Source organism: Pseudomonas sp. NPDC008258 (assembly GCF_042956345.1).
In the GTDB taxonomy this organism is placed as follows: Bacteria; Pseudomonadota; Gammaproteobacteria; order Pseudomonadales; family Pseudomonadaceae; genus Aquipseudomonas.
This window is the reverse complement of sequence record NZ_JBIBGE010000022.1, coordinates 55725-113395: the sequence shown is the minus strand read 5'-3', so window position 1 is coordinate 113395 and position 57671 is coordinate 55725. Positions and strand designations below refer to the sequence as shown.

Annotated in this window: 46 protein-coding genes and 3 pseudogenes (2 of these 49 cut by a window edge); 30 read left to right on the top strand and 19 right to left on the bottom strand. The window is 56.8% G+C overall.

From position 1 onward, the window contains the following. Positions 1–982, top strand: the 3' portion of a protein-coding gene (locus ACFY9W_RS18595; RefSeq protein WP_391132820.1) for a hypothetical protein. The gene continues 344 nt to the left of window position 1, outside the view; the window shows 982 of its 1326 coding nt (coding positions 345–1326); the start codon falls outside the window, past its left edge; the stop codon is at positions 980–982. Here ACFY9W_RS18595 and ACFY9W_RS18590 read toward each other — a convergent pair. Then, the gene (locus tag ACFY9W_RS18590) at positions 979–1587 is read right to left on the bottom strand and encodes a recombinase family protein (protein WP_391132817.1); all 609 of its coding nucleotides are present in this window, start codon (positions 1585–1587) and stop codon (positions 979–981) included. The genes ACFY9W_RS18595 and ACFY9W_RS18590 overlap by 4 nt on opposite strands. 124 nt (positions 1588–1711) lie before the next feature. Between ACFY9W_RS18590 and ACFY9W_RS18585 the strand changes: the two are divergent. Together ACFY9W_RS18585 and ACFY9W_RS18580 are read left to right on the top strand one after the other, a co-directional pair. Then, positions 1712–1943 (top strand): annotated as a pseudogene (locus tag ACFY9W_RS18585) (IS3 family transposase); the annotation flags it as partial. Between the two features lie 123 nt (positions 1944–2066). Further along, positions 2067–2630: a hypothetical protein gene (locus ACFY9W_RS18580; RefSeq protein ID WP_391132814.1), complete on the top strand. Its 564-nt coding sequence runs from the start codon at positions 2067–2069 to the stop codon at positions 2628–2630. Between the two features lie 156 nt (positions 2631–2786). Here ACFY9W_RS18580 and ACFY9W_RS18575 read toward each other — a convergent pair whose 3' ends face one another. Further along, positions 2787–6602: an SIR2 family protein gene (locus ACFY9W_RS18575; RefSeq protein WP_391132811.1), complete on the bottom strand. Its 3816-nt coding sequence runs from the start codon at positions 6600–6602 to the stop codon at positions 2787–2789. A gap of 503 nt (positions 6603–7105) precedes the next feature. Here ACFY9W_RS18575 and ACFY9W_RS18570 point away from each other — a divergent pair. After that, a complete protein-coding gene (locus tag ACFY9W_RS18570; RefSeq protein ID WP_391132808.1) occupies positions 7106–8263 on the top strand; it encodes a phospholipase effector Tle1 domain-containing protein in 1158 nt (385 codons plus the stop codon). Between the two features lie 475 nt (positions 8264–8738). On the opposite strand, the gene ACFY9W_RS18565 is transcribed toward ACFY9W_RS18570, so the two are convergent. The 5 genes from ACFY9W_RS18565 to ACFY9W_RS18545 all read right to left on the bottom strand — a co-directional run bounded on the left by ACFY9W_RS18565 (position 8739) and on the right by ACFY9W_RS18545 (position 14091). Next, positions 8739–9320: an SLATT domain-containing protein gene (locus tag ACFY9W_RS18565; RefSeq protein ID WP_212624465.1), complete on the bottom strand. Its 582-nt coding sequence runs from the start codon at positions 9318–9320 to the stop codon at positions 8739–8741. Then, complete coding sequence (locus ACFY9W_RS18560; protein ID WP_391132805.1) at positions 9298–10176, bottom strand: hypothetical protein; 879 nt, start codon at positions 10174–10176, stop codon at positions 9298–9300. Before ACFY9W_RS18560 ends, ACFY9W_RS18565 begins: the two co-directional genes overlap by 23 nt. Before the next feature lie 354 nt (positions 10177–10530). Beyond that, positions 10531–11625 carry an FRG domain-containing protein gene (locus tag ACFY9W_RS18555; RefSeq protein WP_391132802.1) on the bottom strand — a complete coding sequence of 365 codons (1095 nt, stop codon included), beginning with the start codon at positions 11623–11625 and terminating at the stop codon, positions 10531–10533. Further along, the gene (locus ACFY9W_RS18550; RefSeq protein ID WP_212624468.1) at positions 11612–12349 is read right to left on the bottom strand and encodes a hypothetical protein; all 738 of its coding nucleotides are present in this window, start codon (positions 12347–12349) and stop codon (positions 11612–11614) included. Before ACFY9W_RS18550 ends, ACFY9W_RS18555 begins: the two co-directional genes overlap by 14 nt. A gap of 821 nt (positions 12350–13170) precedes the next feature. Then, positions 13171–14091, bottom strand: coding sequence for a hypothetical protein (locus tag ACFY9W_RS18545; protein ID WP_212624469.1), 921 nt, complete (start codon positions 14089–14091; stop codon positions 13171–13173). A gap of 258 nt (positions 14092–14349) precedes the next feature. Between ACFY9W_RS18545 and ACFY9W_RS18540 the strand changes: the two are divergent. Then, positions 14350–15207, top strand: a pseudogene (locus ACFY9W_RS18540) (IS5 family transposase). 122 nt (positions 15208–15329) lie between these two features. On the opposite strand, the gene ACFY9W_RS18535 reads toward ACFY9W_RS18540, so the two are convergent. The 3 genes from ACFY9W_RS18535 to ACFY9W_RS18525 all read right to left on the bottom strand — a co-directional run bounded on the left by ACFY9W_RS18535 (position 15330) and on the right by ACFY9W_RS18525 (position 17983). Continuing rightward, a complete protein-coding gene (locus tag ACFY9W_RS18535) occupies positions 15330–16736 on the bottom strand; it encodes an amino acid permease (protein WP_391132798.1) in 1407 nt (468 codons plus the stop codon). Between the two features lie 189 nt (positions 16737–16925). After that, positions 16926–17252, bottom strand: coding sequence for an AzlD domain-containing protein (locus ACFY9W_RS18530; RefSeq protein WP_391132795.1), 327 nt, complete (start codon positions 17250–17252; stop codon positions 16926–16928). Further along, entirely contained in the window at positions 17249–17983 is a 735-nt protein-coding gene (locus ACFY9W_RS18525; RefSeq protein WP_391132792.1) for an AzlC family ABC transporter permease, read from the bottom strand. The genes ACFY9W_RS18530 and ACFY9W_RS18525 overlap by 4 nt, the downstream gene beginning before the upstream one ends. Before the next feature lie 122 nt (positions 17984–18105). On the opposite strand from ACFY9W_RS18525, the gene ACFY9W_RS18520 reads away from it, so the two are divergent. Next, on the top strand, positions 18106–18984 hold the full coding sequence (locus tag ACFY9W_RS18520) for a LysR family transcriptional regulator (protein ID WP_391132790.1): 879 nt from the start codon (positions 18106–18108) through the stop codon (positions 18982–18984). 32 nt (positions 18985–19016) lie between these two features. Here the strand turns inward: ACFY9W_RS18520 and ACFY9W_RS18515 are convergent, their stop codons facing one another. Further along, complete coding sequence (locus ACFY9W_RS18515; RefSeq protein WP_391132787.1) at positions 19017–19544, bottom strand: hypothetical protein; 528 nt, start codon at positions 19542–19544, stop codon at positions 19017–19019. A 211-nt stretch (positions 19545–19755) separates the two neighbouring features. Between ACFY9W_RS18515 and ACFY9W_RS18510 the strand changes: the two are divergent. Next, positions 19756–19893: pseudogene (locus ACFY9W_RS18510) on the top strand (diguanylate cyclase domain-containing protein); the annotation flags it as partial. 182 nt (positions 19894–20075) lie between these two features. Here the strand turns inward: ACFY9W_RS18510 and lpdA are convergent. Genes lpdA through ACFY9W_RS18490 form a run of 4 tightly spaced genes read right to left on the bottom strand, consistent with a single transcriptional unit; the run spans position 20076 to position 25022 of the window. Continuing rightward, positions 20076–21455, bottom strand: coding sequence for a dihydrolipoyl dehydrogenase (lpdA, locus tag ACFY9W_RS18505; protein ID WP_391132784.1), 1380 nt, complete (start codon positions 21453–21455; stop codon positions 20076–20078). 2 nt (positions 21456–21457) lie between these two features. Next, positions 21458–22729: a 2-oxo acid dehydrogenase subunit E2 gene (locus ACFY9W_RS18500; protein ID WP_391132781.1), complete on the bottom strand. Its 1272-nt coding sequence runs from the start codon at positions 22727–22729 to the stop codon at positions 21458–21460. Further along, the gene (locus ACFY9W_RS18495) at positions 22730–23788 is read right to left on the bottom strand and encodes an alpha-ketoacid dehydrogenase subunit beta (RefSeq protein ID WP_012273542.1); all 1059 of its coding nucleotides are present in this window, start codon (positions 23786–23788) and stop codon (positions 22730–22732) included. Position 23789: 1 nt separating this feature from the next. Further along, positions 23790–25022 (bottom strand): 3-methyl-2-oxobutanoate dehydrogenase (2-methylpropanoyl-transferring) subunit alpha, encoded by a 1233-nt coding sequence (locus ACFY9W_RS18490; RefSeq protein WP_110743639.1) that lies wholly within the window; start codon positions 25020–25022, stop codon positions 23790–23792. Between the two features lie 198 nt (positions 25023–25220). Between ACFY9W_RS18490 and bkdR the strand changes: the two genes are divergently transcribed. From bkdR to ACFY9W_RS18475, 3 genes are all read left to right on the top strand, one after another. Further along, positions 25221–25706, top strand: coding sequence for a Bkd operon transcriptional regulator BkdR (bkdR, locus tag ACFY9W_RS18485; RefSeq protein WP_012273540.1), 486 nt, complete (start codon positions 25221–25223; stop codon positions 25704–25706). Positions 25707–25980: 274 nt separating this feature from the next. Further along, positions 25981–27222 carry a glutamine synthetase family protein gene (locus tag ACFY9W_RS18480; protein ID WP_391132829.1) on the top strand — a complete coding sequence of 414 codons (1242 nt, stop codon included), beginning with the start codon at positions 25981–25983 and terminating at the stop codon, positions 27220–27222. 125 nt (positions 27223–27347) lie between these two features. Continuing rightward, a complete protein-coding gene (locus tag ACFY9W_RS18475; protein ID WP_391132776.1) occupies positions 27348–28688 on the top strand; it encodes an MFS transporter in 1341 nt (446 codons plus the stop codon). Positions 28689–28854: 166 nt separating this feature from the next. Here the strand turns inward: ACFY9W_RS18475 and ACFY9W_RS18470 are convergent, their stop codons facing one another. From ACFY9W_RS18470 to flgA, 4 genes are all read right to left on the bottom strand, one after another. Further along, a complete protein-coding gene (locus ACFY9W_RS18470) occupies positions 28855–29598 on the bottom strand; it encodes a flagellar regulator YcgR PilZN domain-containing protein (protein ID WP_391132773.1) in 744 nt (247 codons plus the stop codon). An 80-nt stretch (positions 29599–29678) separates the two neighbouring features. Continuing rightward, on the bottom strand, positions 29679–30146 hold the full coding sequence (locus tag ACFY9W_RS18465) for a flagellar export chaperone FlgN (RefSeq protein WP_391132770.1): 468 nt from the start codon (positions 30144–30146) through the stop codon (positions 29679–29681). Positions 30147–30195: 49 nt separating this feature from the next. Beyond that, positions 30196–30510: a flagellar biosynthesis anti-sigma factor FlgM gene (flgM, locus tag ACFY9W_RS18460; protein WP_391132767.1), complete on the bottom strand. Its 315-nt coding sequence runs from the start codon at positions 30508–30510 to the stop codon at positions 30196–30198. A gap of 162 nt (positions 30511–30672) precedes the next feature. After that, positions 30673–31425: a flagellar basal body P-ring formation chaperone FlgA gene (flgA, locus tag ACFY9W_RS18455; protein WP_391132764.1), complete on the bottom strand. Its 753-nt coding sequence runs from the start codon at positions 31423–31425 to the stop codon at positions 30673–30675. Positions 31426–31502: 77 nt separating this feature from the next. On the opposite strand from flgA, the gene ACFY9W_RS18450 reads away from it, so the two are divergent. From ACFY9W_RS18450 to rffA, 20 genes are all read left to right on the top strand, one after another. Then, a complete protein-coding gene (locus tag ACFY9W_RS18450; RefSeq protein WP_010955104.1) occupies positions 31503–32432 on the top strand; it encodes a chemotaxis protein CheV in 930 nt (309 codons plus the stop codon). Between the two features lie 50 nt (positions 32433–32482). Beyond that, positions 32483–33310, top strand: a complete 828-nt coding sequence (gene cheR, locus ACFY9W_RS18445) for a protein-glutamate O-methyltransferase CheR (protein ID WP_110743631.1) — start codon at positions 32483–32485, stop codon at positions 33308–33310. Positions 33311–33669: 359 nt separating this feature from the next. Then, positions 33670–34080 carry a flagellar basal body rod protein FlgB gene (gene flgB, locus ACFY9W_RS18440; RefSeq protein ID WP_391132759.1) on the top strand — a complete coding sequence of 137 codons (411 nt, stop codon included), beginning with the start codon at positions 33670–33672 and terminating at the stop codon, positions 34078–34080. 2 nt (positions 34081–34082) lie between these two features. Beyond that, on the top strand, positions 34083–34526 hold the full coding sequence (flgC, locus tag ACFY9W_RS18435) for a flagellar basal body rod protein FlgC (protein ID WP_391132756.1): 444 nt from the start codon (positions 34083–34085) through the stop codon (positions 34524–34526). A 15-nt stretch (positions 34527–34541) separates the two neighbouring features. Then, complete coding sequence (flgD, locus tag ACFY9W_RS18430; RefSeq protein WP_391132753.1) at positions 34542–35246, top strand: flagellar hook assembly protein FlgD; 705 nt, start codon at positions 34542–34544, stop codon at positions 35244–35246. A gap of 31 nt (positions 35247–35277) precedes the next feature. Then, positions 35278–37032, top strand: a complete 1755-nt coding sequence (locus ACFY9W_RS18425; protein WP_391132750.1) for a flagellar hook-basal body complex protein — start codon at positions 35278–35280, stop codon at positions 37030–37032. A 72-nt stretch (positions 37033–37104) separates the two neighbouring features. After that, the gene (locus ACFY9W_RS18420; protein WP_016711817.1) at positions 37105–37293 is read left to right on the top strand and encodes a hypothetical protein; all 189 of its coding nucleotides are present in this window, start codon (positions 37105–37107) and stop codon (positions 37291–37293) included. Positions 37294–37498: 205 nt separating this feature from the next. Next, entirely contained in the window at positions 37499–38239 is a 741-nt protein-coding gene (gene flgF, locus ACFY9W_RS18415; RefSeq protein ID WP_391132747.1) for a flagellar basal-body rod protein FlgF, read from the top strand. 48 nt (positions 38240–38287) lie between these two features. Continuing rightward, positions 38288–39073 (top strand): flagellar basal-body rod protein FlgG, encoded by a 786-nt coding sequence (flgG, locus tag ACFY9W_RS18410; RefSeq protein ID WP_012315556.1) that lies wholly within the window; start codon positions 38288–38290, stop codon positions 39071–39073. A 42-nt stretch (positions 39074–39115) separates the two neighbouring features. After that, positions 39116–39811 (top strand): flagellar basal body L-ring protein FlgH, encoded by a 696-nt coding sequence (gene flgH, locus ACFY9W_RS18405; RefSeq protein ID WP_201202940.1) that lies wholly within the window; start codon positions 39116–39118, stop codon positions 39809–39811. 12 nt (positions 39812–39823) lie between these two features. Next, positions 39824–40933, top strand: a complete 1110-nt coding sequence (locus ACFY9W_RS18400) for a flagellar basal body P-ring protein FlgI (protein WP_391132742.1) — start codon at positions 39824–39826, stop codon at positions 40931–40933. 11 nt (positions 40934–40944) lie between these two features. Beyond that, a complete protein-coding gene (gene flgJ / locus ACFY9W_RS18395; RefSeq protein WP_391132739.1) occupies positions 40945–42099 on the top strand; it encodes a flagellar assembly peptidoglycan hydrolase FlgJ in 1155 nt (384 codons plus the stop codon). Between the two features lie 12 nt (positions 42100–42111). Further along, the gene (flgK, locus tag ACFY9W_RS18390; protein WP_391132736.1) at positions 42112–44142 is read left to right on the top strand and encodes a flagellar hook-associated protein FlgK; all 2031 of its coding nucleotides are present in this window, start codon (positions 42112–42114) and stop codon (positions 44140–44142) included. Between the two features lie 13 nt (positions 44143–44155). Beyond that, positions 44156–45739, top strand: a complete 1584-nt coding sequence (locus ACFY9W_RS18385) for a flagellar hook-associated protein 3 (protein WP_391132733.1) — start codon at positions 44156–44158, stop codon at positions 45737–45739. Positions 45740–45827: 88 nt separating this feature from the next. Next, on the top strand, positions 45828–49382 hold the full coding sequence (locus ACFY9W_RS18380; protein ID WP_391132730.1) for a glycosyltransferase: 3555 nt from the start codon (positions 45828–45830) through the stop codon (positions 49380–49382). Positions 49383–49433: 51 nt separating this feature from the next. Further along, positions 49434–52190, top strand: coding sequence for a glycosyltransferase (locus ACFY9W_RS18375; RefSeq protein ID WP_391132727.1), 2757 nt, complete (start codon positions 49434–49436; stop codon positions 52188–52190). Between the two features lie 110 nt (positions 52191–52300). Continuing rightward, entirely contained in the window at positions 52301–53011 is a 711-nt protein-coding gene (locus tag ACFY9W_RS18370; RefSeq protein WP_391132724.1) for a WbqC family protein, read from the top strand. 14 nt (positions 53012–53025) lie between these two features. After that, entirely contained in the window at positions 53026–56595 is a 3570-nt protein-coding gene (locus ACFY9W_RS18365; protein ID WP_391132721.1) for a glycosyltransferase, read from the top strand. Continuing rightward, entirely contained in the window at positions 56568–57329 is a 762-nt protein-coding gene (locus ACFY9W_RS18360) for a formyltransferase family protein (protein ID WP_391132718.1), read from the top strand. The genes ACFY9W_RS18365 and ACFY9W_RS18360 overlap by 28 nt, the downstream gene beginning before the upstream one ends. 86 nt (positions 57330–57415) lie before the next feature. Further along, positions 57416–57671, top strand: the beginning of a protein-coding gene (rffA, locus tag ACFY9W_RS18355; protein WP_391132716.1) for a dTDP-4-amino-4,6-dideoxygalactose transaminase. 890 nt of this gene lie beyond the right edge of the window; the window shows 256 of its 1146 coding nt (coding positions 1–256); the start codon lies at positions 57416–57418; the stop codon falls past the right edge of the window.

Below are 57671 nucleotides of genomic sequence, written 5' to 3'. Positions count from 1 at the left end.
CACCGATTCAAAAGCTCTAGCTCTCAAAAACTCTCAGGCCGTGAAAAAAGCGGCAACTCAGGTCCGTTCCCTGGAGACTAAGCTGCGCGCACTCACGCCGCGGACCACTACCTTAGATGAAATGGTCAGCCGCATTGAGAAGGCACACGAAGCTGCGGATCAGCTTCCAACTGACCTGGAGAGTCTCGCGGAAGCTAAAAGCGCAGTAGGGGAGCTTCTAGGCCAAGCCACCGGAGAGAAAGCGGAGATTGCTGAGCTACTCAAGGCAATCCGGGCTCATGAAGAGGACCTACGATCTAAGTCGCAGGAAGCTGATGAAGTACTACAGAAATGCGTGTCAGCATATTCATCGGCCACAAGCCTCGGGCTCGCTGCAGCTTTTTCAGAACGTTCAAAGTCTCTGGATTTTTCAATGTGGGGATGGGTAATTGGCTTAATTGCTGCTCTTCTGGTTGGTGGGTTTGCGGGGTCTATTCAGCTGCACAATCTGGCCAGGGAGTTGTATAACCCAGAGGCCCAGAGCATGAGCATTGGTATAAACCTTGTTCTCTCGATCCTCTCGGTGGGAGGCCCTGTATGGTTTGCTTGGCTCTCAACAAAGCAGATTGGGCAGCGCTTTCGGCTGTCAGAGGACTATGCATTCAAGGCGTCTATCTCTCGTGCATATGAAGGATATCGAAGAGAAGCTGCTCGAATTGATGAGGACCTTGAGAGGCAGTTGCTCGGTTCGGCACTGGCGAGGTTGGATGAGCAGCCACTTCGATTGGTTGAAAGCAACAGCTTTGGTAGCCCTTGGCATGAACTTCTATCGTCCGAGCTAGTGAAAGACGCGGTGCGTACAGTGCCGGGATTCGTTGAAAAGGTAACCTCTATGGCTTCGTCAGCTCTGCAGCGAAAGGGATCAGCCCCTCAACCCCCAGCCTCTAACTCCTCGGTCGCAGCAAATGATGCTGCACCTGATCGTGTGGAAGAGAAGGCCTAGAGGTCACGAATCCTCAAAACGGTTGTAGTGGAGCACGCAGCGTGCCTAGCTGTTGCGCGAATGCCGAGGCCGGCACTCAGCAGTTCCTTGACCCGCTTGTGCAGCTCCTCGTCCACCGGTCGGCCTTGGTACTTTCCTGCTGCCTTGGCCTTCCGAATGCCCTGGGCTTGGCGCTCGCGGCGCTGTTCATAGTCCTTCCGGGCGATCGCCGCCATCATCTCCACTAACATCGAGTTGATCGCGGCAAGCATCCGCCCGGTGAATTCGTCGTCTTGCGTGTCACGCATACCCTGATGGCTGGTGGGCAGGTCAAGCGCAACGATACGCAGGCCTTTGGCGTCGATAGCACCCTTTAGCTTGGTCCAGTCATCCGCGGGGAGGCGGGAAAGGCGGTCGATTGATTCGACAAGCAGCACGTCACCCTTGCGAGCATCCTTGAGCAGGCGCAGTAACTCCGGCCGATCTGCGGTGGCACCGCTAGCGTTCTCCAGGTACTCGCAGGCGATGACCTTGTTATGGTCGCTGGCGAACTTCTCGAGAGAGGCCCGGGCACGGCCGGCGTCTTGCTCGTCAGTGGATGCTCGGAGGTAGGCGCGGATGAACATAGTGCAACCTGTATCAGTTAGGGTGTTGTCCTAATACTGTTGCACTTTGGATGGTACTTATCAAGCGAAAAGGCTGATAATGGCTCTAATTGCCCGTATCAGCCTAGGCATACCCAAGGTATAAGGCTATCGCAAAATTCACGAGGACCTTCGGGAGCTGGGAGACACCTGTGGGCGAAATCGCATTGTGCACTTGATGAAGTCCGAGGGGGCGCAAAGGGCTATCGCCTGCGTTACCTAATCTCCTTGTGTGGCAGTTCATGGTTAATAAGCCGGACAAGGTCAGGGTGACAGGCATCACTTACATTCGCACCTATGAGAGATGGCTGTACCTTGTGGTAATACTGGATTATTTTATGAGCTTAGAGGGTATATAAGAAGTCAGAGGGGATTCAGAGCTTGATGAAATTGATGTGAAATAGTCTGTTATACTGGTGTGAAATAAATGCGAAATTATTCTTGTTCGGAGTATTGTAAATATGGTGCCAGGTAAAACATATTACCATGGAACAACAGCGCAAAATTTGACCAGCTTCAAGCTTGGTGTCAAAGGTTTTGGAGAATGTGCTACTCCCGTAAAGGGTATATGGTTGTCAGAATATCGTGACGGGGCAGAGTGGCAAGCGGTCCGAGCTAGAAATATTCGAGAGTCTAATAATGGCTTTGTTTACGAAGTTGTTTTAGGCGCGTGTACTGTGATTGCTGATGCGGTACAATCTTCTTTGCCTGATGATCAGTATGCCGCTTATAAGTCTAAGAAATCAATTCTTAAGAGAATTCTGTTAAAAAACGAACACTGGTATTACAGATTCGATAAGGATGCGAATTCTGTGCTTCGAAAAAAATACGAGTTGCCAGATGAGTTTAGTCGGGACCGGATAATAGATTTATGTAATGATGTTGGCATTGACGGGATCGCGAATCCGTTGGTGAGATTGTTAGGTAAGACAGTTCAGTCCAGTAATGAAACGATGTACGGAGAAAGCGTGCTGTTGCTCAATGTCAATAAAGTATATTCTCTACGTCTTGTTGGTACTGTTTAGGTTGTGTTATTCAAATAGTTTTATAGTGTCATTGGGTGATGAGGGGCGGGTGTTCGCCCACCCCGATTGCCTTATTATATCTAGTTAGAGGCTATAGTTGGTTTTTCAAAAAATGCCTAAAGATGCAAATTTTTTGTGCATTCTAGAACCACCATTTCAAACCTCCATGAATCTCATTTCCGGTAGTGGATCATGTTGCGTTTCTTTAAGCCAGCGCGAGGAGGCGTCGCCGGGGCCGTAAAATGTGCTTCCTCGAAGTGCTCGGGAAAGTCTCACGCAGGAATATCTAAGAATTGGTATATTGTCATCTGGAATACCGGTGCCATCCGGGCGATCTACGTAAGCGACTTCGGATAACAATATCTCAAGTCCCACATTAAGTAATGCATAGCAGCTTGGAGTAATCCAGTTGGGATGTTGCTCTACAATTTCAGCCATTACGTCGAGTGCCCATGGTAAAATTGGCATCCGGCGAGCGGAGACTACACCAGCTAGAGAATAAATGAGTCCGCTTGGGGCTTCGATTTTTTTTGAGTTTGGGTGCCTTGTCCAGTAGGTGATAATTTTTGCAATGTAGTTAGCACCCGAAATGTCGGAGTTGAACAGCCGGAGGAGGATTTCTCCCTCGATTTTAGCTAAGGCAGGCAGATTGTTCGCTTCAAAAGCACAGGCAAGCCCTGTACAAAGGAACATTGATTCATCCGTTACTTTAGCTTTTTGCATTTCCTCCAACCATGCGAAAAGCTCAGGACGTTTGACTAGGGCGCTCAGTGAATACTGATCAATGAAAGTGGCGATGACTCGATCAATCAGTTTCATACGCGCCAAAAGCATTTTTCTCACCTCATCAAGTCGTCCCAACTCTGGTTTAATGTGCTGCCATTCTTCATTCCACCAGGTTTTCATTATAAATAGTGCGGAAGACATCTCTTCTTCTGACCAAATCGATTCCTCAAGAGAATAGATGAGATCCGCTAAGAGACTGTCCGGATTTCTGATTCCCCATGAGCGGGAGAGCGTGCCTTCAGTATTTGTGCGCGTTGATGAGAAGCTTTCAAGTCGCTGCTTTAATATCCACTGGTGGTAACGCTTATGTATTGTTGTTTTTCGGTTACTACTAACCCAAACCATAGCCGCCCAGCTGTGGTGCTCCGGAATTATTGGCCATTCTTTTTTTGAGAAAAGCAGTCTTTCCAAAATAGACGACTGGCTTTTCGATACGCCTCCCCATTGTTTGAGCCAAAACAGTCGTGCCCAAATGCTCTCTGTGTTAGTGGGGTCTTCTGAATTTATCTCAGTTTTAACAGTGTTGCCTACTACCAAACGATCAATCAGGTCGTTCACTATTGCGTCGATTTCGCTGATTGTTTTGGTGAGGATTAAATCCCCATTGCGGCGATGTAGGTTGTGAAGATTAATCCAATCGGATTTGTGGAATTTGTCATTGACACCAACTTCCTGATGGTCAGGTATTGAGGCAAGAAGGGGGACAGCTTGTAGTCTCTCTGGTGGTGATAACGCCTCAAAGCAGTGTTTGATTAGATATGAGGTTTCTTCCCAGAGAGAAGGGTGGAGCAACATCTGCTTGGATTTAAACATACTTATAACCCTATTGAGCTGGTCGTATGCGAATCCAGGGGTGGTGATGCGAATGATAAGCCGGGATATTACCTGCATATGGAATTTTATGGTTCGCTCCATCATGTCGGACTCAAATTCACGAGGAAACATGCGCTCAACAAAATCCATTGATCGCTCGAAAAGTTGCTGGGCGAGTGATTCTGGAGTTTTTGCAACCTGATAACGCGATAGCCAGCCAGCTGAGTGAACGAGTTGCGTAGGTTTGCGTGGCTCAAGCATTTTGTTATTAAGCAGTCTCATCATGACGCTCAGTACCCGCTGCATGGAGTCAGCATGCTGCACCCACCAAGCCGCTTGTCCGAAGGACCCAATGTCAAAAGTAGCATTACCCACTCTTGGTACAAGGGACACTCTGTCACTGAGAGTCAACCATGCAAAAGCGGCATGGATTTTATCACTATATGAGTGTCCCGACCCAAGATGTCGTGTTGTGGAGTAGCGGCCTAACTCAAAAAGAGGGGTATAGGTTATAGGCTGTGAGGGCGCAGGTGTTTCTGCGTCAAGGTCGGCAGTGAGCTGTAATACCTCTTTACGGACGTCATGCCCCAGTGCTGCGAGATCGATTAGTCTCTTCGCAACGTCTTCAGGAAGATACTCTAATGAGCCTGTTGGTTTCTTTTTATTAAAGCTTACTTGAATTGAGTCGTGAATGTACCCAATCGCCATGCAGGCCCATGCCTCTTGCGAAAGGTAGAGAGTTGAATTAATGCGAGATCGTTGGTTCTTTCGCAGGCGCTTCAACCCGGTCACCGCAATTTCTAAGCCCGGAGTAACTTCGCCTAACTCCCCGAGCAGCATACCTTTCCTCACTAGCATGTAGCTATCGGGTGTTTGGATATCCCAGTCCTTTAATGATTTATGGGCAATGTCACGATCGCCAGAGTAAAGGTTAAGTAGGATCTCTTCATAAGTAATTTGATCTGCCACTTGCAGGTCAGTCGAAAAATTGCGAAGTAAAGAGCTTTTGATTTCTTCGAATTGGCTTTCACGTAAAGCTTCTCGAGCCCACCTCAAAACACTAAGCGCAAGCTCCTTCCATCGCTGCTGAAATTCTTGCGGAGTATCCGCTCCCAACTCCTTCAAGGGTTCGATTTCAGTTTTGCCGAATTTCGCTGCCTGGGGAGTAGTCTGATCTAAAATTCGTAGAGCCAGCTCAGCTATATCGTCGTTCATGCATTGGAGCAGTACATCTAGGTGCCAGGCGTACTCAGCTAGTATTACAACCCCTACGTGAGGTATTGAAGTTGCAAATTTATCTTGAGTTTCCTTAAAGTAGATCGCGTTATGTAAGTCTCTAGTGGTATAAAAGAATCTTTTTCTGACGGAATAAGGAGCAACGAACCATCCGGGATAATCATTTCTCATTATGCGGATGCTGCTATATGCGGTCACTACTTGCGCAAGTCGTTGTTCGGGACTCAAGGGGCCGTGGCCAACAAGACTTAATTCTGTAGGCTTCTTTCCCCAGTCCTCTACCTCCGCAGTCAGCGGTTTCTTTAATATTTCAAAGAGAGTTGCGAATCTGGCCGAATAGTCCCACTGTTCCTGTCGATCTATTGTAGGAAGAATAACTGGTGTAACACGGCGCGACTCCAGCAGCTTTAATGTTCCCAAGCTCGGCTGTCGGAGCAAAAAAAGGTATATTGGCAGCGCATGTTCGTCAAGCATGTCACGAACCCAGCCGATCCAGTGCAGAAAGTTTGGGTCATCTCCGGAAAAACCTATCAAGCAGAAAACATTTTCTAACATTGATTGTCTTACTAGATTTATAAAAGGTGCTGATTTTTCTGGATAACGACGATAATCTTCTTCAGTGAAAATGAAAGGGCGCTGAGAGGGGAATGAGCCATGTAGTTTTACTATGCGTCGCCGGTCTAGAATTTTGGATTGAGGAATGTCTTCTCTGCACATTACGGTGTAGTGTGCTTTATCGACGACGCTTTCGGCGGTGCGTTCTAACAAGGTGTCGTAGTTGGTGGTAAATATTTCCGACCAAGGCAGCGACAGAAGCTGGCGATGCAGGAGTCCTGGCGCCACTCTTTCGTCCGGGATAAGTCGCTTTAGCAGCTCTTCTAGAGCAGGTTTAGAAAATACCCTCGCGTATTGTTCGCCTAGTTGTGTCACCGTAGTTGCGGAGAAATTAGTTAAATCATCTGCGCCAGGGTTCAGCTCACGCCAAAGCTCTTGAGCTATTTCGTGCCACATCGCAAGTTCATCGCCGTTTTCAGCGTTTTTACTGAATCCCGCACCAACCATAACTGCGGCATTGCCATTCTCTAACGCTCGGCGAACGGCGTTATAGTGCACTTGATCCTGTTGAGCACTTGTCATTACTACCTCCATTGGTACGGGATTGCTGTGGCGTCGAGCATAGCGATGCTTAGCGTGTCAGTGAGGCCAAAGGGTCTACAATCTTCTCAGCTCAGCATTTTATTATCAACTCGTTACTTGCTGTCGCAGGGGGAGGCCCGCTGTTCCACTGAATTTTTGACGGTGGCCTGTCAGCGCTTCACGAAAAGCTACAGCAACCACTGATTTAAATCCGCTACGGGTTCCCTTTAATATAGTTGATGCGAAATTTTACTGTCATCAAGTAAAGGTGATTTTTGGTCAGGTGCTCAGCAGCCCCAGTAAGATTGGAATTTTTCTTCGCGAAGTTACCGCTCAATGCGAGTGGGATGTCCATGTTTTCGGCATCAGAGTGACCTGAAGCACAGCCAGTTATTTGGCGTCAATTCTGCGAGCTATTCTTGAGTTTCTACAGTCCAGTTGACCTTGACCTGTCCTTAAACAGATCTATCATTATTTATAGCTAATATCGAAGAGGGGTCGTTATGAGTAAATATATATTTGTGTTTCTTGATGGCACGGGAAATAAGCCAGGGCAGACGGATGTCTCGCCCCAAGATGGCGGACTAAAGTTGGTTGAGTCTAATACGTTAAAGCTCTGGAGGATGCTTACTCGGAGCAGAGATGACTACATAACAGAGCAGTTAGCAGGTGATCTGTTATATAAATATTATGGTATTGTTAAGAGCGCATACGCAGACAGCGGGTGTATTGGTGAGGCTATCTATTTTAATGGTGTTGGTACGCAAGGTGGTTCACTCGTGGAGAAGTATGAGGGCGCTACAGGGACAGGGACTTCTGTAAGGATAAGGGATGCTTATAGGTTTATTGCAGAGCAATATGAGGATGATTGCCGAATATGTATATTCGGTTTTAGCAGAGGCGCCTTTGCAGCTAGAAGCCTGGCGGGATTCATTGAGAGTGTTGGCGTTCCTCATGAGCGGAGAATAATACCTGAGGGTGAGTTCAGTGATATGTATAATTCTTATAGAGGAAAAAAAGATTATGATGGGCCGTTGAGAAAATACCTTGGCTCAGTAAAAATTTTTTTTGTTGGGGTCTGGGATACTGTAGGCTCTTTAAGTTTAGGGGCAACCGTTAATAATTTTCACAAGATATGCCCGAAAAATGTAGAGAATGTGAGGCATGCGTTAGCTCTGGATGAGGTTAGACCCCATTTCATACCTGATTATTGGCCGTCTGGGCGCTCGAATTCGATTGTCGAATGTTGGTTCTGTGGGTCTCACAGTAATATAGGGGGAGGATATCAGCAATCTGAACTATCAAATATACCTTACATCTGGATGGCAAGAGAGTTTTTAAAGGTGAGTGGCCTGGAGCTTGATATTTATGGCGAGCATGCATACTCTCATGAAGCTGCCCCTGAGCAAGCGCTCGGAATGATTAGGGACTCGTTCAGTGAGTTTTATACTCAGGGAATAATGCAATTCGTGCTTCGCACAAAAAATATAGGTGGAAACAAAACCCCTCGAAATTTTTTGGCGGGACAGTATTTCCATCCGTCGGTACTTGATGTTATGAAGGGGATTCCAGAGTATAGACCTTTAGCTCTGCGTAATAATGAGGTTGTGGATTCAGCGTTTGTTTCAATTAGGGTTATTCATGCTGATGATTGGGTCTAGATTTTGTGGAGTATGTATAGGTGAGGTTCTAAAAGTTGTGAGTTTGAACGTGTGAGAAAGGGGCGCAAAGAAACTGATTATTCGATATTTACGATATTTTTAACGAGGCGGGGGGGGTAAGTTGGCGAGCCAATAACTTCATCCCTAGCTTGAGCAATGTTTTTATGGCTACCTCCCCCTAAAAATTTGCATGGCGGCTGAGGCCAACTATAAGTTTTGGCTCCTTGCTGCCGATGGCAACGTTAGCGGTTATTTATTTGACTTTGTACATAATGTCGCACGGGTGCTATAGCAATACGCAAAGTGCTCTGAGCCTTTCTACAATCATTCAGGGCTACGTCCCTAAGACCGAAAATGAACAAACTTCACATTCACACTATAGCCGCAGAAGATTTGCTGGTTAATTAGATTTATTTGCAATATGCTATTGCTGCGCGCGTCGCCTTGATGGGGCCGTCGCTAGCGATTTTTTATTTTACTGCATGGCGCTGCCTTTCTTACGTAGCTGTTTGGGGAGCATCTTATTCAGTTCCTCGTCGGTGAAAAAAAGCTCCTCAGAGTCTTTGAGAGCTTTCTGCGCCGAAGCATAGCTCTTGCCATTGGTGCGTGGCGCGGCTTTATATATGTCTTCTAGGACATTGTTTAATCGGTCGCGCTCTTGGCGTACATCCTCCACTGAGCGACCGTCGTTCAGATCCACCAACAAGCTGAGAAGGGCTTCTCGTGTGCCCCACAGTTTCGCACCGACTTCGGTGTGTAGCTGCGCCTGTTCGCCAAGTGATGCTTCTTTGAAGTACAGTGCGCAGCCGGCTAAGATGGCTGAAAGGATGGCACCAACCACCGTCGCTCCCTGACTATCACCTAATAAGGCAGCGATTAAACTGGTCGTGGTGGATGCTGAAAGTATAATTTCTAAGAGTTTTATGTGTTTGTAACGAGACACATAAGCATCTGCCATTTTTTGGTGGGTTTTATGCGTATATGCGGCGCGGCCATACATCTCGCGGAGTTGGCCTTCCAGTGCGTAGTTCTTGTCAATAGGGGAAGGCTGTGCCATAGATACCTCTGTAGATTTGCTTGGCGGTGTAGTGGAAGTTATATTTTTGATTATCGATAGCTTCTATCGTACGGAGTTCAGCTTGGCGTGCTTTATACCGAAAATCACTGCCGAACACCCATGATCCGCTTCCAGGAGCAGTCCAATACAATTTATCCGTAGACTGGCTAGCAAGGAACGAAAAAAAATCTCTCGTCATCCAGTCATAGTAGAGGAATGATTTGTCCTTATATGGCCACTTATCAATAAACTGATATGCCAATGTATCAATGAGCATACCGCTCATGGCGACATTGTTTTGATCACGCCACGCGCGTGCCATGCGCGCAAGTTCGACTAAGTTGTAATTGCATGTGGAGTTTCTCGCGCTGAATGCCGTTAACTCCTGCTTAGGCTTGCAGGATCGCCATGAGCCGCCATTATTGGTGTCAGCGAAAGTATAGCCTCCCTCGGTGTTCTGGAATGCGGGCAGCACCTCAAACTTAATTCCGTCGTCAAACCTAAGAACAATAACTTGTCCATCTCCTCCGATTTGGGTGCTGGAGTAGGTTTTCAAGATAGAGGCGCGTATATTAGCTAATAATGCTGACTGCCCATTGCCGCTATGGCTGTTGAAACGGGTATACAGATTACTGGGGAGTTCGTAAAGCAAATCCACATCGCTCACGCTTGGGATGGCTGTTGAACGTCCATACGAGCCTACGTAAAACCGATAACTGGTCTTGGAGTTGAGGCCGCGAAGGTCTGCGTTCAGCTGACTAACAATTCTGCCCGTGCGGTAAGCGATAGAGCTTCGCTTATCCGATCCAATGCGGATGTTTCCGCAAAACGTTTGAAACCAATCGCCGACAGACATAGTGCGTTTTTCCTCTGCTGACTCAGATTTTTCTCTTCTAAAAAACCTGTAGGTGGCCCCCACCGCCTGATTTGGCTGCTGGGATGAAATCTAGACGCCTGAATAGTTGTCAATCGGATACATGGATGTCTCATGGCGCGAGGGTGCACACCCATCTGGATGCATGGTCTGTGCCTGGTGATAGCTATATAGACTCTGCCTCATCATGAACGAGTGAATCGCCCCTGGTTTCGTAGACACCTCCAAGCCTCATAATGAGGTCCAGATAGGAGGTGCCATGGGTCGTCAACGTTACCCCGAAGAATTCAAGATCGTAGCGGTCAAGAAACGCTATTTCCTGAGCTTAGAGAGTTTCTAAGAAACCAGGGGCGATTCAACATGATAAATCTTCGATAGCAAATCCTGGACGACGGGTATCTTCAGGTCGCTTTTGCGCTCAAGAAGGAACTCAAGGAATTCGTCGTGCTGCGGCTTAGGAAAATAGTGCGTAGGCTGGGTTTCGAATTTCCAGTTCTCATGCCCTACAAGCTTCAAAGCAACATAAATTCTTTGGGCAGCGTTGTTCGGTGCATGCCCCCAGCCTGTGGAAAAGAACATGGCTGACTGGGCAGCCGGCCTTGTACACAGAAGGCGTCTCGGTGCCAGATTCTCATCTTTGAACAATTCATGATCGGAGAACCCCCCGAGCCCGTAGACGATCGGTGCAGCGGAAGCGGTTGCGCGCGTGGCCGTCATAACTCCATCGGCATTCGTCTGGAATGTATGAAGGGCAAAAAACAGGGCCACATTTATATCATCTGTAACGTCTAAGCCTACGCTAGGAAGGCCATAGTGCTGTGCCGTCGCGAAGCCCCACATCCTATAACGATAGGAATTGACGAAACTCAGCAGTTCCCGCTGCATCCCCTGTTCTAAAGCCCGTTCGTGAACATATAGATCCAGCAGCGCGGACCATGCACCGAAGCTGTCAGGGAAGTACAGTTTAGTTCTAGCCGCAGAAGGCAACAATGAGGGCTCGCTTACGTCCTCCGTTCCATACAGGCGGAGCAATTCATCCTTAGTGCGTCCCGCTTTCTCCGTCGTGTAATGGGTAGACTGCCCACGCCATACGCCACTGAAGTTGGGATCACCTGATTTCACACTACCCGCGATGGCACGAACTTCCTCAATGGAACGGACCTCAATAACAGGTACGCGGCGGAATGGTACTCGTAAAAATGTTCCGTTGGCCAGATGGTCTAGCGGGCCCTCAGGCAGTTTTTCCGTGAGGCCGTAAACGGCAGCGCCGTGGGCCGGAGTCCAGCTCCAGCAATTCCCGTAAAGTGGGTCTACGTAAGCAGGAGTTCCTGTGCTCTCGTTGACTTGACTGATATCACAGGCAGGGGAGACCCGATCAGCAATCGGATTGACGTTATGCAAATGGGCGAATAATTGGTCAACGGAGCGCATCGAGCATTCTCTGGCCGGCCTGGATTGCTACTCCCAGCACGGCGGCGTCTACTGGAGGGAGCGTTTGAACATTCACTGCCCGGTAAGCAGTGTCGATCCTGGTCTGGCCCGGCGAGGAGAACTGTGTCCCCACCTCGAAGCCAAATGCGTAGAAGCAGACTGCTTCAATAAAGCTGGGCAGACAAGCGTCTGCATAAGGTCTATGGAAAATTTTGGGGCGTCCCCCGGTTGTCTCTTCAGCCTGGGTAGCTACGTTGTGCCAAGACTTGGTGAATTCGTATTTATCTAGGTAGAGACCCATGAGGCAGTTCAAGGGTGCTCGTATAAGCTCAATCGTTTCAGGCTGATCTTGGATGATGAACGCCCGCTTGCCGCCCATGTTGCGAGGTCGGCCAAGCTGAACGTTTGGTCTGAAACGCAGAGACTGCAAAGCCATAGCAGTCGCCTCGCTGATCTGAGGGTCCAAGGCTCGGCAAACGGCAACCTTTTGAGAAGGCACCACATATCCATTAATCAAGTATCCAAGGAGAATTGTGAAAATCTGTTCGAATTCAGGCTCTGCATGTTCAAGAGGCATCACCAAAAAACTCTCAGGCTGGTCGCCCGGTACAGTTCGCTCTTCAAAGATACGTGCCGCGACCATGACGTCGGCTACGGACGTCCAAGCGGAGAGTTCGCCCAGTATTTCGGCGCTTTTTGCACTTGGAAAATGCTCGTCGCTCATTAATACACTCCATATATTCACAGATACTCGGCCACTCTTGCTCTGTGCGCCTAGCGATATAAAGCAATCGCACGTGTAGACAAGCTTTGAGCCCATGGTCGTAGCCGAAGACCAATTGCAATCGATGGGCGCGTAATGGCCTTAGGCTCTTATGAAAACTTTATTTTTCACACAGGTAATTACTAATCTTCATCTAATGAAGCATACCATAAAAATGTGTGTATAGGTTTCCTGTGAGCGATATTTTTGCTCCTCATCGCGCCTTGGCTTCCGACGATCTCAAATTTTGGCAGGATATCACAATTCCTCACGTGTTTCCGAAGCCTTTAGGCATTCGGAATTCATCTCAGGCTCGCGTTTCTCCGGCATGTCTTAATCAATGCCACCCAATGGATGTATCTACTATGAGAGGTTTTATATTAATTGATTTTATATGAGTCATGATGACCTGCGTTTAGGTTTTTGGTGCGTGAAACAATTTGGCGATTGCCTGATCTTTTTACCGCTAAAGTATTTTGTGTGGGCAACGACTGTTATTGTTTGCTATCTCATGCTGGCTGGATTTTCTGTACTGTTTCTGTCGGGGAGGGTGAAGAATGAGCGGGTCAAGACATCATAATTATCTGTCTCGGTGCGATCCAAAGGCTATTGCGCAAAGTGGCTGTAAAAAGTCTAAGCATATGGTGTTGGATTTAAAGGGCAATAAGAAGTTCGATGCGGTCTAAAGGAGCGTTGGGGGTAAAGACGACTGCCGATATGATAATGTCTAAGCGACGACGAGGGTCGCCGCTAACGGCAGTGTATTTTAGATTGGCAATAGCTCAGAGTTCGACTATTTCCGCAATGTCATCAAGTGGGCCCATGCTTATAAATTTTATGGGGAGATCGGAAGTCGCTTCTCTAGGCGCCCAAATTGCTCTGTACTCATTCTGATAAGCGTATTTAAAGTGCTTGGCAAAATTCACATCAATTTTTGAAGGATTACAGAGCAGTGGGTCTACATATTTGACATTTTGAGCGAACCCCTCAAAGCCAGGCAGTGCGTGGCATCCAGTCTTAATTAATCGATTAATAAATAATCTTGGATTTTTGATAACTAAGCAAGCGTCAGCTTCAAAATCGGAAAATTCCCTATTCGTGTAATTTGAAGCGAAGCAGCACACATAGTAGTTTGTTCGGGCTTTTACTGAGTACTCAACCCTTCCGTAGCTGGCTGTGGGATTTCCAGCTTTCATATCTGCCTTAAGCTTAAAAGTTGCAGATCCTTTAAATGCTAATTCGTCGTCTCTGATTGCTGCATTTAAAGATGGGTCATTGTAAAACGATGCAGGAGTGACTCTAAAGTTTCCTGAGTGATACATCTCTTGAACGTATTTCTTCTTGGAGAATTTGAATAGCCACCCAGTCTGCAATCCACCGACTTTATCAATAGCGCTTTTCCCAAGTGGGGCTGCTGGAAAAGTAGGAGTTACGATACTGGCGGACTTAATGAAGCCATTAGTGAATCCATTGGGGTATGGTCCGTGGCGTTTTTCCATCTCTGTCAATATGTGGGTCCACTTGATCCACATTTCAACATTAATGTCTTTGCCTGTGCGAACACTCAGGCGGCCACTCGAATCTAAAACGGAGATGAGATTTATAATGTCATTAGCCCTTTCTTCAAGCTCCGCGCTATAAAGGTTGGTAAGATATGGATTGAGTAAATAATCGTTGCGCCATTTCTGTGAGCGGGTGAGCATGGGTCGGGAATCCTTTTAAAGTATGAAGCGTAACTGGCCACGACAGATTAACCTAGGTCATGGGTATAGTCCCAGAGTGGGCAAAGTTTTTATTCAGCTCATCTTTGACCGCTCGTAAGTGTACGCGTGTACATTCTTGTGACAGCGAAAGAGGGCTCAGGTCTAGGCTCTGTACGAAATCCTGAGAAACCCAATCGCCGCCCCTTGAACGCTGAGATTTTGTAGAGTCACCCGCCATCGACGGAAAGGAATTCTGTAATGGCAAGGCGTTACGAACTCTCGGACGAAGCCTGGGGAGTGGTCTGCGATCTCTTCATTGAAACCCATGGTCGCGGGCGGCCCAGACTGAGCGACCGACTGATGCTAGATGGCGTGCTCTGGGTACTCTGCTCGGGCGCTGCATGGCGAGATATGCCGGAGCGCTTCGGTCCTTGGTCAACGGTGTATCAACGGTTTCGCGGCTGGCGAAATCAGGGGATATTCGATCAGGTGCTCAAACGCTTGCACCTGAGATCGAATGAGCAAGGCTTGATCGATCTGCAAACCTGAATGATCGACTCAACCGCTGTCCGCGCAACCCGAGCCTCATCTGGCACTCGGAAAAAAGGGGGCTGACGAGCCTGCCGATCACGCTTTAGGTCGCAGTCACGGTGGCCTGACAACCAAAATCCACATGCTCTGCGATGCCAACGGGACACCGTTGCGCTTCCTCCTCTCTGGCGGTCAAGCCAGTGACATCAGCTATGCCCAGCCATTGCTGGACGACGTCAGCATTCCATCAAGCCAACCTGGCCGCGCCCGCGTATACGCTGCAAATGGTTGCTTGCTGACAAGGACTACGACGCCGAAGCGCTACGCCGCTACTGCGACCAATATCGAATGCAGCCCGTCATCCCGATGCGCTCGATGAAGCGCAAACCCAAGCCTGGCTTACCCAGACTGTTTGATCGGCCCAAGTACCGACAGCGCAACATCATCGAGCGCATGTTTGGCTGGCTGAAAGAGAACCGCCGCATCGTGACACGCTTCGACAGGCTTGCGAAAAGCTATGCCGCCATGGTCTCACTGGCTTGTTCCATGCGGTGTTTGCGACATCTCTTTTCGTACAGAGCCTAGTCTCTCGAATTTGTGAGTAGTCACAAATTCAACAACAAGCGCGTTTTGCATAAATTTCAATAAAATCATGTACCTATAATCTATTTGGTTATTTCGGAGGCCTTAGAACTCCAGATAAAGGTTCAATTCCTGCCTGGGACGCCATTTCTTGTCTCTACCCCCTTCGCATCCGCCTCATTTTCAGCCGCCCGCTGGCGCATCACGAAATACCCCGCCACCACCAACAGCACCGCCAGCACCGTGAACCAGAACTGGAAACGCGACGCTGGGTCGATTGCCTGGGTGCCGATCACCGCCAGCAAGGCGAACAACGCGACGATATTGGCGTACGGGAACAGCCAGGCGCGGAAGGCGTTGGGGTCGATCGCTTCGTGGCGGGTTTTCCAGCGCATGGCCACGTGGGCGATGATGATGAAGATCCACACCACCATCACCAGGCTGCCGGTGCTCTTGGCCAGGGTCATGAACAGGTCGCCGCCGCTGACGAAGTGTACGGTCAGGATCGTCGTGCAGATCGACAGGCTCAGCAGCAGCGCGTTGATCGGCACACCCTTGGCGCTGGTGCGCGAGAACAGCTTGGGCGCATGCCCGCGCTGGCTCAGGGAGAACAGCATGCGTGAGTTGGAGAACATGAACGAGTTCATCACCGACATGAACGAGACGAACAGTACCAGCTTCATGGCCACCGCAGCGCCACCGAAACCGGCCAGGCTGAACAGCGACACGTAAGGCGAGGCCAGGTTGGCTTTGTCGGTCCAGGGCAGGCACAGGATCAGGATCGACACAGAGCCCACGTAGAACAGCATCACCCGAAGGATCACGCTCTTGATGGCGCGGATCACGTTCTGCCGCGGGTTCTGCGACTCGCCCGCCGCGACGGCGGCGATTTCGCTGCCACCCAACGAGAAGATCACCACGATCACACCGGCCATCACCGGCGACAACCCGTTGGGCATGAAACCGTCATGGGCGGTGAGGTTGACCAGCCCGGGGGAGGGAATGTTGCTGTGCAGGCCCAGCAGGATCGAGATGCCCAGCAGCATGAAGATGAGGATGGTGGCCACCTTCATCGCGGCCAGCCAGTATTCCACTTCGGCAAACGAGCGCACCGAGTAGGCATTGCTGGCCATCAGGGTCACCAGCATCAGGAAGGCACCTGCCCAGATCGGCAACCACGGTAGAAAGTCGTGCAGGATGGCGCCCAGCAGCACGGCTTCGAGGGTGATGGTCATCATCGACTTGAACCAGTACAGCCAGCCTACGGCAAACCCTGCCCAGTTGCCGAGCCAGGTGTTGGCATAGGTCGAGAACGACCCGGCGTCCGGGTTGCGACAGGCCATTTCGCCTAGCATGAACATGACCAGGGTAACCACCAGGCCGCCGATGAAGTACGACAGGATGGCCGCTGGGCCCGCTGAAGCGATCAACGAGCCGGAACCCATGAACAACCCTGCGCCGATCACCCCACCCAGGGCGATCATGGTGATGTGCCGCTGTTTCAGGCTTTGCTTCAAACTGTTGGATTGCATTTCCTTGTCCTCTCTTATTATTGGGGGAACCGACAACGTCCCCCAACGCAGGCATCGTCATGCGCCTGCGTCCACGCGTGGCAAATAGCTACCAGCCTGCCACCCTGGACAATAAGGCCAAGGACCTCAAACGAATTCTCTGCACAACATCCTGCCGATTTTTCCTGAGGAACGCTTGCGCAGGTATGCCTACATTCCCCAGTGCTTGAGTGCCCACAACACCCCCATGCCCACAACCAGCGTCAGCATCGTGCTGCGCGTGCGCCAGGCCACCAGTGCCGCCAGCACCGCCGCAGGTATCTGCGGGTTCATCCAGTCGAAACCGGCATTCCTGTCAGGCAGCACCACGGCCGGTAGCACCAGTGCCGCGAGAACGCTGGCAGGCACGTAGGCCAACGCACGGCGAAACAGCGGGGGGATGCGCAGCACCGTGTGCAATTCGATGAACGATAACCGGATGGCGAAGGTGCCCAGGCCAATCAGCACGAAGGTTATCCACTGGGTTGTTTCGCTCATGATGCTTCCTGTTCGGTGTGGGCCTCAGGTACGGCCTGTTCTTTCTGCCTGCTCTCGATGACCAGCCCGGCAACAATGCCGCCCACGGCACCGGCCAGCAGGCCGAGGTTGTAGGGCAGGTGGGCCGCCAGCACGGCAAGCACGCCGCCGGTCAGCGCTGCGCCCAGCATGGCGGTGTTGCGGATGCCCGGTATCAGCAGCGCCAGGAACGACAATGGAATGGCAAAGCCCAGTGACCAGTCTTCCGGGATGCCCGCACCCAGATACATACCTGCCAGTACCGAGAGGTTCCACCCGAAGAACATGGTGATGGCCGTGCCGGCATAGTAGGGGTAGGCATGGCGACCCAGCTCGCCAGAGCCCATCTTCAGCGTGCAGAGGGCAAAGGATTGGTCCGACAGCAGGTAAGCCATCGGCCACTTGTGGCGGCGCGGCAGATGGCCCAGGTGCGGGGCCAGGCTTGCGCTGTACATCAGGAATCGCAGGTTGATCACCAGGGCGGTGACCACCATGGTCACTGGCAGGGCGGCATTTTGCATCAGCTGCATGACCACCATCTGCGCGGACCCTGAATAGAACAGCAAGGTCATGCCGATGGCGTCGGTGGGTGAGAGGCCCATGCCAATAGCCGTGACCCCGGTGATCAGGCCAAAGGGCACGATGCCGGAGGTCAATGGCAGAACGCTGTGAGCGCCCTGCCTGAATGCATGGGTCCCGCTTGGGTACGGCATTTTGGTTCCTTCGAAGGTGTTCTGGAAGTGCAATGTATGTACTTGCACGTTAATGCGCGTGACAGTTGGCCACAACGTCAGATTTCTGGAATAGTAGGCCTAAAAAAAATAGGTCTCACGCCATGGCTCTCGATACCCCAACCCGGCATTCCCTGCAGCTCAATGCCTTGCGCGCCTTCGAGGCGTCCGCGCGCCTGGGTGGCTTCGCCCGTGCGGCACTCGAGCTCAAGGTGAGCCCCGGTGCCATCGCTGCCCTGGTCAAGACGTTGGAAAGCGAATACGGCGCCGCCTTGTTCGAGCGCCATGCCAAGGGTGTGCGCCTGACGGCCTTGGGCGAAAGCGTGAAAACCCAGTTCACCGAAGCCTTCGATGCCGTGGAAGCCGCTGCGCGGACGCTTCGCCGCCTGGCTGCACCTCAGCGGGTGCACATTGTCACCTCGCCGGCGTTGGCGCAGTTGTGGATCGGGCCACGCCTGCCGGAGTTGACCCGCCTGCTGGCGCCCATCGAGATCTCGGTCACGGCGGTGGATGAGCCGCCCAACCTGAAGCGCAGCCCGTTCGATCTGTGCCTGTACTACACCGAAAAGCCCGAGCGCTGGCAGCGCAGGATCGCCACGGAAGAAGTGCTGCCCGTATGTGTACCTGCCTTGGCGGCGAGCATCACCACGCCCGAAGACCTGATCAACAGCCGTTGCATCGCTGACGTGGGCTGGAACGACTGGGCCGTGTGGACCGGTGTCACCATGCCAGGCCACAAGTTCGTGGCCCGCGGGCCTGGGTTTTCCCTGTACTCGATTGCCTTGCAGCAAGCCTTGCTCGCAGCAGGTGTGCTGATGGGGCGTAGGAGCCTGGTGCAGCGTTATCTGGACAGCGGTGAACTGGTTGCGCCCATCGATTGCCCGGTGCCCTTGGGCATGACCATTGCCGCGTGGCGGTTGCCGGGAGCCAAGGGCAATCAGGTGGTTGCGGCAGTGGAGGAGGCGTTGTTGCAGCTGGCGTGAGCTTGACGCTGCCTCGCCCGCCGCCGCCGGGCTCAAACCTGGCTTGCCGCCAGTGCGTCTTCATCTTCGCCGGTTACCCGCGTGGTGATGTGCGTATCGACCTTGGCCAGGGTCTTGGCCTCGACATCATCTTTCATGCGCTGGGCAATCTGCTGGTCGACCAGCTCCTTTTTCTCAGGTGGCAAGGCGTTGTATTCGTCCTCGGTCATGCCCAATTCGCGCAGCAGCTTTTCCTTGATCATCTCGGCAGGCGATTTGGACATGTAGTCCTGAAAATCCTGCCTGGCGCTGCTGGTTTGTTCCGTACCCGCCTCGGCAGGCTGGCCGAGGCCGCTGCCAGGGTTCTGTAGCAGCACCTTGAGCTTGGCAAAGGCTTCTTCGCGGGCATCCTCGGCATCCTGCTGCGAGGTATTGCCCTGGCGGCCCTGTTGCGCGGTGGCATTGCTGGCGACTACCGGTGCACGGAACTGCGGCACGTCGACCGGAGCCTGGTCATTGCCGGCGCGCTGTTGCTGATGGACCGTGGCCTGCCAGCCGAGGCCGTTGAGGGCGATTGTCATGAAATCCTCCTTGGAAATGTGAGCGGCACAGGCATGGGGCAAATGCCATGCCAGTCGTCCATGCCCCGCAACTAGCGCGTTGGAGCTATTCCCGGTGGCAGCACGGTGGGCATATGCTTGCCCGTCAAAGGCATGATCTTGCCGCCTGCGGCAATGACCACCACTGTCGACAGCCCCTTGACCGGAGTGCGAGCGGGCCCAGCGCTTTCGCCTGGGCGATTGCCGGCTGACCATGAGCTATGGCGTGGTGCAGTGGCAGGAAGGGGAAGACCAGCATGCACTGCTGGCGCGTGCGGACAAGGCACTGTATCGGGCCAAGGGCAGTGGCAAGAGCGCCATTGCCGAGTGATTTGCTTTACCTGTACCGGCCCTATCGCCGGCAAGCCAGCTCCCACAGGTACTGCACAGGGCTCAGCCTTGTGTTGTACCTGTGGGAGCTGGCTTGCCGGCGATAGGGCCGGTACAGGGATAAAAAAAGACCCGCAGCGCCTCTCGGCGCAGCGGGCCAAATCGGCCTTGGCCGCTTCAGTGTCAGATATGCAGGGCGTGGCCCAGCGCACGCAATGCCGCTTCCTGTACGGCCTCACCCAGTGTCGGGTGGGCATGGATGGTACCGGCTACATCCTCAAGGCACGCGCCCATCTCCAGCGACTGGGCAAACGCCGTGGACAGCTCGGAAACCGCCACACCCACCGCCTGCCAACCCAGAATCAGGTGGTTGTCCCGGCGCGCCACCACGCGCACGAAACCGCTTTTCGCTTCCAGGCTCATGGCCCGGCCATTGGCGGCAAACGGGAACTGCGCGACGATGCAGTCCAGGCCTTGCTGGCTGGCCTGCTCCGGTGTCTTGCCGACTACCACCACTTCCGGGTCGGTAAAGCATACGGCGGCAATCGCAGCGGGCTCGAAGCGGCGGGCCTTGCCTGCGATGATCTCGGCAACCATCTCGCCCTGGGCCATGGCCCGGTGCGCCAGCATCGGTTCGCCGGCCACGTCGCCGATGGCCCACACGTTGTGCATGCTGGTCTGGCAGCGTTCGTCGATGGCAATGGCGGCGCCGTTCATTTTCAGGTCCAGGCATTCCAGGTTGAAGCCTTGGGTGCGCGGCCGGCGGCCCACGGCTACCAGCACCTGATCGGCTTCCAGGCGCAGTTGGCCACCCTTGCCATCGTTGGCCAGCAGGCAGCCATTTTCGTACCCTTCGACGCTGTGGCCCAGGTGCACGGCGATGCCCAGCTTCTTCAGCGATTCGGCCACCGGGGCGGTCAGTTCGCTGTCGTAGGTCGGCAGGATGCGCTCACGCGCTTCCACCACGCTGACCTGCGCACCCAGCTTGCGGTAGGCGATGCCCAGTTCCAGGCCAATATAGCCGCCGCCCACCACCACCAGATGTTGCGGCAGGGCTTTCGGCGCCAAGGCTTCGGTCGAGGAAATGATCGGCCCGCCCAACGGCAGCATCGGCAGTTGGACACTGCTGGAACCGGTAGCCAGCAACAGGTGCTCGCACTGGATACGTTGGCCGTCGACCTCGACCTGCTTGCCGTCGAGCACCTTTGCCCAGCCATGCACCACCTTGACCCCGTGCTTTTTCAGCAGGGCGGCCACACCGGTGGTCAGGCGGTCGACGATGCCGTCCTTCCAGGCCACGCTCTGGCCGATGTCCAGGCGCGGCGAGGTAACGCTGATGCCCAGTTGCGAGGCGCCGGTAAAGCGCGAGGTCTGGTGGAACTGCTCGGCCACATGGATCAGCGCCTTGGACGGAATGCAGCCGATGTTCAGGCAGGTACCGCCCAGTGCCTGGCCTTCCACCAGCACGGTAGGGATGCCCAGTTGCCCGGCGCGGATGGCAGCCACATAGCCGCCTGGGCCGCCGCCGATGATCAACAGGGTGGTCTGGATAGTCTGTTGCATGCTCACTCCACGAACAGGCAGGCGGGCTGTTCGAGCAGGCCGCGCACGGCCTGGATGAACAGGGCGGCGTCCATGCCATCGACCACGCGGTGGTCGAACGAGCTGGACAGGTTCATCATCTTGCGCACGACGATCTGGCCGTCGATCACCACCGGCCGCTCAACCATGCGGTTGACGCCGACAATGGCCACCTCCGGCGTGTTGACCACCGGTGTGCTGACGATGCCGCCGAGCGCGCCCAGGCTGGTCAGGGTGATGGTCGAGCCGGAGAGTTCCTCGCGGCTGGCCTTGTTGTTGCGCGCTGCAAAGGCCAGGCGCGAGATCTCGCCAGCATTGGCCCATAGGCTGCCCGCTTCGGCGTGGCGCAGCACGGGCACCATCAGGCCGTTGTCACCTTGGGTGGCGATGCCCACATGCACCGCGCCATGGCGGGTGATGACCTGGGCTTCGTCGTCATAGGTGGCGTTGATCTGCGGGAAATCGCGCAGGGCCACGACCAGTGCGCGCACCAGGAACGGCAGCAGGGTCAGCTTGCCGCGGCTGTCGCCGTGCTTGCTGTTGAGCTGCTGGCGCAACGCTTCCAGGGCGGTGACGTCGATTTCTTCCACATAGCTGAAGTGTGCGACCCGGCGCTTGGCGTCCTGCATGCGCTGGGCGATCTTGCGGCGCAGGCCGATCACCTGCACCTGCTCGCTGTCGGTGCGCTTGGCATAGCCATTGGGGGCTTGCCCGGCAGCGCTTTGCGGCTTGCTCATGAACGCATCAAGGTCTTCGTGCAGGATGCGCCCGGCCGGGCCGCTGCCGTGCACATAACGCAGTTCGATACCGGCATCCAGGGCGCGTTTGCGTACAGCCGGCGAGGCCAACGGCTTGTCGCCAGGCTGGCGTGGCACGATGGGTGCTGCCTCGTGGTTGGCTGGCGCCTGATACGCGGCGGGCTTTACTGCTTGCTGCGGTTCTGGTTTTGCCACGACAGGGGCAGCAGGCGCTTCGACCGGCTTGGCTTGCGGCGCATCCACATGGTTGCCGCTGCCCTCGACTTCGATGCGGATCAGCTCGCTGCCGACCGCCATCACTTCACCCGGCTGGCCACCCAGGGCCAGCACCTTGCCGCTGACCGGCGACGGGATTTCCACGGTGGCCTTGTCGGTCATGACATCGGCCACGACCTGGTCCTCGGCGATGACGTCGCCGACCTTGACGAACCATTCCACCAACTCGACCTGCGCGATGCCTTCGCCAATGTCCGGCATCTTGATGACGTGCGTGCCCATTCAGACCTCCATGACCTTTTTCAATGCCGCACCTACCCGCGATGGCCCTGGGAAGTAAGCCCATTCCTGCGCGTGGGGGTAGGGGGTGTCCCAACCGGTGACGCGCTCGATCGGCGCCTCCAGGTGGTGGAAGCAATGCTCCTGCACCAGCGACACCAGTTCGGCACCGAAGCCGCAGGTACGGGTGGCCTCGTGCACCACCACGCAGCGGCCGGTCTTTTTCACCGACTCGACGATGGTGTCCAGGTCCAGCGGCCAAAGGCTGCGCAGGTCGATCACTTCGGCGTCCACACCGCTTTCCTCGGCGGCCACCTGGGCCACGTACACGGTGGTGCCATAGGTGAGCACGGTCACGTCATTACCCGGGCGGGTGATGGCGGCCTTGTCCAGCGGCACGGTGTAGTAGCCATCGGGCACGGCGCTGTGCGGGTGCTTCGACCATGGCGTTACCGGGCGGTCGTGGTGGCCGTCGAACGGGCCGTTGTACAGGCGCTTGGGCTCCAGGAAAATCACCGGGTCGTCGCATTCGATCGAGGCAATCAACAACCCCTTGGCGTCATACGGGTTGGACGGCATGACAGTGCGCAGGCCGCACACCTGGGTGAACATGGCTTCCGGGCTCTGGCTGTGGGTCTGGCCGCCATAGATGCCGCCGCCGCAAGGCATGCGCAGGGTCAGCGGGGCGATGAACTCGCCGGCCGAACGGTAACGCAGGCGGGCCATTTCGGAGACGATCTGGTCGGAGGCCGGGTAGAAGTAGTCAGCGAACTGGATCTCCACCACCGGGCGCAGGCCGTAGGCGCCCATGCCCACGGCGGTGCCGACGATGCCGCTTTCGGAAATCGGCGCATCGAACACGCGCGACTTGCCGTATTTGGTTTGCAGGCCCTCGGTGCAGCGGAACACGCCGCCGAAGTAGCCGACATCCTGGCCGTACACCACCACGTTGTCGTCGCGCTCAAGCATGACGTCCATGGCCGAGCGCAGGGCCTGGATCATGGTCATGGTAGTAGTGGCCATGGCGGTTTCCGGGTTGATGCTGTTGTTGTGGTCGTTCATCTCAAACCCCCAGTTCCTGGCGTTGGCGGCGCAGGTGGTCGGGCATTTCCTTGTACACGTCCTCGAACATCGAGGCGGCGCTCGGGATGTGACCATTGGCCAGGGTGCCGTACTGCTCGGCTTCTTTCTGTGCGGCAATCACGGCGGCTTCGAACTCGGCCGTGGTGGCCTGGTGCTCTTCCTCGGACCAGTGGCCGATCTTGATCAGGTGCTGCTTCAGGCGGGCAATCGGGTCGCCCAGCGGGAAGTGGCTCCAGTCGTCAGCCGGGCGGTACTTGGACGGGTCGTCCGAGGTCGAGTGCGGGCCGGCCCGGTAGGTGACCCATTCGATCAGGCTGGGGCCCAGGCCACGGCGGGCGCGTTCGGCAGCCCAGCGCGAGGCGGCATACACGGCGACGAAGTCGTTGCCGTCAACCCGCAGCGAGGCGATGCCACAACCCACGCCACGGCCGGCGAAGGTGGTCGACTCGCCACCGGCAATGGCCTGGAAGGTCGAAATGGCCCACTGGTTGTTGACCACGTTCAGGATCACCGGGGCGCGGTAGACGTGGGCGAAAGTGAGGGCGGTGTGGAAGTCCGACTCGGCGGTGGCGCCGTCGCCGATCCACGCCGAAGCGATCTTGGTATCACCCTTGATCGCCGAGGCCATGGCCCAGCCGACCGCCTGCACGAACTGGGTCGCCAGGTTGCCACTGATGGTGAAGAAGCCGGCTTCGCGCACCGAATACATGATCGGCAGCTGGCGGCCCTTGAGCGGGTCGCGCTCGTTGGACAGCAACTGGCAGATCATCTCGACCAGCGACACGTCGCGGGCCATCAGGATGCTTTGCTGGCGGTAGGTGGGGAAGCACATGTCGGTGCGGTTAAGGGCCAGCGCCTGGCCGCTGCCGATGGCTTCTTCGCCCAGGCTCTGCATGTAGAAGGACATCTTCTTCTGGCGCTGGGCAACCACCATGCGGCTGTCGAAAATCCGCGTCTTGAGCATGGCGCGCATGCCCTGGCGGAGGATTTGCGGGTCGATGTCTTCGGCCCATGGGCCTTGCGCGTTGCCCTGTTCGTCGAGCACGCGGACCAGGCTGTAGGACAGGTCGGCGGTGTCGGCAGCATCGACATCGACAGGGGGCTTACGCGCTTGACCTGCGTCGTTCAGGCGCAGGTAGGAAAAATCGGTCTGGCAGCCTGGCCGGCCGGTAGGCTCGGGCACATGCAAACGCAGGGGGGCGTACTCGTTCATGCTTTTTACGCTCGCTCGGGTAATTGTTTTTGTGAGCTCTGAAGCGGCCGCCGCTGAATACCGGCTTGTGACTGGTAGGTCAGCGTCACCTACATCTTAGTGGCCCGGCAGGAGAATTTTTCTCTCAAGTTGATTGCCTTTGCCGAGCGGGGCAGATAAACATTCCGCATAAACACAAAAAACCGGTGATTTTGTCTCATGCGCAAACTCGATCGTACCGATATAGGCATTCTCAACAGCCTGCAGGAAAATGCCCGCATCACCAACGCCGAGCTGGCACGCTCGGTGAACCTGTCGCCCACGCCCTGTTTCAACCGGGTGCGGGCGATGGAGGAACTGGGGGTCATCCGCCAGCAGGTGACCTTGCTGTCACCTGAGGCGCTGGGGCTGGATGTGAACGTGTTCATCCACGTCAGCCTTGAGAAGCAGGTGGAGCAGTCGTTGCACCGTTTCGAGGAAGAAATTGCCGAGCGGCCCGAGGTGATGGAGTGCTACCTGATGACAGGGGACCCGGATTACCTGCTGCGGGTGCTGCTGCCCAGCATCCAGGCGCTGGAGCGGTTTCTCGATTACCTGACGCGGTTGCCGGGGGTGGCGAATATCCGTTCGAGTTTTGCCCTGAAGCAGGTGCGCTACAAGACCGCCTTGCCGTTGCCGGCCAATGGGATGACTTTGCGGGAATAGTATGCTCCTGTGCCGGCCTCTTCGCGGGCATGCCCGCTCCCACAGGTACTGCACAGGTTCCGAATGCGGCGCGATCCCTGTGGGAGCGGGCAAGCCCGCGAAGAGGAGCACGCGGTGTTGAAGGCAGGTGCTTGATATTTTAAACACCCCCAGCCTATGTTGTTGTCAGCGCACAACAACAAGGACAAGCGTCATGAGCACCGCTCAGCTCCAGGGCATCGATGAAATCGAATGCGTCACCCCCGACCTCAATGGCGTCCCACGCGGCAAGGTGATGACCGCCGAAGGCTTCCTCGAAGGCCGTCGCCTGCAAATGGCCCGGGGGGTGTTGCTGCAATGCATCATGGGTGGTTACCCGCCGGCGAAGTTCTACGGCAGTGACGACGGCGACCTGGCGCTGGTGGCCGAACCCAGCCAGGTCCACCGCCTGCCCTGGAGCAGCGACGGCCGCGCCCTGGCCATCTGCGACGCCAATGAACTGGATGGCCGGCCTTCGGCACTGTCCACCCGTGGCCAGCTCAAGGCAGTGATCGCCCGCTATGCGGCGCTGGGCCTGGCGCCAGTGGTGGCGACCGAACTCGAATTCTTCGTCTTTGCCCCCAACAGCGACCCGCAACAGCCGTTCCAGCCACCCGTAGGCATCGATGGCCGCCGTGAGCTTGGCCACTCGGCGTTCAGTGTCAGTTCCAACAACGGCCTGCGCCCGTTCTTCAAGGAGGTGTACCAGTGCATGGCCGCGCTTGGCCTGCCGCGCGACACCTTCATGCACGAGATGGGCGTCAGCCAGTTCGAGATCAACCTGTTGCACGGCGACCCGCTGCTGCTGGCCGACCAGACTTTCCTGTTCAAGCACCTGCTCAAGGAAGTGGCGCTCAAGCACGGCCTGAGCGTGGTGTGCATGGCCAAGCCGCTGGCACGCACGCCGGGCAGTTCCATGCACATTCACCAAAGCCTGATCGAGGCAGGCAGCGGGCGTAACGTGTTCAGCGATGAGCAAGGCCTGCCGACCGACACCTTCCACCATTTCATAGGTGGCCTGCAGGCGTGCATGGCCGACTTCACCGCGCTGTTTGCGCCCAACGTCAATTCCTACCAGCGCCTGTGCCACCCCTATGCCTCGCCGAACAACGCCTGCTGGTCCGAGGACAACCGCGCCGCCGGCCTGCGCATTCCGGCCAGTGCGCCGGTAGCGCGGCGCGTTGAAAACCGGTTGCCCGGCGCCGATGCAAACCCCTACCTGGCCATCGCCGCCAGCCTGGCCGCTGGGCTGCATGGCATAGAGCAGCGCCTGCAACCATCGCCGGCCATCCAGGGTGAGTTTGAAGTGCCCGAGCACCTGAGCCTGCCGTGCACCCTGCATGCTGCCCTCGAGCGGCTCAAGCGCAGTGCGCTGGCACGGGAACTGTTCGGCAGCGAGTTCATCGAAGGTTACATCGCCAGCAAGACCCTGGAGCTGACCGATTTCTTCGACGAAATCACCCCGTGGGAGCGTCGGGTGCTGGCGGCACAGGCCTGATCGCGACACGACCTGCACCGGACACGCCCCATAGCGTTAAATCGCCGCTGGGGGCCTGCGCCATACGGTTTTTGCCCTTATGCTGCTAGCACCCGCCACCTGATCAAGGGAGCTTTACGGGACCTATGCGAAATGTATGGAAGCCGTTTCAGTCGTTGTATTTCGCCGCGCTGATGATGCTGATCGGCTCGGGCCTGCTCAGTACCTACCTGGCCCTGCGCCTGGCGGCCGACCATGTCGACAGCCTGTGGGTGGGGGCGCTCATGGCAGCCAACTACTTTGGCCTGGCAGTTGGCGGCAAGGTCGGCCACCGGTTGATCGGCCGGGTCGGGCACATTCGTGCCTATGCCACCTGCGCCGGCATCGTCGGCGCGGCGGTGCTTGGCCATGGCCTGACCAGCTGGCTACCGGCCTGGGTCGGGCTGCGGATGATCGTCGGCCTGGGGATGATGTGCCAGTACATGGTCATCGAGAGCTGGCTCAATGAGCAGGCCGATGTGAAACACCGCGGCGCGGTGTTCAGCGGCTACATGATTGCCTCTTACCTTGGGCTGGTGCTCGGCCAGCTGATCCTGGTGGTTCACCCTGAGCTTGGCCCGGAGCTGCTGATGCTGGTGGCGATGTGCTTCGCGCTGTGCCTGGTGCCCGTGGCGATGACCCGGCGCATTCACCCGGCACCTTTGCGCCCGGCACCGATGGAGCCGAAGTTCTTCATCAAGCGCGTGCCGCAGTCGCTTAGTACGGTGTTGGGTTCGGGGTTGATCGTCGGCTCGTTCTACGGCCTGGCCCCCTTGTATGCCTCCAGCCAAGGCATGACCACCGAGCAGATCGGTCTGTTCATGGGTAGCTGTATTTTTGCCGGCCTGCTGGTGCAGTGGCCGCTGGGCTGGTTGTCTGACCGTTACGACCGCGCGGTACTGATCCGCAGCGTGGCAGTGGGCCTGGCGGTGGCTGCGGCGCCATTGGCGATATTGCCGAGTGTGCCGCTGGAGTTACTGTTCGGTATCGGCTTTTTGATTTCGCTGCTGCAGTTCTGCCTTTACCCGCTGGCGGTGGCGTTTTCCAACGACCATGTGGAAAGCGAGCGACGGGTGTCGCTGACGGCCATGCTGTTGGTGACCTATGGCGTGGGTGCGTGTATCGGGCCGTTGGCGGCGGGCGTGCTGATGAAGGTGCTGGGTGCGCAGATGCTGTATGCGTTCTTCGTGTTCTTCGCCCTGGTGCTGGTATGGCGCATTCGGCCGAAAGCGGTTACCGGGTTGCATCAGGTGCAGGATGCGCCGCTGGGCCACGTGGCCATGCCGGCGGCCGGTTCGCCATTGTCGGCGGCGCTGGACCCACGGGTGGATGAGCAGACCGTCCAGGAGGTAATGCAGGCGCCGGTGGCGGCTGAAGATACCGAGGATGAAGGGAAGGGGGCTGAGCCACAGGCCACAGAGCCTGAAGAGGTCAGCAAATCGGTGTAAGCCTGCACTGGCCTCTTCGCGGGCGCGCCCGCTCCCACAGGTACAGCGTTTGCCCCAGGCTTGGCGCGGTCCCTGTGGGAGCGGGCGTGCCCGCGAAGAGGCCGGTACAGGAAGAACGCAAATGAAAACGCCACCTCATCAGGTGGCGTTTTTTATCGGCTGACGATCAATAATCGTCCTTGTCGAACCGCCGCGCCTCACGCTGCAGCTGGTACACAAAGCTCTCGATCTTGCGCTGTGCCTGCCCGCTCAGGTTATGGAAGCGCACACCGGCAAAAGTGGTATTGATGCGTTCTTCATAGTGCAGGTGACGCAGCTCGACCATGGTGTCCACCAGGCCCAGCGGGTTGCCCGCCTTGAAGCGCTCATACACCTGGCCCAGTTGCAGGCGGTCTTCGACATTGCCGTCAAAGCGCAGCTTGCAACCCGTGGCCGAGATGTCCAGCAGCTTGCCACGCAGGGCGCCGTTGCCTTTGAGGTGGGCGCCATCGAGGATGATATCGACCAGTTGCGACAGCTTCAGCGCGGCGCGGAAGGCATTGCGGCGCTGGTGGTAGGTCATCTCTTGCGGCATGGGGCCGCTGTAGCAGCGGTGGCCGTCGACTTCGGTAATCTTCAGCTCGTGGTTGCATTCCCAGGCAATACGCACGCCATCGTGGAAGCCTTCGACGCGGAAGTGCTCGCCGTTCTCGATGAATTTCTCACCGTCGCGGGGGATCATCTCGTCCAGTGCCAAGGTGTTCTTTTCACGGTCCACGTGTACCACGTAGCTCTGGAAACGCTGGCTGCGGTCATGGAAGGTGATGATCAGGGGGTCGTGGCTTTCGTGCAGTTGCCGCAAGTTGGCCGCAATCTCCAAGGGGGTGTCCAGCACCTTTGGCGGTTGCGGTGCTTCGGTTTCATTGAACACGGCTTATCGTTCTCCAGGCAAAAGCGACACACGCAAGTAACGGCATTTTGCCAGTATGTTCCGTGCCTTGATAGAAAAAATCACACTTGGCTGAGGGCCCGTGGCTTGGCCAGCGGCGAGGTGCTGCCGCGGCTGTCGTAGAGCGACGGCGAGTCGCCGCCCATGAGGATCCTGATCTGGTTGCTGGTGACGTGTTGCTGTACCTGGATGATGCGGCCATTGGTCTCGTTAAGCTGTTGGCAGGCTTGCATCAACTGGCTGATCACGTCGAGTTGTTGCAGGATCAATTCACCGTTGGGTGATTGCGCTGCTACCGCCTCCACGCCGGCGCGGTCTGCGCTCAGGCCAAGGTTGGTAAGCAGGTTGTTGCGCCGCAGGCCTTGCTGCTCCAGCAGTACGATCAAAGACTGTTTGCGGGCCAGGATACTTTCCAGTGGTGCCATATCGCGGCCATGCAGGGCTACAGACTCCTTTTGCAGAAGCTCGAGCAGTTCCTGCAGCGGGGCAATGTCGTCTTCGATCAGTTGCAGCAAGGTGGTGTCGTGCATGGCTAACTCTTGGCTTTTCTAGCGTCCGTGAAGTCAGCGCGCCGAACGGTCAGCGCTGGGCTTCGAAATCGAGCAGTTTGCTGGCGACCCGGCCGGCATCGACCTGATAGCTGCCATCGGCGATCGCCTGTTTCAACTCGGCCACACGGGCACTGTTGACCACTGGCTCGTCGCGCAGCTTGTCGTTGATCTTCTGCAACTGCTGTGCCTCTTGGCTGAGGTGTACCGCTTCTCCGCTGGCGCTGGTGCCGCTGGCCGCTTCCTGGCTGGCTGCCGGTTTTTCGGCGCTGCCGGGTGCGCTGTTGCCGCGCACGCCGCCCGTGACGGACGGAGAGTTATTCAAACGACTGAAGTCGATGACCATGATCAGAAACCTCTGGGTATTTGGACGCTTGCCTTGTTTTCGGCCAACCCGAAAGAAACTTTAGGCACAAATGCATAGCCGCCTGTCAGCAAGCTCGCGAACCCGTTTTCTGACACAGTTTAGGAAAAGCGGTTCCTCACTGCCAGCGTAATCTGTGGCCGGCTACATACTGACCTCGACCTGGCCTGGCCCGGTCACCCTGGCCTTGACCACCCGTTTGGAATTGAGGTTGCGTACCCGTATCTGTTCGCTCAGGCCGCCCTTGCTCAGGGCTTCGCCTGGCATGCGCACGCTGAGGCTGCCACTGCGGGCGATGATTACCACCTGGTCACCCTTGCGCACTACCTCGGCCTGTTCCAGGTGTTGTGGCGTGAGTACCTGGTCGATCACCGTGGGGCGCAGCATTTTCATGCCCACTGCCTGGTCCAGTTCGGTGAGAAAGCCCTGGCCGAGGGTGCCGACATCGCGCTCGCGCAGGGCCACGTCGCCTTCGCCTACCGTGTTGTCGCGCTTGAGCGGGCGGGTTACCACGACCACGTCGCGGAACAGCCGCACGGTGGCCGGTACGAACACGGTCCACGGCGCCGCACCGTCGCAGCGTACCCGCACCGTCACGCGGCCCAGCGGCTGGGCGGGGCTTTCCAGCGACGCGTCCAGCTGCTGGCTGCACAATGGCATGCGCAGGCGTGGGTCCAGCGAGTTGACCTGGATTTCATAACGGCCGGCTGTCTGGGTGGTGGCCAGGTAATCTTCGACGGTGAATTCAAGAAACCCTTGGGTGACACCGATAAGCTGTTCAGGCAAGGTGAACGCGTCCGCTACCGTGCGAACGCCGGGCGCTAGCAGGCACAGCGTGGCCAGCGAGCCAGCCAGCAGGCGCGTCAATCGTCGGAAAAATGTCGTTTTCGTGTGCATGACGCTCAAAAAAGCAAAGCCCGTGCCGACTCGTAACCTGAGTTGCAACGAAAGGCTGAAAGATTAAGGAGTCTGGCATGGCGGGTGTTATGGATTCGGTCAACCAGCGCACGCAGCTGGTGGGGCAGAATCGCCTGGAGTTGCTGCTGTTCCGCCTCAATGGCGAACAGCTTTACGGCATCAACGTGTTCAAGGTCAGGGAAGTGCTGCAATGCCCTGCGCTGACCCTTTTGCCCAAGGCGCACCCGGTGGTGCGTGGTGTTGCCAACATTCGCGGGGCGACCATCCCGATCCTCGACTTGTCGATGGCTACCGGGTTGCGGCCGCTGCAGGAAGACACGCGCAACAGTTTCGTGATCATCACCGAGTACAACACCAAGACCCAGGGCTTTTTGGTGCACTCGGTGGAGCGCATCGTCAACATGAACTGGGAAGAGATTCATCCGCCACCCAAGGGCACCGGCCGGGATCACTACCTGACGGCGGTTACCCGGGTGGATAACCGCATGGTCGAGATCATCGACGTGGAGAAGGTGCTGGCCGAAGTGTCGCCGTCATCCGAGTCGGTATCGGCCGGCGTGATCGATGCCGAGGTGCAGGACAAGGCCGTGCTGATGCGGGTGCTCACCGTCGACGATTCGTCGGTGGCGCGCAAGCAGGTCAGCCGCTGCCTGCAGACCGTGGGGGTGGAAGTGGTGGCGCTCAATGACGGCCGTCAGGCCCTGAACTACCTGCGCCAGCTGGTGGATGAGGGCAAAAAGCCGGAAGAAGAGTTCCTGATGATGATCTCGGACATTGAAATGCCGGAAATGGACGGCTATACGCTAACGGCAGAGATCCGCAGCGACCCGCGCATGCAAAAATTGCACATCTGCCTGCATACTTCGCTTTCCGGGGTGTTCAACCAGGCAATGGTCAAGAAGGTCGGCGCCGATGACTTCCTGGCCAAGTTCAAGCCGGACGACCTGGCCCAGCGGGTGGTCGACCGGATCAAGGCAGCGCATTGAAGCAGCCGGGGCAAGCCCCCGGCACCAGTGATTGAAAAGAGGCGGCAGTAGTGTCTACGGGTAATTTGGATTTCGAACAGTTCCGGGTATTCCTGGAGAAAGCCTGTGGCATCCTGCTGGGCGAGAATAAGCAGTACCTGGTTTCCAGCCGTCTCAACAAGCTGATGGAGCAACAGGGTATCAAGAGCCTGGGCGAGCTGGTGCAGCGCATCCAGGCCCAGCCGCGCGGCGGTCTGCGCGAGCAGGTGGTCGATGCCATGACCACCAACGAGACCCTGTGGTTTCGCGACACCTACCCGTTCGAAGTGCTCAAGAACAAGGTGATCCCCGAGTTCATCCGCAACAACCCGGGCCAGCGCCTGCGCATGTGGTCGGCGGCCTGTTCGTCGGGGCAGGAGCCGTATTCCATCTCGATGGCCATCGACGAGTTCGAGCGCAGCAACCTCGGCCAGTTGAAGATGGGCGCGCAGATTGTTGCCACCGACCTGTCCGGCACCATGCTGACCAACTGCAAGACCGGCGAATACGACAGCCTGGCCATTGCCCGCGGCCTGTCCCAGGAACGCCTGCAGCGCTACTTCGACCCCAAGGGGCCGGGGCGCTGGGCGGTCAAGCCGGCCATTCGCAGCCGCGTCGAGTTCCGCTCGTTCAACCTGTTGGACAGCTATGCCAGCCTGGGCAAGTTCGACATCGTGTTCTGCCGCAACGTGCTGATCTACTTCTCTGCGCAGGTGAAGCGCGACATCCTGTTGCGCATTCACAGCACCCTGAAGCCGGGAGGGTACCTGTTCCTCGGCGCCTCGGAGGCGCTGAACGGGTTGCCGGACCATTACCAGATGGTGCAGTGCAGCCCGGGGATTATTTACCAGGCGAAGTAAAAGAAAGGCCGGCAGTGAAAATTGCCGGCCTTTTTGTTTGCCTGTGCCGGCCTCTTCGCGGGCGCGCCCGCTCCCACACTGTCCTCTGTGCCTGTGGAGATCCCTGTGGGAGCGGGCATGCCCGCGAAGAGGCCGGCACAGGAAAAAATACTGACGTCATTTTTTTGTTTTGCCGCTTTTGCCACCCGGCAATTGCCGCTTTCGCCGCCCAAGGCGGAAGGCCTTTGCCGCTTTTCTGGCATCACCCTGGCAGCACGTAGCCTCGAAAGCCCATGTTTCCGGGCTTTGCGCTCGTTGGCACAGCCCTTGCTATACCTTGCTCAACGAACTTCCGGTCAACCTCTGAAGGTTTCCCCGATATGAGCATCAGCTTCGACAAGGCGCTTGGTATCCACGAAAAGGCCATGAGTTTCCGCGCCCAGCGCGCCGAAGTGCTGGCCAACAACATTGCCAACGCCGACACGCCCAACTACAAGGCGCGTGACATGGACTTTTCTTCGGTGCTCGCTGCCGAGACCAGCAAGCAGCAAAGCGGCCGCTTCGCCATGGACCGGACCAATAGCCGGCACATCGAAGCCGAAGGCCTTGCCATTGCAGCGGATGACACGCTCAAGTACCGCACGCCACTGCAGCCGTCGATCGACCAGAACACCGTGGACGCGCAGATCGAGCAATCGAACTACACCGAAAACGCCATTGGCTTCCAGGCCAGCTTCACGTTGCTCAACAGTAAATTCAAAGGGCTGGTTTCTGCCCTGCGCGGAGAATGACCATGTCCCTTTCCAGTGTTTTCAACATTGCCGGTAGCGGCATGAGCGCGCAGAACACGCGCCTGAACACCGTTGCTTCCAACATTGCCAACGCCGAGACCGTCTCTTCGAGCATCGACCAGACCTACCGCGCCCGCCACCCGGTGTTCGCCACCACCTTCCAGGATGCCCAGGCCGGCGTCAGCCAGTCGCTGTTCGAAGACCAGGGCGAGGCAGGGCAGGGTGTGCAGGTAAAAGGTATCGTCGAGGACCAGAGCACGCTGGAGGCCCGCTACGAGCCAAACCACCCGGCAGCGAACAAGGACGGTTACGTCTACTACCCGAACGTCAACGTGGTCGAGGAGATGGCCGACATGATCTCCGCCAGCCGCGCGTTCCAGACCAATGCCGAGCTGATGAACACGGCCAAAAGCATGATGCAGAAAGTCCTGACCCTGGGGCAGTGATAAGGAATTCAGACCATGGCAATCGATACTAGCGGTGTGAACCTCAATGACGTGCTGTCGGCGTCGGGCGTGGGCACCAGCACCAAAAAGACCACGGACACTGCATCCAAGACCGGCACCGATTCGCTCGGCAAAGATGCCTTCCTGCAGTTACTGGTCACCCAGATGCAGCACCAGAACCCGCTGGACCCGCAGGATAACGGCGAGTTCGTTGCCCAGCTGGCGCAGTTCAGCAGCCTGGAAGGTATTACCTCGCTGAACGACTCGGTCAGCGCGATCACCAGTGCCATGGCTTCGTCCCAGGCGCTTCAGGCATCGTCGCTGGTAGGGCGGTCGGTGGTGGTTCAGAACGACAAGGCTGTGGTTGACACGACTGAAAGCTTCAATGCCCAGTTTGTTGTGCCCCAGGCCATCAGTGAAGCGAAGATCACCATCAAGGACAAGGACGGCAACACGGTCAAGACCATCGAGTTGGGTGAGCAGAAAGCCGGTTACGCCGACTTCATCTGGGACGGTACCAACAACAGTGGCGAGAAAGTGGACCCAGGCACTTACACCTTCACCGCAAGCACCACAGTCGATGGCCAGGCGGTGCAAATGAGCACGCTGTTGCCGGCCAAGGTAACCAGTGTCAGCTTCAGTGCCTCGGGCGAAATGGTGCTCAACCTTGCCGGTGTAGGCAAGGTCTCCCTCTCCGACGTGCAAACCATCGGTATCTAAGGCCCGCTAGAGCGGCAAAAGGAGCGAATTCATGTCTTTCAATATCGGCCTTAGCGGTCTGTACGCAGCCAACAAACAACTGGATGTCACCGGCAACAACATCGCCAACGTCAATACCACGGGGTTCAAGTCCTCGCGTACCGAGTTCGCGGACGTCTATGCAGGCGCCAACCGCCTGGGTGTGGGCAAGAACCAGGTGGGTAACGGTGTGCGGCTGGCAGCCATTTCCCAGCAGTTCACCCAGGGTGATGTAAACACCACGGGCAACGTGCTGGACATGGGCATCCAGGGCCAGGGCTTTTTCGTACTGTCTGACAACGGCTCGAAGGTTTACACGCGGGCGGGTGCTTTCCAGCCTAGCAAGGACAACTTCGTCGAGACCTCCGATGGCCTGCGCCTGCAAGGTTACATGGCGGATGCCACTGGCAAGATCCAGAAAGGCGTCCTGACCGACCTGAAGATCGATACGTCGGCATTGCAGCCCAAGGCAACCTCATTGATCGACCAGGGCATCAACCTGAACTCCTCGGCGGCCTCGATTCCTTTCCTGGTGTATGACAACACCAAGCCGCCTTCCATGGCCGCATTCGACCCGGCGGATCCAAGCACTTATCAGCGCTCCAGCACCAGTACCGTGCTGGATGCTGATGGCGTTCAACACGAAGTGCAGCAGTACTACCGCAAGACCGACACCAACGAATGGACCATGTACACGCTGGTCGACGGTCGCAACCCGTTCGACCCGGCCAGTACCACTCCGCTGGCCGGCACCATCAACTACAACAGTGATGGCACCATCAGCTCCATGGTGGCTGACACCACGGGCGTGCCAAGTGGTGCATCGTTCACGGTCAGCAATGGCGCGTTCGCCATGACCGGCTGGGTGCCGGCCGCTCAGGATGCCAATGGTGACTGGGTTGCCAGTGGCGCGGCAGGTACCGACCAGTCGCTGGGTGTCACCTCGCCTGCCTTGGTGGCAAACAAGCCGTTCGACCCTTCTGACGATACGACCTATACCCGCTCGTTCCCGACCAAGGTGTATGACAGCCAGGGCAACGAACACACCATGGAGCAGTTCTATCGCAAGACTGGTACCAACGAGTGGACCATGTACACCCTCGTTGACGGGCGTAACCCGTTCAATCCGGGAAGTACAGAGCCGCTGGTGGGCACGATCGCATTCAACAGCGATGGCTCGGTCAACTCGATGACAGCCGACAACACGGGGCATCCGGCGGGCACCTCGTTCACGGTCGTCAACAATACCTTCAGCATGGTTGGCTGGGTGCCGGCAGTTGAAGATGCTTCGGGTAACTGGGGTGCCAACGGTGCGGTGGGCGATGCTGCCGGCATGAAAATGTCGATGGCCAGCACCACCTCCTACAACACTGAAACGGCGCGTATGTCCCAGTCCCAGGACGGTTATGCCACGGGCATCCTGTCCAACCTGAGCATCGATGCGACGGGTGTATTGTTCGCCTCCTTCAGCAATGGCCAGTCGCGCGCCATTGGCCAGGTAGCGCTGGCAAGCTTCGCCAACGAGCAGGGGCTGCAGCAAATCGGCAGTACCCGTTGGACCGAGACCTACAACTCGGGCATTCCGGGTATCGACTCGCCGAAAACCGGTACCTTGGGCTCGATCGAGTCCAACTCGCTGGAAGGTTCCAACGTCAACCTGACGCAGGAGTTGGTTGATCTGATCAAGGCGCAAAGCTACTACCAGGCGAATGCCAAGACCATTTCGACCGAAAGCACCGTCATGCAGACCATCATTCAGATGACTTGATCGTGATCGTTTGAGTGCGTACAGGCGAACCCCTTTCTCGTGAAGGGGTTCGTTGTTTTTGCAGGAGGGGTGATGAAAAGGCTGTTTGTCGCAATGCTGGTTGCCTGCTGTCTTGGTCAGCTGCAGGCGGCGCCAGCGCCTTACTGGCGATGGGAAAGCCTGGTGGATGGGCGTCTGGTGTGTTCGCAGTGGTCGCCAGGTGAAGGCTGGAGGCGCTTTGCCGGGCCTTACAACAATGCGCGTTGCCGTGACCTGCCGTAGGCACGGGGTTGCCTGTAGATGAAACCGCTTTGCCGCCAGCGGCAAAGCAGCGCCGGATAACCGGCGGCTGTCGTCGCCCAGGCTTTTCCGATTGCCCGTATTCATGGGCTTTTACGTGCTTTTGGCAAGTTGGTTCGGAACTTGCTTTAGCCCCTGTAGAGCAACGGCGAACGGCAAACGGCCGCCAGTGCAACGGAGGATGATTGTGGACAAGATGCTTTATGTGGCCATGACCGGGGCCAGCCAGAACGCGCTGGCGCAGAAGGCGCATGCCAACAACCTGGCCAACATTTCTACCAATGGTTTTCAACGTGACCTGGAGCAGGCGCGGTCGATGCCGGTGTTCGGTGACAGCTTTCCGGCGCGTGCCTTTGCCATGACCGAGCGCCCGGGCACTGACTTCAGTGAGGGGCCGATGGTGGAAACCGGCCGTGACCTGGACGTGACGGTAACCGGCAAGGGCTTTATCGCTGTGCAGGCACCCGATGGCAGCGAGGCCTATGTGCGCACCGGCAGCCTGAACATCGATGCGCTTGGCGTGCTGCGTGCCGGCAACGGCATGCCGGTGATCGGCAACGGTGGCCCGATTGCCATCCCGCCAGAGCAGAAGGTTGAGGTGGGTGCCGATGGCACCATCAGCATTCGTTCCATGGGCGAAGACCCGCGGGTGATGGCCGAGGTTGACCGCATCAAGCTGGTCAACCCCGACACCAAAGGCCTGAGCAAGGGCCTGGACGGCCTGATCCATACCCAGAATGGCCAGCCAGCCGCCGCCGATGTCAATGTGCGGGTGGTGTCGGGCTTCCTGGAGGGCAGCAACGTCAACGCGGTTGAAGAAATGACCTCGGTGCTGGCGCTGTCCCGTCAATTCGAACTGCACGTCAAGATGATGAACGCGGCCAAGGAAGGCGACGAAGCCATGGCGCGTGTTTTGCAAATCGGCTAACCACTTTTGAACGGGTGCCGTAAAACAGGCGCACGAGGAGAATACTGAATGCTTCCGGCTCTTTGGGTCGCTAAAACCGGCCTGTCCGCCCAGGACACCAACCTGACCGTCATCTCCAACAACCTGGCCAACGTGTCGACCACCGGTTTCAAGCGTGATCGTGCCGAATTCCAGGACCTGTTGTACCAGATCAAACGCCAGCCCGGCGCGCAGTCCACCCAGGACAGCGAATTGCCGTCGGGCCTGCAGGTCGGTACCGGTGTGCGCATCGTCGGTACGCAGAAAAACTTCCAGACCGGCAGCCTGCAAACCACCGAAAACCCGCTGGACATGGCTGTCAACGGGCGAGGTTTCTTCCAGGTGCTGCAACCGGATGGCACTGTTTCGTACACCCGTGACGGCACCTTCCACCTGAACTCCGATGGCCAGATCGTCACCGCCAACGGGTTTGCCCTGGAGCCTGCGGTCGTGGTGCCGAACGATGCGCAAACCTTCACCGTGGGCCAGGACGGCACCGTGTCGATCACCACTGCCGGCAACCCGGCTGCGCAGGTGATCGGCAACATCCAGACTGCCGACTTCATCAACCCGGCCGGCCTGCAGGCCATCGGCGACAACCTGTTCCTTGAAACGGCTGCCAGCGGCGCGCCACAGGTTGGTACCCCGGGCCTGAACGGCTTCGGCACCACCCTGCAGCAAACGCTGGAAAACTCCAACGTCAGCACCGTGGAAGAGCTGGTGAACATGATCACCACCCAGCGTGCCTACGAGATGAACTCCAAAGTCATCTCTACCGCCGACCAGATGCTGTCGTTCGTTACCCAGCAACTGTAAGCCCTGTTCTGTTGTTACACCTGTGCCTGTGAGGTAAGCGTCATGAATCGTCTGTTGTCCGTTTTCGCCCTGGGGGGGGCGGTGTTGCTGGCAGGTTGCGTCGGCCCGACGCCCAAGCCAAACGACCCGTACTACGCGCCGGTACTGCCGCGCACCCCGTTGCCGGCGGCGGCCAACAACGGCTCGATCTACCAGGCGGGTTTCGAACAGAACCTGTACAGCGACCGCAAGGCGTTCCGGGTGGGGGACATCATCACCATCACCCTGAACGAGCGCACGTCGGCCAGCAAGAACGCCGGCTCGCAGATCGCCAAGACCAGCAAGACCGACATTGGCCTGACGTCGTTGTTCGGCAGTACGCCGAACACCAACAACCCGTTCGGTGGCGGTGACCTGTCGCTGGAAGCCGGCTACAGCGGTGACCGCGCCACCAAGGGCGACAGCAAGGCCACCCAGGGCAACACCCTGACCGGCTCCATTACCGTTACCGTGGCCGAAGTGTTGCCCAACGGCATTATCGCCGTGCGCGGCGAGAAGTGGATGACCCTGAACACCGGCGAAGAGCTGGTGCGCATCGCCGGTATGGTCCGCGCCGACGATATCGCCACCGACAACACCGTGCCGTCCACCCGTGTGGCCGATGCGCGCATTACCTACTCCGGTACCGGCTCGTTCGCCGATGCCAGCCAGCCCGGGTGGCTGGACCGCTTCTTCATCAGCCCGCTTTGGCCTTTCTGAGTACGGATGACCATGTTCAACGTGAGGCAGCTGATTGCCGCAACCCTGCTCTTGTCCTGTGCGTTCGCTGCTCAGGCCGAGCGCCTGAAGGACATCGCCAGCATCTCTGGCGTGCGTTCCAACCAGTTGATCGGTTACGGCTTGGTGGTGGGGCTGAACGGCACGGGTGACCAGACCACCCAGACCCCATTCACCCTGCAAACCTTCAACAACATGCTGTCGCAATTCGGCATCAAGGTGCCGGCCGGCTCCGGCAACGTGCAGCTGAAAAACGTTGCGGCGGTGTCGGTGCATGCCGACCTGCCGGCATTCGCCAAGCCTGGTCAGGTGGTGGACATTACCGTTTCCTCGATCGGTAACTCGAAGAGCCTGCGCGGCGGCAGCCTGCTGATGACCCCGCTCAAGGGTATCGACGGCAACGTCTACGCCATCGCCCAAGGCAACCTGGTAGTCGGGGGCTTTGATGCAGAAGGCCGTGACGGTTCGAAGATCACCGTTAACGTTCCGTCGGCCGGCCGTATTCCGGGTGGTGCCAGTGTCGAGCGTGCGGTGCCGAGCGGCTTCAACCAGGGCAATACCCTGACCCTGAACCTCAATCGCCCCGACTTCACCACCGCCAAGCGTATCGTCGACAAGGTCAACGACCTGCTCGGCCCTGGCGTGGCGCAGGCCGTGGACGGTGGTTCGGTGCGCGTCAGTGCACCGATGGACCCAAGCCAGCGTGTGGATTACCTGTCGATCCTGGAAAACCTCGAAATCGACCCGGGCCAGGCCGTGGCCAAGGTGATCATCAACTCGCGCACCGGTACCATCGTCATTGGCCAGAACGTCAAGGTGTCGCCAGCGGCGGTCACCCACGGCAGTCTGACCGTGACCATTACCGAAGACCCGATAGTCAGCCAGCCTGGGCCGTTCTCCAATGGCCAGACCGCCGTGGTGCCACGTTCGCGGGTCAATGCCGAGCAGGAAGCCAAGCCCATGTTCAAGTTCGGGCCGGGTACCACGCTGGATGAAATCGTCCGTGCGGTGAACCAGGTGGGCGCAGCGCCTGGCGACCTGATGGCGATCCTCGAAGCCCTGAAACAGGCCGGCGCCTTGCAGGCCGACCTGATCGTGATCTGAGGGCGGCGCGGATGAACAGCAAAAGCCTGGTTTCCGGCAGCGCCGACAGCGGTGCCTACACCGACCTCAATCGGCTGAGCTCGCTCAAGCATGGCGACCGCGACAGCGATGCCAACGTGCGCAAGGTCGCCCAGGAGTTCGAGTCGCTGTTCATCAGCGAAATGCTCAAGGCCTCACGCAAGGCCAGCGATGTTCTCGCGGACGACAACCCGATGAACACCGAGACGGTGAAGCAGTACCGTGACATGTATGACCAGCAACTGGCTGTGAGCATGTCGCGCGAAGGTGGCGGTATCGGGCTGCAGGATGTGCTGGTGCGCCAGCTGTCGAAGAACAAGGCCAGCCCGGCCAGCACCAGCCCGTTTCCACGAACCGAGGGCAATGCCCCGGCGCTGTGGGGCAACAAGGTGACCGAGCCCGTGCATGCCACCCAGTCGACCGCCACCCGCAACGACGTCGCCGCGCTCAATTCACGTCGTCTGGCGCTGCCGAGCAAACTCACTGACCGCCTGTTGGCTGGTATCGTGCCATCGGCCGCCACGGCCAACACCGCCACCGTCCCGGCCCGTGACGGTCAGCAGGTCGCCAAGGCCTTCGCCGTGCCGGACAGCGGCCTGCGCATCGTCGGCCGCGCCGTGGCCCAGCCGCCGCTGGCGCCTAACAAAGCCTTTGGCGACAGCGATGAATTCGTCGCCACCATGCTGCCGATGGCCGAACAGGCGGCCAAGCGCATTGGTATCGATCCACGCTACCTGGTGGCCCAGGCCGCACTGGAAACCGGGTGGGGCAAGTCGGTCATGCGCAACACCGACGGCAGCAGCAGCCACAACCTGTTCGGCATCAAAGCCACTGGCAACTGGGATGGCGGTGAGGCGAGGGCGATTACCAGCGAGTACCGTGATGGCCAGTTCGTCAAGGAGACGGCGGCGTTCCGCTCGTACGACTCCTACCAGGACAGCTTCCACGACCTGGTCAGCCTGCTGCAGAACAATTCACGCTATCAAGATGCGGTGAAGGCCGCCGATAAACCAGAACAGTTCGTGCAAGAATTGCAAAAGGCCGGGTACGCCACCGACCCGAATTACGCCAGCAAGATCTCGCAGATCGCAAGACAGATGAAGTCGTACGAGCACTACGCAATGCTCGGTACCGCAACAAAACTTTAAGGGTATGGAACCATGGCGAGTCTGATCAACATTGGTATGTCGGGGCTGGGTGCCGCGCAATCGGGGATGTACACCCTCGGTAACAACATCGCCAACGCCGATGTAGAAAGCTACTCGCGCCAACAGAACGTGCAAAAGACCAAGGGCGGGCAACAAGTCGGCCAGGTGTTCATTGGCACGGGCACCACGTTGGCGGACGTTCGCCGGGTGTATAACGCATTCATCGAGAACCAGCTGCGTACCACCACCTCGCTGAGCAGTGAGGCGTCCTCGTACCTGGATCAGATCACCCCGCTGGATACCTCGTTGTCCAGTAGCGATACCGGTATTACCGCTGCGCTGAAAACATTCTTCACAGCCATGCAGGATGCGGCTGCCAAACCGGCGGAAGACTCTTCGCGCCAATTGCTGTTGTCCAGCGCACAGTCCCTGGCCAAGCGTTTCAACACCTTGTCGTCACAGCTCAACCAGCAGTTGAGCAACGTAAACAGCAACATGGCCGGGATTGCCGATCAGGTGAACAACCTGACCAAGACCATCGCGGAGCTGAACACCCAGATCACGCGGGTCGGTGCCACTGCCGGCCAGCCCAACGATCTGCTAGACCAGCGTGATGGTGCGGTGCGTGAGCTGAACAAGCTGATTGGCACCGACGTGGTCGAGCGTGAAGGGAACTACGATATTTACCTGAAGAACGGACAGGCGCTTGTGCTGGGCAAGACCACCCAGACCTTGGGCGTGGAGCCAAGCGCGGCCGACCCGACCCGTTCGAGCTTGATCCTCAATCGCGGCTCGACCAAGATGGATATTACCAGCAGTGCCACGGGTGGCGAGCTCGGTGGTCTGATCCGTTACCGTACTGAAACCCTCGACCCGACACTTAATGAGTTGGGCCGCGTCGCCTTGGCAGTAGCTGATGCCATCAACAGCCAGCTGGCTCAAGGTGTCGACAAGAACGGCAACTTCGGCGCCACGTTGTTCGGTGATATCAACAGCGCCAAAACCGTCAGCGAGCGCAGTATCGCCAAGTCGACCAACAGCGCCGGCTCCGGCAACCTTGATGTCACTATCAAGGACACCGGCAAGTTGTCTACCAGCGACTACCAGGTAACTTTCACCAGTGCCACGGGCTACAGCGTGCGCAAACTGCCGGAAGGCACCGAGATGGGCCGCTACGACCTCAGCGATGACCCCGCACCTGTAATCGACGGTTTTACCCTGTCGCTCAATGGCGGTGGCTTGGCTGCCGGCGACAGCTTCAAGATTACCCCGACTCGCAATGCCGCCGCAGGCATCGAAACTGTCCTTACCGACCCCAAAGGCTTGGCGCTGTCGTCACCGCTTACCGCCACCAGTGGCTCGGGCAACAAGGGCACCGGCGTGATCACCCAGCCGACGCTGACATCGGAACTTGACATCTATGATGCTGCCCAGCGTTCGCGGTTGCAGGCGGGTCTGACCTATTCGACCCCAGTCAAGCTGGTGTTCGGTGATGACACCACCTCGCCCCAGGCCTACAAGCTGTACGACGCCAAGGGCACTGAGATTGGCCGTGGCACCATCGTGCCGGGCCAGGAGAACAAGCTGCAGTTGTCGGTGCCGATGGTGGATGGCAATGGCAACTCCCTAGGCGGCAACTTCACTTTTGAAATGAGCGTTTCCGGCGCGCCACAGAACGGTGACAGCTACACCGTGGCCTTGACCGGCGCAGGCTCGTCGGACAACCGCAATGCTCAGGCGGTCATTGACCTGCAGACCAAGCCCACGATCGAAGTAGGTGCCAATGGCAAGGGCATCAGCTTCACCGATGCCTACGCCAAGTTGGTCTCCAACGTCGGTGGCAAGGCCGGCCAGGCGCAAATGGACAGCGATGCCACCAATGCATTGCACACCTCGGCGCTGGACAGTCGCAACGGCCTGTCGGGCGTGTCGGTGGACGAAGAGGTCGGCAACCTGGTCAAGTTCCAGCAGTACTACACCGCGTCGTCGCAGATCATCAAGGCGGCCCAGGAAACTTTCGCCACCCTGATCAACAGTCTTTAAGGAGCCGTAGATCGTGAGCGTACGCATCTCTACTTCGCAGTTTTACAACACCAGCAGTGCCAACTATCAGCGCACGTTTGCCAACACCGTGAAGAGCCAGCAGGAGGCCAGCGATGGCATCCGCGTGCGCTCCGGTAAAGATGACCCGGTGGGCGCGGCGCGTTTGCTCCAGCTTGAGCAGCAGCAGAGCATGCTGAAACAGTACTCCACCAATACCGTGAATGTGCGTAATGCGCTGGGCACTGCGGAAAGTACACTGACGTCTATTGGCAATGTTCTGCAGCGCGTCAACGAATTGGCCATTAGCTCTGGTAACGGCGCATTTACGGATTCTGACCGCAAGGCGAACGCTGACGAACTGGCTTCGCTGGAAGATCAGCTGTTTAACCTGATGAATAGCCGGGACGAAAGTGGCAAATACATATTCTCTGGCTCCAAGGGCGATACGCCGCCTTACGTTCGCAATGCGGACGGCACCTACAGTTACCAAGGCGATCAAGGCAAGTTGAACCTGCAGGTGGGAGACATGCTCAGCCTGGCTGCCAACGAAACCGGTTATGAAGCCTTCGAGCAGGCGCTCAATACCAGTCGGACCCAGGCGCAGCTGACTGCGCCGGCGGTCGATGATGGGCGTATCAACATGTCCAATGGTCAGGTTGCTGGTAGCTCTACCTACAATGATCGGTTCCGTGGCAGCGAGCCATACACGATCGAGTTTCTCAGCAGCACTGAGTACAAGATCACCGATGCTGAGGGTAATGACGTTACGCTCGAGGCGAGTGGGGGGGGGAAGTTTGACCCTAATGCCGAGGGTGCCGGCATCAGCTTCCGCGGCGTTGATCTGCGCTTGGATATCACCTACAAGGATGGTGACAAGGGTAACGAAGATGCCGCAATTGCAGGCCATCAGTTCACCCTGAGTTCCAAGCCCGATGAAGTGTCGGGTGCGCGCAGCCCAGGTAACGCCTCTTCGGAGCAGATTACAGGTGCCACCATTACTGACAAGAATGCATACGAGGCAGCATTCCCGTCAGGGGGCGCAGTGCTCAAGTTCACCAGCAGTTCGACGTTCGAGCTCTATGCGTCGCCGGTAACCGACGATAGCCGCCCAGTGGCCAAGGGATCGCTGGGTGGTCCCAATGGCACTACCGCAACCGCTGCCGGGGTTAGCTTCGAGCTTTCCGGGCCGCCGAGTGCAGGTGATTCGTTTGGGGTGAAAGTGGATACTCATCAGACCCAGAACGTGCTTGATACCATCAGTAAGTTGCGCACGGCATTGAGTACGCCAGTGGATAGCGACCCGGTTGCGCGTCAAAACTTCCTGGCTTCGCTGGATTCGGCCATGGGTAACGTATCGAGTGCCATAAATCAGGTGTCTTCCTCCATCAGCGCTATCGGTGGGCGTGGGCAGGCGCTGGATGTGCAGGCGGAAACCAACGAAGCGCTGAGCGCTGAAAATACCAAGACGCAAAGCTCGATCCGTGAAAGCGATCCGGCTGAGGTGATGCTGCGCCTGAACATGCAATCCAACATGTTGCAGGCTTCATTGCAGGCTTACGCGAAAATCGCGGGGCTGTCGTTGGTCAATTACATCTGATCAAGAAAATATATGCGAGATGACCTGAGTTAAAGGTCGTCTTGCAAATTTCGCCATATAGCTGTTTTACTGCTTAAGTGAGCAACGCGTGAACGCACAACCTCTCGTCACAATCGCTATCCCAGCGTTCAATCCTGCTTTTTTTCGCGGTGCGCTAGCTAGTGCGTTGGATCAGAATTATCCGAACTTGGAGGTCGTCGTTTGTGATGACAGTCCGGGGATGGAAATAAAAGCGATTTGTGATGAGTTGGGTGGTCTTTCGCGCGTTGCATTCCGTTATGTGCGGAATTCGAAACGTTTGGGGTTTTCCTGTAACTTACTATGTTGTCTGAGTCATGCCTCGGGAGAATTTATTAAGTTTCTCTGCGATGATGACCTGTTGATGGTTCAGTGCATTGCACATCAGACCCAGGCTTTTCGCCAGCACGAACAGGCGAGCATGGTGATTAACCAGCGATTGGTTTGTGATGCTGATGATGTATTGTTGCCCTCTCGACCACTCAGTGCAGTTATAGCTCCATCGTCAGCAATACTTTATGGTACCGATCTGCTCGCTTGTGTGGCTGAGAGTGCTGCAAATATCTTTGGTGGTATCAGTCATGCACTTTTTCGGCGGGTTCAGGTGGAGGAGTACTTGGGCCCGTTGGTGCAGGACGGGAAGGGGTTCACTGCTCGCTTGGATATGGCTGTGTATATTTGTTTGCTGCGACGCGGGCACTTGGTCACGTTGGAGCACGCTTGGAGTATTGAGAGAGTTCACGCGGGAAGGCTGAGTTATCACGTTTCAATGGTTGAAGCAGCCAAGATCGAGACCGACTGGCTGCAGCAGATGTTGGCGGCAAGAACTGGTGAAAGGGAGCCCGCCGAGGGATGGGTGCGTTACTTGCCAATGGGTTCCAGTGGTTATGGGCATGAGGCGGATTGGAAGGAGTTGGATGTACGGAACTTTACATCCAAGCAGCTAGCCTTCTTTGAACAGCAAGTGGGTACTCATAGTCTTACTTTTTCTGATCTGTACGCGGAGTGGCTCGAAACGCGCTCGTTGTCGGTAGGGCAAGTACGCTTGCTGCCTAAGCGTATGGAGCAGTGGCCTTGCCGACCTCGAATAATGCCTGTGGTATTCTGCAACGAGGATCAGGAGTTAGCGCTGCGCGCCACTTTAGATAGCCTGATTGCGCAATCTTATGCGGCTAGTTCCATTCAAGTGCTTGGTCTGCCGTGTCCGACACAGCCGCTTGCTGATGTCCATTATCGCGCGCGCCACGATGAAGGTTTTTGCGATATCAATTCGTTGATCCGCGAAGCGCGCGCTGATTGGATCTTGCTGTTGCAGGCGGGGGATCTTCTGCATACTCAGGCTCTAGTCATAATGGCTGAGCGAATGGCGTTGGTTACTGGCAGCTTGTGCCTTTACTTTGATGAAGGTGGCTATAACGGACGAGAGTCAGGCCAGCCAATTTTCAAGCCTGACTTCAATCTTGATTTGATGCGCAGCATGCCCTATGTCGGTCGACAATTGGCGTTCAATTGTGAAGCTATGAGTGCGCTGGGTGGCTTTGATGCACGGTTCGCAGAATTGGCGCCCCACGACCTGCTCTGGCGTTTGGTCGAAACCCATGGCTTACAGGTAGTCAAGCACATTCCCGAGTTGCTGGTGCAGAGTCAGAATACCTATGCCGATTGGGTATGTGACTCAGCTGTACGTGCTCTATCTGTTAAGGTCGTGAGTGCTCACTTGCAACGAATGGGCGTGGCTGCGGAGGTAAGGGCTATCGAAGGTAGTTTGGCGGCCCGCGTGATTTATCAGCATGGGCAGCCAGCGAGCGTTTCCATTCTGATTCAGGTGGGCAACGATCTTCTCACGTTGCGTCGTTGCGTCGAATCGCTGCTGGCGCACACCCACTATGGCAACTATGAAGTGCTGCTAGTCGTTAGGGGCAATGAGCCAGTCGAACTGCAGAACTGGTTGATGGCAATGAAAAGCTTACAGAGCGCCCAGTTAAGGATCCTTGACGTCGGAGTGCTAGGGATTGCCGCGAGTCTAAATCACGCTGCTGAATACGCTTATGGCGACTATTTATTGTTGCTCGATGTAGGTTGTGTGCTATTTGACTCGCAATGGTTACAAGAACTGATGTGCCAGGCGCAGCGCCCAGAGGTTGGGGTGGTTGGGCCAAAACTTTATGCCGGCGATGGCTCCGCCGCCTCCAGTGCGCTGGTGCTCGGTTTGGCTGGCGTGGTAGGAAACCCGTTTGCAGGGAGTCCTGCAGATGGCGATAGTTACCTGGACCGCCTGCGGGTGGTGCAAAACTGGTCCGCTGTAAGCTTGGATTGTCTATTGGTCCGTCGAGAATTGTTCATCGAGTTGCAAGGCTTGGATACACAGGCTTTGCAGCAAGCCTACTTCGACGCCGATTTCTGCCTGCGAGTGCGTGAAGCGGGCTACTTGGTGGTTTGGACGCCATTTTCAAAAGTGGCTCGTTTGAACGCGAGCACCGCAGCACGACGTATAGAGGATGAACGGGTGTTTTACCAGCGTTGGTTGGCGGATGTAGCCAATGACCCTGCTTATAATAAAAACCTCAGCTTGAAGCAGGGAGGGTTCAGGTTAGAGCCGGGGTCGCGTAGCGGCTGGGATCCCTTTATCTCTCGAGCTGTGCCATCGGTCTTGGCATTGCCATTCAACACTTCCGCTGTGGGGCATTATCGGGTCATTCAGCCATTCACTGAGCTGGAGCGTGAGGGGTGGGTTCAGGGGCAGGTTAGTTATCAAATGCCGGATCCTTACACGGCTGAGCGTGAGAAGCCGGATGTGATGATTCTACAGCTTCGCTGCTCTGGCGAGAATATTCAGGAAATCGCTGATATTCGACAGTTTTCCAATGCTAGGCGAGTCTTTGAAATTGACGATTATATATTGGAGCCCTCCGCGAAGAACGACCACGCTCGCAACTGGCCCAAGAATATTGCTCAACTATTGGGGCAAGCTGTCGGTCTTTGTGATCAATTAGTTGTTTCTACTCAGCCACTGGCGGACGCTTTGTCGCATATGCATCACGATATTCGGGTTGTTCCTAATATGTTGGCTGCCTCGCTGTGGGCTGGGCTTTTGAGCCGGCGCCAAACCAGTGCCAAGCCCCGGGTCGGCTGGGCGGGAGGGTCCAGTCATCGTGGGGATCTGGAGATGATGCTAGAGGTTGTTCGAACGTTGGCAGATGAAGTCGATTGGGTTTTCTTTGGCATGTGTCCAGAGATGCTGCGCCCCTACGTAAAGGAATTCCACAAGGGTGTGCCGATGGCTCAGTATCCCCGGAAGTTGGCCAGCATGAACCTCGATTTGGCGCTAGCGCCGCTCGAGCAGAACTTATTCAACGATTGTAAAAGTAACCTGCGGCTTCTGGAGTATGGCGCTTGCGGCTATCCGGTAATTTGTACGGAAACCAAAGCGTATGCGGGATATTTACCTTGTACTCGGGTTAAACGTAATGAGGCCGAATACTGGCTTGAGGCAATTCGTATGCATCTTAGCGATCCGCATGCCAGCTATCAGCAAGGGGATGCATTGCGTGAGGCTGTGCTAAGTGACTATGTACTGTCGCGGCATCACCTGCAACATTGGGCCAATGCCTGGCTGGCAGATTGAACCTGAAGTTCGGCGACGCGTTGTTTGGCTCAAATAATCGGAGAGGCCGTTATGGCGGATATTGCAGCAGCATCCAGTAATGAAGTGACCGTGATTGTACTGGGGCAGGGCCAGAATGCTTACCAGGCCCGTGCACAGTATTATTACCAGCAAGCCGGTATTCCGAGCCTAGCTTTCGCGACCTCCTCCGTCAACGTTGCGAACACATCCATTCGGGATTGCCTTGCTAGTACATTGAGTCAGGTGACGACGCCTTTCGTCGTCCTGGCGGAGGAAAGCGACTTCGTTCTTGAGTCTGCCTTGCAGCACGCAGTGGAATGCTTACATGCGCAACCTTTGATGATAGCTGCCCAAGGTTATGCCCTTGGAATGGTAGTTGGCAGCGCTGAAGTGAAGTACCACAAGCTTGGCGCACACTTAGGGGTGCAAAATGGTTCCGGAGCGCTGTCGCGGCTCCAGCTTTATGCACAAGCTGGCCGTCAAGCCTGGAGGGCAGTAGTCAGGGTATCTGCATTGCAGGCTGCGTTGGCCGAAGCTCCGCCATTCAGTGACGAAGCGTCGTTTCGCCTTGGTCTAGCCTATTCCATTCTGGCGCTGGGTGAGATCGCTCAGTTGGATCAGACGGATGTCTTGAGTGCTTATAAATCTGACTCCTGCAGTTTGACTGTGCGTGAGGAAAGGCTGAATCGTGCGCTGCACTTCTTGCGTGATTGGGACAGTAAGCAAAACGCACCACGTAATGACGATAGTCACTATGTGATTCTCAGCGAATTTGTGCGAAACACTTACGATCATGGCGACGCGACGTTGTTGTTCACTTCTAGTTGGAATAGTGTTGTCAATGATCCTGAGCGTTCCTTCGAGGTACGTCAATGGGTGGAGATGCCTTACTATAATAGCGGGTTATTCTCGCAGTTATCGGCAGTGGAGTTCTTGTGCCACGCCTGGCCTGCTGGGAAAGCCCAATATGACGCTCTGGAGGGGGTATGGGTGCGCCAGCGCGACCTGCTTCAAGAGCACCCCAATGATACTGTCGAGAGCTTGCAGTTGCGTTATTGGCAAGCTCTGGCTCTCGGCTTGTTTGATCCAGAGCTATGTAAAAAACTGCTGCAGACGCTGACGGAGGCTGATAATCAAGAGCGAGCTGAGGAGCTAAAGGGTTGGCTTTCACGTCTTGAGCGAGTTCCTAGTGCCGCCTATGAGTTGCGGCTACAGGTTACTCCCTCGGGGCGTATACTTCGTGCGCTCGAAGCTGCTCATCCTGATGTAATGACCCAGCAGCGTGTATCAGCAGCAATCAATGCACGTTGTCCTGAGCAATTTGCTTTCATTGTGCTGGATTTGGGCAATGACGATATAGCTCTTCAGGCCACGTTCGATAGCATACTCGCTGCTGGTGTTAGCAATTTTAAACTCGTTGTACTCAAAGCGGGGCGGCTGCCGGCGGTTACAACTGCACGTGATACCTTGCATTTCATTAGGGTTGCCGAAAGCAACTGGGTAAATCATCTTAATGAGGTGGTGCGCCAGCTTCCGAGTGACTGGCTGCTTTTGCTGGAGGCAGGTGATGTGTTATTGGGCGGCGGACTGCTGCGTTTGATGGTGGAAGTCCAGCAGGCCTCGACCTGCCATGCTATTGCCGCTAACGAGGTGCAGCGGGATGTGCGGGGGGGGCTATTGAGCATCGCTCGGCCTGGCGCCAATCTGGATTTGCTACGCACACAGCCGGGGCTTATGTCGCGTCATTGGCTTGTTCGCCGTCAAACCGTGCTGGATCTTGGTGGTTATGCTCAATTACATCGCCATGGCGTAGAGTTTGAAATGCTATTGCGTATAGTCGAAGCAAAGGGCGTAGCGGGTGTTGCACATATGGACGAATATCTGGTGATCGGCCAAGAGCCTTCCTCGGAGCTATCGTCGGTAGCAGCTTCGATTGTCAGTGGTCACCTAAAGCGGTTGGGTTATCGGGCTCAAGTCAGTGATGAAGGTAGTCGGGGGCTGGGAATTGACTACCGCCATAATAGTACTCCACTGGTAAGTATATTGGTGGCGTCCGAGGGTGATGAGCGGCAACTGGAGGCTTGCGTAACAGCTGTGTTGCAGCGTACTCGTTATCCGCGCTACGAAATTATACTAGTTGGAGGTAACGGCTCACTATCTGGTTTGGATACTCTGCAGTCGTTTTCTGTGCGTGTGAGTGCGGTCTCTGCGAAACAAGGTGCTTCTCAAGCTGAGTGGCTTAATGTTGCGGCAGGCGAAGCAAGGGGGGAGTATCTTATCCTGTTGTCAGAACGTTGCCGGGTACAAACGCCGGCATGGGTTGAAGTGCTGCTCAACGAGGCGCAGCGGCCGGAAGTGGGAGTTGTTGGAGCTGCGTTGTACGACGCCGATGGTGCAATGGCCCATGCTGGTTTTGAATTGGTGAGGGGCGGCTTGGTGCAAGCACCATGGCATGGCGCTAGTCCTAGAGTAGTGGAAAGCGCCCGTTGGCCGCTTTCAGTTCGCAATTGTAAGGGGGTGGCTGGCGAATGCCTTATGGTACGCAAAGATGTATTCCGGCAGATTGGTGGTCTTTCTACAAGGCCCAATGCGGACATTGAATTGTCCCTTGCGGTTGAGCAAGCGGGGCATTTGGTGGTTTGGACGCCACGCGCGCGTCTGGTACTTAGCTCGTGGTCTATGGCGCCCGAGCGCATTGATCCGTCGCTGGAGGCTCGCTGGCCATCTGCGTTTGGGCATCAACAGCAGTTTACCGTTCGAGATGGGGCGGCAGTGCAGCCGAACCTAGATTGGCTAACGGAAATTTAAATACTGGCGCGAGAATTGCAGAAGCCGGGTGCGGGCCCGGCTCTTTCATGTCTTTTGGCAATATATTGACGGGCTGAGGATTTGCTATTGCCGAGCAGTTGGGGATTGGAATGGGTAAGAAAGTTGCGATATTGCAATCGAACTACATCCCATGGAAGGGCTATTTCGACTTGATTCGAAGCGTCGATGTTTTCGTGTTTTACGACGATGTGCAGTACACCCGTCGAGACTGGCGTAACCGTAATAAGATAAAGATCGCTCAGGGCGAGCATTGGCTGACGATTCCGGTAAAAGCCAAGGGTCGTTTCGAACAGTTGATCAACGAAGTGGAGATCAGCGAGCCCGACTGGGCGGCACAGCACTGGAAGACCATCGCCATGAGCTATCGTCGGGCTCCATGCTTCGCTGAGCTGGAAACGCGCATTCGCAGCTTGTACGAGCAGGCAGCCAACCTTCCCAGCCTGTCACGCGTCAACCAGTTGTTCATTGAAGGGCTGTGCCCTTTGCTGGGTATTCACACGCCGCTGTATCGCTCGGAAGAGCTGGGGCGGGCCGAGGGGCGGAACGAACGCCTGATCCACCTTTGCAAGGCCGTTGGTGCTACCGAGTACCTCTCTGGCCCGGCTGCCAGCTGCTATCTCGATGAGTCGGCATTTGCCGCAGCCGGCCTTGATGTGTCCTTCATGAGCTATGCCGGTTACCCGGAGTACCCACAGTTGCACGGTGAATTTCAGCATGCAGTGAGCGTGATCGATCTGCTGTTCAACACCGGTGGCGATGCCTCGACATTTCTGCGGCGGCGCGCGACGGATGCCCCTTGATTGAAGACTGTTCCTTGCTGATCCAGACCTGGAGTACTCAGATGCTTAACCCCGCGCAGGCAGACATCCGGCAACATGACCATGCGCTGGCGCGTTTGCGGCTTATGTTCGCCAAGCCGGAGCACCCCTACTACATCTATGCCCCAGGGTACCGGGAGACGTCTTCAGGTATCGTCGCGATGCACTTGCTTTGCCATGTGCTCAACCTTAGTGGCAGGGAGGCCTATATCGTTGGCGCTGACAAGCGCAATTCGGACCTCAAGACCCCCTTGTACGATGATTCTGTCCGCGAGCGCCACCGCTCGGAGGGCAAGGTACCTATAGCGGTCTATCCGGAGATTGTCAGCGGAAACCCGCTCAACCTGGCAGTCGTGTCACGTTATCTGCTCAATTATGAAGGGTACCTTTCCGGCAAGGGCATGGAAGCGAGGCCCACCGATCTGCTGTTCTATTACGCTGCCTTGTTGGCCAAAGATGCCGTCCCAGACGAAGTCGATGTGTTGTGTGTACCTGCCATCGATATCGAACTGTTCCAGGCGGGCGTGCCTGCCAGCGAGCGCAGCGGTTGTTTTCTTTACCAGAACAGGTTCCCGCTCGATCGCATCGATTATTCACTGCTGCCGAATGATGTCCGATTGCTGAGTATCGCGAATGCGCTGTCTCTGTCGGAATTGGCCGACGTGTTGCGGCACGCCGAAGTGCTTTACACCTATGAGTGGTCGATGACTTGCGTGCTGGCTGCGCTGTGCGGATGCCCTGTGCTCTTCATTCCGGGTTTTGGTGTCGATCAGGCGTTTCTGGATAATTGCTTCTTTGGCTGTGTGGGGTTTGCCATGCTCGACGGGCAACAGCCATTGGCTCGGGCTCGGGAAACGCTTGATGGTGCCCTTGCGCGATACGTGGAGCGAACCCTGGGTTTCTGGCAGCAGTTGGATGTGTTTGTCGCCAAGACGCAGGCGGCGGCTTGCCGGGAAGCTGTCGGTAACCGGCTAGGGGTTCTGGACTGGTTGCGCGAGCGCTATCCAAGCCCTCAGCAGTTGAATGTGATTCAACAACGGCTGGACAGCGTGGTTTCGCCAACGATTGCCGTGCTGGTACTTGATCGTGGGGATCCACATGCCTTGGCACTTACCCTGGACAGTTTGAGGCGGCCCCTCTACGAGCGTCTTCAGGTTTTCGTACTGGGTGGAGATAAGGTGGAGTTCGCCGCGGTCCGATGGGTTGCCTGTGATCCGCTCCATCCGGTACTGGCCCTAAATGACTGTTTGGCCGCATGCCCTGCCGAATGGTTCCTGCTGGTCGAGGCGGGCGCGGCGTTCGTGGCCAGCGGAGTGCTGATGTTGGCGAAGGCTATCGCTGATGCACCGGATGACTGCCTTGCGATTTATGCCGACGAAGCAGTGCGCGGACCTGATGGTGTAGTGGACCTCGCCCTGCGACCTGATCTGAACCTGGATCTGCTGTTGGCCTCTCCTGCGAGTCAGTCCCGGCATTGGGTGTATCGGCGTGCGGCAATGCTGCTGCATGGCTTCGAGCGCAGCGCAGGTAGTGCTTTTGAACTTGACGCTCAACTCAGGTTGCTTTCGGCCCACGGGCTCGGCAGTGTCGGGCATGTGAGCGAAGTGCTGTTGATTGCCCAGGCCGGCAAGCAGACTCCATGTACAGATGAGCAGTCCGCCATCCAGCGCCACCTGCAGGCCAGAGGGTACCCCGACGCCCAGGTGTTCACGCTCGAGTATGGGCGACAGGGGTACCGAATTGAGTACGGGCCTGTGCATCACGCCTCAGTGACCGTGCTGATCTATCTGGAGGGCACGTTGTCTCAGTTTCAACGTTGCCTGGAGCGACTTCTGACGCAAAACCTGCCTGCTGCGCTTCAGATCATTTTGATCGACCCTGGTCATGATGACCCGCTGCTACGCCAGTGGCTAGAAATCGTCGGGCAGATGAGCGCTGAGCGGTTGCAGGTATTTCACTTCATGCCCGGGCAGCCCAGGGCGGCGATGTGCAACGCAGCTGCGCAGGAGGCAAGCGGGGAGTACCTGGTGTGGCTGAGTGCGCAGAGTGCGGTGCTCGATGAGGGGTGGTTGCAGCCGCTGATTGATCAGGCTCAGCGCCGCGAAGTCGGCGCTGTGGCAGGCAAGTTGCTGGCAAGTGATGGCAGTGTTCGCCAGGCAGGCCTTGTGCTGGGGTTGGGCGCTAGCCTGGGGCCTGCATTCGAAGGGTTGCCAGCGCACAAAGCGGCTTGCGGGCGGCGTACGGAGCTGGATCAGAACCTGTGTGCACTGAGTGGAGATTTGCTGGTCTTGCGGCGCGAACTGTTCTTGGCTGCGGGCGGTTTTGATGCAGACGCGCTTATCGAGCCCTGGGCCGATGTAGATCTATGTTTGAGGTTGCATCAGGCCGGCTACCTGAATGTGTTTACTCCACATGCGCGGATGCTGGTCGACAGCAATGGCCGGCGACGCGCCACTGTCGAGCAGGAGGATGCGTGGTATGAGCGTTGGCTGCCCTTGCTTGCCCGCGATCCGGGTTATAACCGCAATTTCACTTTGCAGGCAGGCAGAAGCTTTACGCTGGAAAGTAATGCCCTGAGTTGGCGCCCGTTGCAAGGTTATGTGCCTACCGTGCTGGCCTGTTTCGATCAGGACCACGCTCGGGCCCAGTCACGGTTCATTCAGCCCTTCCTCGCCATGCGTGAGCACGGCGTTCTGGACGGCGCGTTGACCACACGTCTGCCATCTGTGGTCGAGCTCGAGCGTTTCGAACCCACCAGCGTGGTCTTGCAGCGACCACTGGACAACGCCAGCCTGCTGGCCATGCGTCGTCTTCGTGCGTTTTCGCAGGCTTTCAAAGTCTACGATGTGGACGGTTATCTGCCGCAAATGGGCTTGCAGGGAAACTTCACCGCTGAAGAAGTCCTGACGCGAATGCAGCAGGGCGTGATGCAGGCTGATCGGGTGCTGGTCGCTACGCCGGCCCTGGCTGAACTGCTTGAGGGCAGGCACGAAGATGTTCGTGTGCTGGAAGCCTCTCTGCCCTTATCTTGGAAAACCCTTCGGAGCAAGCGCCAGGCGGGCGTGAAACCACGGTTGGGCTGGCTGGGGGGGGAAGATGCCAGCATGCTGGGCACGGTAGTGGCTGAGCTGGCTGATGAGGTGGAGTGGGTGGTAATGGGGGACTGCCCTGCAGAGCTACGCCCTTACCTGGCCGAGTGGCACCCCGCGGTAAAGCCAGGCCTTTTCCCTGAAACCCTTGCCGCGCTCAATCTTGATCTGGCGTTGGTGCCTATGGCGGAAACCCTGGCCAATGCCTGCTCGGGTGATATGCGTGTTCTTCAGCATGGCGCCTGCGGTCACCCCGTGATTTGCAGCCGTGTACGGGGCTTTGTCGGGGGAGAGACGCTACCGCTTACACGTGTGGCCAATGAACCCGAGGAATGGCTGCGTGCGGTTCGTTTGCACCTGAGCGATCCGGCGGCATCCGCGTCGTTGGGTGACACATTGCAGGCCACGGTACGAACGCAGTGGCTACTCGAAGGCGCGCGGTTGGACGCATGGCGCCAAGCCTGGTTGGCAGAATGATGAGCGAGCCATGTAGGGGAGGCGCTGTGCAGGGTCATGTGAACAAGCGGTTAGTTTTTTTGTGCTCAGGCGGCGGCGGCAACCTGTCATTTCTGCATCATGCGATTCGCGAAGGTGCTTGGCACGGTGGGGAAATCGTTGGGGTGCTGACAGACAGGCACTGCATGGCCAATGAATTTTCCGAGCGGGTGGGTTTGTATAACCGGGTGGTTAGCCTGGGGAGGGGGACGCAGCACGAACTGACCGCACAGTTGGAGCAGTTGCGCCCCGACTTGATAATTACGACGTTCCACAAAATTCTGTGCCCGGCCGTAGTTGCCCAATACCGTGATCGCCTGGTGAACCTGCATTATTCGTTGCTGCCTGCGTTTGCTGGTTTGATCGGCAGTGCCCCCGTGTTGGCGGCGCTGCATCAGCAACTGTTGTTCAGTGGCGTTACGGTCCATCTCGTCGATGAACAGGTCGATGCAGGGCGGCCCTTGGTACAGGTTGCCATTGCGCTGGTTGCAGGTGACTCACTCGACAATCTCATGCCGGTCGTTTTTCGTTGCGGCTGTATCGCTCTGGCGCGCGCGTTGACGCAGCTTTCAGGCGGCGGTGCCCACTTGAGTTCGGCTGCTGGCCTGGAGGTGTCGGGCAGGGCTTGCCTGTTCAATGGCGGGATGACGGCTGCTGAAAACCTGCTTGGCGATGAACGTTTCTGGGGCAGGGTGCAGTTAGCGGTAAAGCAATGATGAGAGGTCGGGACAGGCTGCGAGATCGTTGCACGACCCACGCAGGCAGCCTTTCATGTGGCATGCCATTTATGGAATGAATTCAGATGAGCGCAGACAAGATTTTCTTCAACCGTCCGCATATGACCGGCAAGGAACTGTATTACATTGCTGAGGCCAAGTTCGGCAATATGCTCGCTGGCGATGGGCAATTTACCAAGCGTTGCCACCAGTGGCTGGAAGCGCACACGGGGTGTAGCAAGGCATTGCTGACCCACTCTTGCACCGCTGCCTTGGAAATGACGGCACTGATGCTGGATATCCAGCCGGGTGATGAAGTCATCATGCCATCCTACACCTTCG

Excerpts from the sequence above, each read along its gene's own strand:
- ACFY9W_RS18590 (WP_391132817.1), bottom strand. The coding sequence starts at position 1,587 with ATGTTCATCCGCGCCTACCTCCGAGCATCCACTGACGAGCAAGACGCC.
- ACFY9W_RS18580 (WP_391132814.1), top strand. The coding sequence starts at position 2,067 with ATGGTGCCAGGTAAAACATATTACCATGGAACAACAGCGCAAAATTTG.
- ACFY9W_RS18575 (WP_391132811.1), bottom strand. The coding sequence starts at position 6,602 with ATGACAAGTGCTCAACAGGATCAAGTGCACTATAACGCCGTTCGCCGA.
- ACFY9W_RS18570 (WP_391132808.1), top strand. The coding sequence starts at position 7,106 with ATGAGTAAATATATATTTGTGTTTCTTGATGGCACGGGAAATAAGCCA.
- ACFY9W_RS18565 (WP_212624465.1), bottom strand. The coding sequence starts at position 9,320 with ATGGCACAGCCTTCCCCTATTGACAAGAACTACGCACTGGAAGGCCAA.
- ACFY9W_RS18560 (WP_391132805.1), bottom strand. The coding sequence starts at position 10,176 with ATGTCTGTCGGCGATTGGTTTCAAACGTTTTGCGGAAACATCCGCATT.
- ACFY9W_RS18555 (WP_391132802.1), bottom strand. The coding sequence starts at position 11,625 with ATGCGCTCCGTTGACCAATTATTCGCCCATTTGCATAACGTCAATCCG.
- ACFY9W_RS18550 (WP_212624468.1), bottom strand. The coding sequence starts at position 12,349 with ATGAGCGACGAGCATTTTCCAAGTGCAAAAAGCGCCGAAATACTGGGC.
- ACFY9W_RS18545 (WP_212624469.1), bottom strand. The coding sequence starts at position 14,091 with ATGCTCACCCGCTCACAGAAATGGCGCAACGATTATTTACTCAATCCA.
- ACFY9W_RS18535 (WP_391132798.1), bottom strand. The coding sequence starts at position 16,736 with ATGCAATCCAACAGTTTGAAGCAAAGCCTGAAACAGCGGCACATCACC.
- ACFY9W_RS18530 (WP_391132795.1), bottom strand. The coding sequence starts at position 17,252 with ATGAGCGAAACAACCCAGTGGATAACCTTCGTGCTGATTGGCCTGGGC.
- ACFY9W_RS18525 (WP_391132792.1), bottom strand. The coding sequence starts at position 17,983 with ATGCCGTACCCAAGCGGGACCCATGCATTCAGGCAGGGCGCTCACAGC.
- ACFY9W_RS18520 (WP_391132790.1), top strand. The coding sequence starts at position 18,106 with ATGGCTCTCGATACCCCAACCCGGCATTCCCTGCAGCTCAATGCCTTG.
- ACFY9W_RS18515 (WP_391132787.1), bottom strand. The coding sequence starts at position 19,544 with ATGACAATCGCCCTCAACGGCCTCGGCTGGCAGGCCACGGTCCATCAG.
- lpdA (WP_391132784.1), bottom strand. The coding sequence starts at position 21,455 with ATGCAACAGACTATCCAGACCACCCTGTTGATCATCGGCGGCGGCCCA.
- ACFY9W_RS18500 (WP_391132781.1), bottom strand. The coding sequence starts at position 22,729 with ATGGGCACGCACGTCATCAAGATGCCGGACATTGGCGAAGGCATCGCG.
- ACFY9W_RS18495 (WP_012273542.1), bottom strand. The coding sequence starts at position 23,788 with ATGAACGACCACAACAACAGCATCAACCCGGAAACCGCCATGGCCACT.
- ACFY9W_RS18490 (WP_110743639.1), bottom strand. The coding sequence starts at position 25,022 with ATGAACGAGTACGCCCCCCTGCGTTTGCATGTGCCCGAGCCTACCGGC.
- bkdR (WP_012273540.1), top strand. The coding sequence starts at position 25,221 with ATGCGCAAACTCGATCGTACCGATATAGGCATTCTCAACAGCCTGCAG.
- ACFY9W_RS18480 (WP_391132829.1), top strand. The coding sequence starts at position 25,981 with ATGACCGCCGAAGGCTTCCTCGAAGGCCGTCGCCTGCAAATGGCCCGG.
- ACFY9W_RS18475 (WP_391132776.1), top strand. The coding sequence starts at position 27,348 with ATGCGAAATGTATGGAAGCCGTTTCAGTCGTTGTATTTCGCCGCGCTG.
- ACFY9W_RS18465 (WP_391132770.1), bottom strand. The coding sequence starts at position 30,146 with ATGCACGACACCACCTTGCTGCAACTGATCGAAGACGACATTGCCCCG.
- flgM (WP_391132767.1), bottom strand. The coding sequence starts at position 30,510 with ATGGTCATCGACTTCAGTCGTTTGAATAACTCTCCGTCCGTCACGGGC.
- flgA (WP_391132764.1), bottom strand. The coding sequence starts at position 31,425 with ATGCACACGAAAACGACATTTTTCCGACGATTGACGCGCCTGCTGGCT.
- ACFY9W_RS18450 (WP_010955104.1), top strand. The coding sequence starts at position 31,503 with ATGGCGGGTGTTATGGATTCGGTCAACCAGCGCACGCAGCTGGTGGGG.
- flgB (WP_391132759.1), top strand. The coding sequence starts at position 33,670 with ATGAGCATCAGCTTCGACAAGGCGCTTGGTATCCACGAAAAGGCCATG.
- flgC (WP_391132756.1), top strand. The coding sequence starts at position 34,083 with ATGTCCCTTTCCAGTGTTTTCAACATTGCCGGTAGCGGCATGAGCGCG.
- flgD (WP_391132753.1), top strand. The coding sequence starts at position 34,542 with ATGGCAATCGATACTAGCGGTGTGAACCTCAATGACGTGCTGTCGGCG.
- ACFY9W_RS18425 (WP_391132750.1), top strand. The coding sequence starts at position 35,278 with ATGTCTTTCAATATCGGCCTTAGCGGTCTGTACGCAGCCAACAAACAA.
- ACFY9W_RS18420 (WP_016711817.1), top strand. The coding sequence starts at position 37,105 with ATGAAAAGGCTGTTTGTCGCAATGCTGGTTGCCTGCTGTCTTGGTCAG.
- flgG (WP_012315556.1), top strand. The coding sequence starts at position 38,288 with ATGCTTCCGGCTCTTTGGGTCGCTAAAACCGGCCTGTCCGCCCAGGAC.
- flgH (WP_201202940.1), top strand. The coding sequence starts at position 39,116 with ATGAATCGTCTGTTGTCCGTTTTCGCCCTGGGGGGGGCGGTGTTGCTG.
- ACFY9W_RS18400 (WP_391132742.1), top strand. The coding sequence starts at position 39,824 with ATGTTCAACGTGAGGCAGCTGATTGCCGCAACCCTGCTCTTGTCCTGT.
- flgJ (WP_391132739.1), top strand. The coding sequence starts at position 40,945 with ATGAACAGCAAAAGCCTGGTTTCCGGCAGCGCCGACAGCGGTGCCTAC.
- flgK (WP_391132736.1), top strand. The coding sequence starts at position 42,112 with ATGGCGAGTCTGATCAACATTGGTATGTCGGGGCTGGGTGCCGCGCAA.
- ACFY9W_RS18375 (WP_391132727.1), top strand. The coding sequence starts at position 49,434 with ATGGCGGATATTGCAGCAGCATCCAGTAATGAAGTGACCGTGATTGTA.
- ACFY9W_RS18370 (WP_391132724.1), top strand. The coding sequence starts at position 52,301 with ATGGGTAAGAAAGTTGCGATATTGCAATCGAACTACATCCCATGGAAG.
- ACFY9W_RS18360 (WP_391132718.1), top strand. The coding sequence starts at position 56,568 with ATGGCGCCAAGCCTGGTTGGCAGAATGATGAGCGAGCCATGTAGGGGA.